The following is a 57,671-nucleotide window of genomic DNA, read 5'->3' as shown; positions in this document are numbered from 1 at the left end:
CCCAACCGGCGCAGCGCCCGGGCGACCGTGCCGTTGACGATCTGCATCGAGCCGCCGCCGACCAGCTTCTTGAACTTCACCAGCGCCAGGTCGGGTTCGACACCGGTGGTGTCGCAGTCCATCATCAGGCCGATCGTGCCGGTGGGGGCCAGCACCGAGGCCTGCGCGTTGCGGAAGCCGTTCTTGTCGCCGAGCTTGGCGACGTCCTTCCACGCCTTGGTCGCCAGGTCCCACACGGGGGCGTCCAGGTCGTCCATGCGCTTGCCGGCGTCGTTGGCCTCGGCGTGCTGGCGCATGACGCGCTTGTGCGGCTCGGCGTTGCGGGCGTAGCCGTCGTACGGGCCGACGATGGCGGCCAGTTCCGCGGAGCGCTTGTACGCGGTGCCGGTCATCAGCGAGGTGATCGCGCCGGCCAGCGCGCGGCCGCCGTCGCTGTCGTAGGCGTGGCCTGTGGCCATCAGCAGCGCGCCCAGGTTGGCGTAGCCGATGCCCAGCTGGCGGAACGCGCGGGTGGTCTCGCCGATCTTCTCGGTCGGGAAGTCGGCGAAGCAGATCGAGATGTCCATCGCGGTGATGACCAGCTCGACGACCTTGGCGAACTTGACCGCGTCGAACGTGCCCGCCCCGTCGTCATCGGTCGCACGCAGGAACTTCATCAGGTTCAGCGACGCGAGGTTGCACGACGAGTTGTCCAGGTGCATGTACTCCGAGCACGGGTTGGACGCGGTGATCCGGCCCGACTCGGGGCACGTGTGCCACTTGTTGATCTCGTCGTCGTACTGGATGCCGGGGTCGGCGCAGGCCCACGCGGCCTCGGCCATCCGGCGGAACAGCGCCTTGGCGTCGACCGTCTCCAGCACGTCGCCGGTGAGCCGGGCACGCAGGCCGAACTCCTTGCCCTGCTCGACCGCGTTCATGAACTCGTCCGAGACCCGGACCGAGTTGTTGGCGTTCTGGTACTGCACCGACGCGATGTCGGCGCCCCCGAGGTCCATGTCGAAGCCCGCGTCGCGCAGCGCGCGGATCTTCTCCTCCTCCTTGACCTTGGTGTCGATGAAGTCCTCGATGTCGGGGTGGTCGACGTCCAGGACCACCATCTTGGCCGCGCGGCGGGTGGCGCCGCCCGACTTGATGGTCCCGGCCGAGGCGTCCGCGCCGCGCATGAAGGAGACCGGCCCCGAGGCGTTGCCGCCCGAGGTGAGCAGTTCCTTGCTGGAGCGGATCCGGGACAGGTTCAGGCCGGCGCCGGAGCCGCCCTTGAAGATCAGGCCCTCTTCCTTGTACCAGTCCAGGATCGAGTCCATCGAGTCGTCGACCGACAGGATGAAGCACGCGCTGACCTGCTGCTTCTGCGCGGTGCCGACGTTGAACCAGACCGGCGAGTTGAAGCTGAAGATCTGGTGCACGAGGGCGTACGCCAGCTCGTGCTCGAAGATCTCCGCGTCGGCGGGGCCGGCGAAGTAGCCGTTCTCCTCACCGGACTTGCGGTAGGTCTTGACGACCCGGTCGACCAGCTGCTTCAGGCTCCACTCGCGCTGCGGCGTGCCCACCGCACCGCGGAAGTACTTGCTCGTGACGATGTTGACCGCGTTCACCGACCAGGAGTCGGGGAACTCGACGCCGCGCTGCTCGAAGTTGATCGAGCCGTCGCGCCAGTTGGTCATGACGACGTCACGACGCTCCCAGACCACCTCGTCGTACGGGTGGACGCCGGGGGTCGTGTACACGCGCTCGATCCGCAGGCCCTTGCCGGGTCGTGGCCGACCGGCACCGCGTGCTGAGCCGCTCGTCGTCTCTGTCATGCCGTCTCCTCTTTTGAACAACGCCGTGGGCAGGCCGGAGCATCCCGGGGGAATGTCCCGCCGACCGGTCGGGTGGTCCGTCGTTCGTGTGCTACCGAATTGATTTCTGGTGATCCGCGATCAGTCCGAGGCGGGACTGTCCGCCGCGTTCACGGGCACCGCGGGCTCCGCCGACTCCGCGCGGCCGGCGCGCAACAGGGCGACCTCGGCCTCGAAGTCCTCCAGGGACTCGAAGGCTCGGTACACGGACGCGAACCGCAGGTAGGCGACCTCGTCGAGTTCCCGCAGCGGGCCCAATATCGTCAGGCCCACGTCGTGGGTGGTCAACTCGGCACACCCGGTGGCCCGCACCGCCTCCTCGACCCGTTGACCGAGCAGGGCCAGCGCGTCGCCGGTGACCGGGCGACCCTGGCATGCCTTGCGCACGCCGGCGATGACCTTGTCCCGGCTGAAGGGTTCGGTGACGCCGCTGCGCTTGATCACCGTGAGCGAGGCGGTCTCGATCGTGGTGAAGCGCCGTCCGCAGTCCGGACACGACCGCCGGCGCCTGATCGCGGCGCCGTCGTCGGTGGTCCGGCTGTCCACGACGCGGCTGTCCGCTCGCCGACAGAAGGGGCAGTGCATGCGGTTCCCTCTCCCCCTCGTTGAGACGCAGGTCGTACGTGTTGCCCGTGCGTGCCGCGCGCGGTATGGCGAAGCGTGCCCGGTCGTTGCCGCGCCCCCGCCCCGAGGGCCGCCCCGAAGGGGCCCGTCCGGTGCGCTCCGGGAATATGGTATATACGGCAACCACAACTTGTGGGTTCCTTCAACGCCCTCGACCACAAGATGTAGTGGCTACGGTAGACCGCGACCCCGAGCGCTGCAAGCCGACTCGCAGACACTCGGAGAGCCCGCGGTGACCTCTCGTCATCCCCGCAGGTCACCGCCCGAGGGTGGCGGAAAATTAACCCCACCGGCCGCGTGTCGCGACGCACAAGCCCGCGGATGCGACATATCGGACGCTCGACGGCATCGCATTTCCACGCCGAATTCGAATGTATGTACGATTACTACAGCGGGAACCGAATGATCGCCACTGGATTGGCCTAAATTCACTCGAACGTGTGTTTGGCGCAACCTTTCGAACCCGACTACCGTTCTCCACGTGCGAGCAATCCGTCGAAAGGGCCAGCCGTGACCGGAGAAGCCACCGGAGCCATCCACCCCGGAATCCGCACCGAAACCCTCCCCGCGAAACACCCGCACAGCGCCGCTGTGCCACCTCCGACGCCCGCCCCGGGCACCGAGAACGGGCAGGTCCAGGGCGGTGTGACGCGGCGTCCGACGGGAGGGCTGACGCCACGCCAGACGCGTGTTCTCGAAGTGATCCGCACTTCCGTGGAGTCCCGCGGATATCCGCCGAGCATGCGGGAGATCGGCGAGGCCGTCGGCCTCTCCAGTACTTCTTCCGTCGCGCACCAACTGATGGCCCTCGAACGCAAGGGCTATTTGCGCCGTGATCCGCACCGGCCGCGCGCCTACGAGGTGCGCTCGCCCGACGGCGGCCGGCCGCTCGCGCCGGCCGGGCCGCACGCCGAACGCGGCGCGCAGGCCGCGTCCTACGTACCGGTGGTCGGCCGGATCGCGGCCGGTGGCCCGATCCTGGCCGAGCAGTCCATCGAGGACGTGTTCCCGCTGCCGCGTCAGCTCGTCGGCGACGGCGACGTGTTCCTGCTCAAGGTGAGCGGCGACTCGATGATCGAGGCCGCGATCATGGACGGCGACTATGTCGCGGTGCGCCGCCAACCGGTCGCCGAGAACGGCGACATCGTCGCGGCGATGATCGACGGCGAGGCCACCGTCAAGCGCCTGCGCCACCGTGACGGGCACCGCTGGCTGATGCCGCACAACCCCGCCTACGAACCCATTCCGGGAGACGAGGCGACCATCCTGGGCCGCGTGGTGGCCGTCATGCGACGGGTCTGAGATGAGCGGGGACGGCGACATACCGGCCGCGGGCGGTCGTGCGGCGAGAGTTCGCCGCACGGCCGCCCGTGTCACGTTCGCGGCACGCCGGCGCCCGCGGTAGCGGTTCAGGCCGGCTCGCCCCGGCCGTCCTTGTCGATCGCGGCCAGCGAGCGGCGCACCTGGTTGCGGTCCTCGGTGTACCACAGCGGCGGCATCGAGGCCCGGAAGAATCCGCCGTAGCGGGCGGTGGCCAGGCGCGGGTCGAGCACCGCCACCACCCCCCGGTCGTCCATCGCCCGGATCAGCCGCCCGGCGCCCTGCGCCATCAACAGCGCGGCGTGCGTGGCCGACACAGCCATGAAGCCGTTGCCGCCGTTCTCCTGCACCGACTGCGCCCGCGCGCTCATCAACGGGTCGTCGGGACGCGGGAAGGGGATCCGGTCCATGATCACCAACTGGCAGGACGGTCCCGGCACGTCCACGCCCTGCCACAGCGACAACGTGCCGAACAGGCATGTGCGCGGCTCGGCGGCGAAGCGACGCAACAGCTCCGCCAGCGAGTCGTCGCCCTGACACAGGATCGGCTGCTCCAGCCGCTCACGCAGTGCCTCGGTGGCCGCCTCCGCGCCGCGCCGCGAGGAGAACAGGCCCAGCGCCCGTCCCCCGGCCGCCTCGATCAACTCGGCGAGCTCGTCCAGGGTGTCCGCGCTCATCCCGTCCCGGCCGGGCGGCGGCAGGTGTCGGGCGACGTAGAGGATGCCCTGCCGCGGGTAGTCGAACGGCGAGCCCACGTCCAACGCCCGCCACTGCGCCAGGTCCGCGTCGGTGTCCGGATCCGCGTCGTCGTCGGCCTCCTCGCCCTCGCCCGGGTGTACCGCCACCTCGGTGGGCACCGGCGCGGGCTCGTCGGTGAGCAGCCCCTCGGCGGTCAGCCCCAGGCTGCCGGCCACACCGCGGAAGTCGCCGCCCAGCTTGAGCGTGGCCGAGGTGAGCACCACCGTGCGGTCGCCGAACAGCGCCTCGCGCAGCAGCCCCGCCACCGCGATCGGGGCCACCCGCAGCGACGCGCCGGTGCGCTCGTTGCGCTCCAGCCAGATCACGTCGTGCGGCGAGCCCTTGAGGATGCGCTCGCACGTGTCGTGGATGTTCTCGACGCCGGCCAGCGCCTGGCGGCGGGCCGCGTCCTCGTTGCTCAGCGACTTGTCCCGGACCTCGCCGAGCGAGGTGATCACGCCGCGGCACGCGTCGCGCAGCGCGGACACCGTCCAGCCCAGATCCGGATCCAGCTCGCGCAGCCGACCCGACTCGCGCCCCTCCATGGTCTTCTTGAACGCCTCCGACGCGGCGTCCAGGTTGTCCACGGCGCTCTCGTTGGCCAGTTTGCCCGCGCGGCGCGCGGCGCGGTCCACCGCGCTCAGGCTCAGCTCGGCGGTGGCCACCCCGGTGGCCCGGCTCGCGAACTCGTGCGCCTCGTCCACGATCAGCAGCTCGTGCTCGGGCAGCACCGGCGCGTCCTCCAACGCGTCGATGGCCAGCAGCGCGTGGTTGGTGATCACGATGTCGGCCTGCTTGGCCCGCTCCCGCGCGGCCTCGGCGAAACAGTCGTCGCCGTACGGGCAACGCGAGGCGCCCAGACACTCGCGCGAGGACACCGACACCTGGGCCCAGGCCCGGTCGTTGACGCCCGGGCTCAGGTCGTCGCGGTCACCGGTCTCGGTGTCGTCGGCCCAATCCCGCAGCCGGACCACGTCCTGTCCGAGTCTGCTCGTGGGCGCCGGGTCGAAGAGCACCTCGCCCTCGTCCGGCGGCCCGTCGTGCAACCGGTGCAGGCACAGGTAGTTGCCGCGGCCCTTGAGCGTGGCGAACGTCGGCGAGCGGCGCAGCAGCGGGCGCAGCGCCTCGACCGTGCGCGGCAGGTCGCGTTCGACCAGCTGCCGCTGCAGCGCCAGCGTCGCGGTGGCCACCACGACCTTGCGGCGCGCGGCCAGCGCGGGCACCAGGTAGGCCAAGGACTTGCCGGTGCCGGTGCCCGCCTGGACCAGGAGGTGTTCGGCGCGGGCCACCGCGCCGGAGACGGCCTCGGCCATGGACACTTGTCCGGGCCGCTCCGCTCCGCCGACGGCGGCAACGGCGGCGTGCAGAAGTTCGGTCAGCTCGGGACGGTCGGAGTCGCTCATCGGGCGACAAGCCTAGATGCTTCGCCCGACATCATTTACCGCACGGCCCGCTTCGCCCGGCTTCTCCCGCGCCGCGCGCCGCGCCCGGCCCGATCAGCCGAGCTTGGCGAGCACCGCCTTGGCCATGCCCTCCTGGCCGAGCGCGTTGGGGTGCACCGGGGCGGCGGGCGCCTCGGGCTTGATCCCCTCGACCCACTTGGTGCCCGCCGGCCGGCACACGTCGTGGCCGGCCGAGCCGGCGTAGGTGTCCACGTACTCGGCGCCCTGCTTGGCCGCCTCCTTGGCGAGCATGTCGTTCAGCGCGGGCACCACCTTGCGCAGGTAGGGCAGGTCGCCTTCGGCGACCGGCACCTGGGCGGGGCAGGTGGGGCCGCTCTCCGGCAGGATCGTGGGGTAGCCGACGACCAGGATCCGGGCCTTGGGCGAGCGCTCCTTGATGCCGGCGATGGTGGCGGCGATCTTCGGCCCGGTCTCCGCGATCCGCTTGGCCAACTCGTCGTTGCCGCCCGCGGTGTACTTGTCGGTGCACGGCTGGGTCGAGGTGGTGCTGCGGCTTTGGATCACGCACGTCGTGACGATCTCGGAGAAGCCGATGTCGTTGCCGCCGATGCCCAGGGTGACCAGCGCGGTGTCCGGACGCAGCGCGTCGAACTGCGGCGGCGGCGAGCCCTGGGTCTGCTGACCGGCCGTCATGTCCGGTGTGCGGGCACCGCCGCAGGTGGCGTCGACGAAGCCGGTGATGTTGTGCTGCCTGGCCACCAGATGCGCGTAGTTGCTTTCCGAGCGGCTGCACCCGGGCGGCGCGGCGGGCACGATCACGGGTATCTTCACGCCCGCCGCGTACGAGTCGCCGAGCGCGACGAAGGTGGCCCCGCTCGCCGCGGCCGGCAACGCCTTGGCGTTCGCCGAGGCGCCCTTGTCACCGCCGGGGACGCCGGGGGCGTTCGTGGCGCCGGCCTTGCGGTCGGCCGAGGAGCCCGAGTCGTCGGAGTCGTCCGAGCAGGCGGACAGCGCGACGAGCGCCGTCAGCGCGGCCAGGCCCGCGATCGCCCTGCGAGTTGTGCGCACGTGCGCTCCCCTCTCGTCGTTGCCTTCCACCGTTACCCGTCGGTAAGTCACGGTGATCCGGCGAGACTAGGCGCTCGCGCCCGCGGATTCCAGCATCGACGGGCCGGGAGCGGACCGGGTCGGGTGCGATCGGGTCGAGCCGGTCCGGGCGGGTCGGGTCTCAGTCGAGCTTGATCGTCTCGCGCCGCTCGCCCGGCCGCGCCCGCCGCGATCCCGGCAGGTCCTCCAGCATGGTCAGGCATTCGCGCGCGGCGTCGATCTCGATGTCCTGAAAGGTCGCGGCGACCACGTCCACCCGCTCCCCGTCGGCCTCGATCACCACCCGCCCGTCCGGGCCGTACACCCCGCTGCGTCCGCACGCCGGACCCGACCCGGTGTCGCCGATGTGGTTGGCGACCACCGTGTAGCAGGTGTTCTCCAGGGCGCGGGCGGCGAGATACAGGTCGCGGCGGTGCTCGCTGTCGCCGCGGGTGTACACGCCCGGGCACAGGTAGGCGTCGCAGCCGTCCTGCACGGCCGCGCGTACGTGTTCGGGAAAGCTGACGTCGTACGCGCTGCCCAGGCCCAGTCGCCACCCGGCGATCTCGATGGTGCAGCCGTGGTCGCCCGGGCGGAAGAACTCACGTTCCTCGTGCCACAGGTGTTGGCGGTCGTAGGCCACGTGCGCGTCGCCGTCTCGGCCCACCACCACGAGCGAGATGGTCCGCGCGCCGGCGCGGCGCACCGCGGCGCCGACCACCGCGACCGTGCGCGTCGCGTAACAGGCGGCCTGGAGCTCACCGAGCCGGGTGTCGCCGGGCACGATGTCGCACGGTTTCACGTCCGGCCGGAACAGGTCGAGGTCATACCCCGACAGGAACAGTTCCGGCAACACCACCACGTCGGCCCCGGCCGAGGATGCGAAGCGCACGAGTTGCGCGGCCGTGGCGACATTCGCGGGGATGTCGCCCGGTCGCGCCTGGGCCTGTGCGGCGGCGACCCTCAGTGGTTGCCTCGCGTTTTCGGCGACGTCGGTCACCCGCCGCATTCTGGCATCGTGATGGGGATCACACCATCGGCAAACCGGACAGGTTGTCGGTGACCATGTCGCCGCCCGTCGTCGTGCTCACATGCACAGCGCGTTCGGCACGCTCCCGTGCGCGCTCACGTGCGGGCGCGTGGGGCGGTCCCGATAGCCGTCCAAAAGCAGCCGATTGCGGTTCAGGCACAGCCGGTCGATCCGCGGCGTGAGCAGGTCGAACAGCTCGTGCCGGTCCTTGAGTTCGGGGAACGCCCCCTGGTGGTCCAGGATTTCCTCGCGCACCAGGGCCCAGAAACCCTGCTGCGGGATGCCCAGGTGCACGACCGCGAGGTCGGCCAGGTAGCGGTGGTGCCCCACCAGCAGCGCGGCGTGGATGAACTGGCACAGGTAGTCGGGGCGTTCCCGCAGCAGAACCGCCGCGACCTCGGCCGGCAGGTCGGCGAGCTCCGGCAGCGGCTGGTCGCTGATGTTGACATCGTCGACGAAGTCCTTGATCGCCAGGCGCACCGGCACGTCGTGCTCGTCGAAGATCACGATCGCGTTCTCGCCGTGCGGGGAGAACACCAGGCCGTACCGGTACAGGCAGTGCAGCAGCGGCGGGAGCAGTGCGTGAAAGAGCCGGCGCAGCCACACCCGGGGGGCCAGTCCCGAGCGTTCGACCAGTTCGACGACGAACGGCCGGCCGGCCGGATCCACGTGCAGCAGCGAGGCGAGCGTACGGGCGCGCTCGCCGGGGTCCAGCCGCGGTGCCAGCGGTTCGCGCCAGATCGCGCCGAGCAGTTCGCGGTACTGGTAGGGCACGCCCGGGAGTTCCTCCAGGACCGGGTGGCGCACCGTCACCGACGCGGTCTCGCCCAGCATGATCACCCGGCACTCGTCGCGCAGGAACGGGTCCGCGTCACGCAGGTCGAGCACCCACTCGGTGACCGCGGGCGCGGCCAGCGTGCGCTCGGTGGGCAGGCCGCGCCACACCAACGTGTTCAGTACCGACAGCGGGAGCTTGACGGTGCGCCGCGCGGGCCGGTCCAGGTTCAGGAAGGTACGCACCGACTGCTGCGCGAGGTGCCGGTCCTCGGCCTCTCCCAGCGCGAGAATGCGACCGGCGGCGATCTCCGGCGCGAACAGTGTCGCGATCGTCTCGTCCCACTGCCACGGATGCACCGGCAACCACAGGAAGTCGTCCGGCTCCAGCCCGCGCGCGGCCGGCACCCGACGAAAGCCCTCCAGGGTCGCCGGGTCCAGTTCCTCGTCGTACAGCCGCTGTTCGCTCAGCCCCGGCACCGCCCGGAAGGCCGCCAGGTCCCGATGCACCGCGATCCACGGCAGCCGCAGCGCCTGCCGTGCCTCCGGCGCGTAGCGGCGCGCGTCGCTCGCCGAGAAGCCGATCCGGCCCTTGTTCGGCACGATCCACGGGTGGCCGCTCTGGTGCCCCTCCAATTCGGCGTAGCCCAGGTCGGCCAGCGTCGCCGCACTCGCCGCGTCCACCGCGCCGGCCGCGTCGGCGGCCAGCGTCGCGGTCAGCTCGCGCACCAGGTGGCCCGCGGTGTCGCCGCTCAGCCCGATCACGGTGTGCGCGTCCAGCAGGAACTGCAGCATGTCCTCGGCCGGGTCGGCGCCGCCCTCCCACTCGCGCACCACCGACTCGGGGTCCACATGCCACGCGTCGTAGGCGCCGCGCCGGGCCCGGAAGCGGTAGTGCACATCGCCCGAGACGTCCACGGTGTACGTGTCGCCGTCCGCGAGTGGGGCCAGCAATTCCTCGTAGGCGAACTCGGCGAGCGACTTGGCGATCATGTCCCGGTTGACCCGTCGCCAGACCTCCAGGTCGGTGGAGGGCGCGCCGGACCCGGCGCCGGGGGCCCGGGAGGCGGGCTCAGGCGCTGCGTGTCGGGCTCCCTGGTGCGGCAGTTCGGCCTCGATGGGCTCCGCTGCCGGGTTCGACTGCGACATTGCGTACCTCTGCGGGGTCGGTCGCGCCCCCACGCTGCGGTCGGCGCGCGGGCTCGGTGTCGCCCGCGGCCAGGCCGAACGTGGTGAACGCGGTACGGATCGGCAGTCGGTAGACCGCGTCGCCGCACACGGAGTTGAGAATGGTCGCGGCCCGGTGCGCGCCCAGGCCCAGATCGGGGGTGCCCACGCCGTGCGAGTGCAACTCGGCGTTTTGCGTGTACAGCCCGCCGGTGACGTGTTCGGCGAGCACGACCCGGTGGTGCAAATCGATCAGCGGACGGCCGGCGTCGTCGCGCACGATCAGGTCCTTCACCGGGTCCAGGAGCGCGGGATGCCGCTGCGCGTACCCGGTCGCCAGCACGACCCGGTCGGTGCGCACGGTGAACGCACGATCCTGTTCGCCGTGTCGACAGCCCAGTTCCACGCCCTCGCGGGTGGCGCGCGCGCAGGTCACCGTGACATCGGGCATCAACGTCGCGCGCACCCGGCCGCCCGCGATGCCGCGCTCGTAGAGCTCGTCGTGGATGGCGGCGATGGTGTCCGCGCTGATCGCCTTGTACAGCTGCCACTGCTCGGGCACCAGACGATCGCGAACCGGCTCGGGCAGCGCGTGGAAGTAGCGGGTGTAGTCCGGCGTGAAGTGCTCCAGGCCGAGCTTGGAGTACTCCATCGGGGCGAACGCGGGCGAGCGGGTCAGCCAGGTCAGCCGCCGGCTCGGGCCGGTTCGCCGGCGCAGCAGGTCCAGGAAGACCTCCGCGCCGGACTGCCCCGAGCCCAGCACCGTGACGTCCTCGGCGTCGGTCAGATCCGCGCGATGGTCCAGGTATCGGGCCGCGTGCAGCACGGTGTCGCCGAGCAGGCCCGCGAACGGCTCCGGCACCACCGGCTCGGTACCGATGCCGAGCACCACGTGCCGGGCGTGCACGTGGTGCCGCTCGCCGGTCGCGGTGTCGCGGAACTCGACCCGGTACAGGTCGCCCTCCCAGGACACCGATCCGACGTCGCTGCCGAACCGGCAGGCCGGCAACGCCTCGGCGACCCACCGGCAGTAATGGTCGTACTCGCGCCGCGGCACATGCAGCCGCTCGGCGAAGTAGAACGGGTACAACCGGTCGTGCGCGCGCAGATAGGCCAGGAACGACCACGGACTGGTCGGATCGACCAGGGTGACCAGGTCGGCCAGGAACGGCACCTGGAGAGTGGTGCCGTCCAGGAGCAGCCCCGGATGCCAGCTGAACGCGGGGGCCCGGTCCAAGAACAGCGTCCGCAGCGGCTCGACCCGGTCGGCCAGCGCGGCGAGCGCGAGGTTGAACGGCCCGATGCCCACCCCCACCAGGTCGTACACCACCGTGCCGGGATCGGGCGCCCGGCGCGGCGCGGGCAAACGCTCGGTCACCGCCGCGCACCCGCTTCCCGCACGGCGCGCCCGCGCATCATCAACGCAGCCGTCTTGTCCGGCAGTTCGACGTGACCGAAGCGGTGGAAACCGGCCCGGGCGAAGGCCGCCAGCGACGCCTCGTTGCGCACGTCGGGCTCGGCCACCACCCGCATCGTGTCGGGGGCCGCGCGCAACACCAGCTCGGTGACCGCACGCAGCAGCAACGAGCCGACCCCGCGCCCGCGCCACGCCGCCGGACCGACCAGCAGGTGGATCCCCACGTCGTGCGGGCGCGCCGGGTAGTGGCGGGCCAAGTCGTCCAGGTCGGCGCGGTACAGCTCCCAGTAGCTGATCGGTTCGTCGTCCAGGCAGCCCAGGTAGGCGTTGTCGTGGGTGCGTACGGCCCGGGTCGCCAGGTGTCGGCGCACCACCTCCCGGTCCCCCGCCAGCCCCCACCAGCGGGCGATGTCGGGGTCGTTCATCCACACGTGCAGCAGCGGCAGGTCGCGCTTGGCGTGGATCTCGTGCAGCGAGAAGCGACCCGCCGGGAGCGGGACCGTTCCCCAGCGCGCCGCCTCGGCGAGCGGACAGGCCGGCCCCGCGCGCAGGATCCCGGTGTTCAGGCGCACGGTCGGGGCCTCGGCGAGGTCGTACCGGCGGGCGTCGGCGGGCGACGACAGGAATGACGGGCTCATACGGGGACGGAACCTCCTGGGACCGGGCTCACGCGGGGGCGTCGGCGAGCGGGTTGCGGATGTGTACGTAGATCGACTGGGTCGCCACGGGGCCGACGAGTTCGTCGAGGCCGTGTAGTCGGGTCATCAGGTTGGCCTTGCAGCGCGGCCTGGGGTCGGTGAGCAGCGAGCGTGCCGCACCACAGGTGGGCGCGTGGGCGGCGAGCAGCGTGCGCAACCGTGCCAGCAGCACCGACTCCTCGATCAGGCCCTGCGCGCCGAACGCGCCGATCAACCCGAGCAGGTTGTTCACCCCCAGGTAGTAGGCCAGCCGCTCGTCGGCGATCTCGTCCGCGACGATGGTGTCGCTGGCCACCCCCGCGGCGGGCAGCCGCCGGGCCAGGTCGGCGGCGCGCGAGGCCCGGAAGTAGTAGCCCTGGTTGTCCCGGTAGCGCCCGCCCGTGGGCAGGCCGTCCGCGTCCAGCAGGACCAGGGTGTTCTGCTGGTGCGCCTCCAGCGCGATGCCGGCGTGCCGATCCAGCCACAACACCGGCTCGGCCACCACCGCCAGGTAGCGCTCGAACCACTCCTCGGCGACCGAGGCCGTGGTGCGATCGGTGCGCTCGGCCAGCGCGTGCACGTAGCCGGCCAGCCGCGAGGGTCCGATCCCGGGCCGCTCGGCCACCAGCGCGGCCACGCACGACACCCGCTGATCGGGCCCGAACGGATTGGCCCGCAGCACCAGTTCCAGCCCGGCGGCGGGCCGGTCCTGGCGCGGGAACGGCTCCGGCGGCGCGACCGAGATCCAGGCCGGGTCGCGGACGATGTCGAAGGTGGGGTGCGCGCAACGCAGTTCGTACTCGAGGCCGGAGCGCAGCAGGCGGTGCACCTCGATCCCGCGCAGCAGTTCCTTGGGCAGGTTCTCCCGGCGCGAGTTGGTGATCCGCAGGCCCAACGAGAGCTTGAGCATCACCTCGGCGTCGGGCCGATAGACGGTGCGCACCGAGGAGGTGGGATGCCACGGGGCGCCGGCCGGACCCAGCGCGCGCAGCTGGCCCGCGTCGAAGAGCGCCCGCAGGTGCGGACGTCCGGGCAGGTCCCGGGCCTGCCATGGGTGGGCCGGTACCAGCACGGTGCCCTCGGGCGCGCGCAACCCACCCGCGAGATCGGCCAGCACGTCGGCGGCCTCGCGCCCCAGCGCGCTGTCCTGCCCGACCAGGTCGGCGTCCGCGGCGAACCAGTGCAGCGCGAAGGAGCCGCGCAACTCGGGCGACCACGCGGCGTCCTCGACCGGATCGAGCCGGTCGCGGCTCTTGGGCGTGGGATGCATCGGGTGACCCAGCACCAGCGACTGCTCGGCGGCCAGGAACGGCGCCGCCTCGGGCGGGTCCTCGGGGTGTGCCCGGCGATGGGCGATGTAGCGCTCGGTGTGGGTGACCGAGTCGGCGACCCGGACCGCGGTGTCCCCGCACGCCTCACCGGCCGGCGAGGTCCCGCTCCCGCTCGCGCTCGCCTCGTCGCCCAGCAGCAGCGCCAGAGTGACCGCGTTCAACGGCCCCTCGCCCACCAGGTGCGGGGTACCGAAGCGATGCCACCCCGACGGCGACCAGTAGCGCACCGGCACGTTGACGGTCCGCCCGATCGCGGGCAGGTCGATGCTCAACACGCTCGACTCGGGCCCGGCCAGCGCGCGTTCGCGCACCCAGCAGCGGAGCAGGCACTCGACCGTCGCCCCGTCGGCGGCGCGCCGGGCCTCCGGCGCGTCGAGGTGGTCCGTGTCGGGATCCGTCCGCACGGCGGACGAGTCGGGACCCGCGATGGTCATCGCTGCTCCGTGTGGTGTCGATCGACCCGGTGGTCGATGCCCGTGGATGAGGTTGCTCCGGGATATGAAGATTTCGACCCGTGTCGATTGTTTGGCGAGGTTGGTCACAAATATGCGAGGCGCGCGGAAACGATCGTTTGTTGACGGAGCGTCAGCAGGCCGGGGCACTTTCCGCGCGCCCCGCCTCGACCACGGCCTCCAGCAGGGCCGCCAGGTCCGCTGCGGTGGTGTTCGGGTTGAGCAGGGTGAGCTTGAGCCGCACCGCGCCCGGGCCCTCGCCCAGCTCGGTCCGGCCGACCACCGCGCGCCCCTCGTGCAGCAGGCGGCGGCGCAACGCGGCGTTGACCCGATCCGTCTCGGCCCCNCCCGCCGGCCCCGGCCCGTCGGGGCGGTCCGGGAGATAGCGGAACACCACCGAGGTGAGCACCGGCTCCGCGGCCAGCTCCAGGCGCGGATCGACCCGGATCAACTGCGCCGCGTGCCTGGCCAGGTCGTGGCAGCGCTCCACCAACTCGCCCAATCCGGCCCGGCCCAGGGCACGCAGGGTGACCGCGATCTTGAACACGTCCGCCCGCCGGGTGGTACGCGGCGAGTTGCCCAACAGGCTGAAGTAGCCCGCCCGTTCGTCGTCGTCCGGGTTCAGGTAGGCGGCACGCTGGGCGAGCGGGGACAGCAGTGCCGCGTCGCGCACCACGAAGACCCCGGCGGCGACCGGCTGCCAGCCCAGCTTGTGCAGGTCCAGGCCCACCGAGTGGGCCCGGTGCAGGCCGGCCAGCAGCGGCGCGAGCCGGTCCGAGAACAGCGCGCCGCCGCCGTAGGCCGCGTCCACGTGCAGCCAGGCGCCCAGCTCCCGGGCCACCGAGGCGACCGCCGGCAGCGGATCGATCGCACCCAGGTCGGTGGTGCCGGCGGTGGCCACGATCGCCGCGATGCGATCGTTGCCCGCCAGCACCCGGCGGCCGGCCGCGGCCAGCGCGACCGGGTCCATCCGGTGGTCGGCGCCCGCCGGCACGGTGACCACGGCGTCCTCGCCCAAGCCGAGCAGGCCGGCGCAGCGCCGGATGGAGAAGTGCGCGGCCTGCGAGCACAGGATCCGCCGCCGCCCCACCCCGGGGCCCGCCGCGTCCCGCGCCAACAGCAGGCCCATCAGGTTGGACTCGGTACCGCCGCTGGTGATCGTGCCGCCCGCCGCCTTCGGCGCGAAGCCGACCAGACCCGCGAGCGCGGCGATCACCTCCACCTCCAGCGCGGTCGCCGCCGGAGCCTGGTCCCACGAGTCGAGCGAGCCGTTGAGCGCGCCGGCGACCAGGTCCGCGGCCACCGCGACCGCCAGCGGCGGACAGTGCAGGTGCCCCGCACAGTACGGATCGGCCGGATCCGCGGCCCCCCAGGCCAGCAGCGCGGACAGCTCGCCCAGTGCGGCGAACTCGCCCACGCCGCACTCCGGCAGCGGGCCCGGGCCGATCGCGGCCGACCCGCGCGCGGCCGGCACCGCGCCCACCGGGCCCACCGCGCCCGGACCCAGTACCCGGGCCACCTCGGCCGCGACCGCGACCGGGCCGCCCGGCGGCAGTGCTCCACCCCGCGCGCCCGCACCACTCGCCAGCGCGGCCAGCGCGACCTCGATCAACGTGCGCAGCGCGTCGGCGCCCGCGACCCCGCCCGCGAGCGCGGCCCCGACCGGATGCCCGACGCGCCGCGCGGTGCTCACGCCGACTCCGTCGCGGCGGTCGAGGTCGCCTGCCCGGCCCGGGCCGCCTCGATCGCGTCCGCCAGCCGCTCCAACACCGCGTCCGCCTGCACGTCGGTCATCGTCAGCGGCGGCAGCAGCCGCACCACGCTGTCGTGCCGCCCGCCCAACTCGACGATCAGCCCCCGCCCCAGCGCCTCACGGCGCACCGCGAGCGCCAGCGCCGGCGCAGCGGGCCGGGCACCGCACGCGTCCGCGCCGACGTCCGGCTCGACGATCTCCACGCCGAGCATCAGCCCGCGCCCGCGCACGTCGCCGATCGCCGGCTGACCGGGCATCAGGTCGCGCAGCACGCCCGCGAGCCGGGCCCCCAGCCGGGCCGCCCGCTCGTGCAGGCGGTGCTCGCGCACGAAGGCGATCGTCGCGGTGCCCGCCGCCATCGCGAGCTGGTTGCCGCGGAAGGTACCGGCGTGCGCACCGGGCCACCAGTGGTCCAGCTCGGCGCGATAGACCACCACCGCGAGCGGCAGGCTGCCGCCGATCGCCTTGGAGATCACCATCACGTCCGGCACCACACCGGCGTGGTCCACGCCCCACATCGCGCCGGTCCGGCCCAGGCCGGTCTGTACCTCGTCGGCGATCAACGCGATGCCGCGCTCCGCGGTCAGCCGGCGCATCTCGCGCAGCCAGCCGTCCGGCGCCGGCAGCACCCCGCCCTCGCCCTGCACCGGCTCCACGATCATCCCGGCGGGCGCCGGCACCCCGCCGCTGGGATCCTCCAGGAGCGTGCGTGCGTAGTGCGCGGCCACCCGCTCGCCCTCGTCGCCGCCGGTGCCGAACGGACAGCGATATCGCTGCGGGAAGGGCAGCCGCACGGTGTCGCCGGTGCCCGCGCCGGTCGCGTCGCGGATCGCGGTGTCCCCGCTGACCGCCAGCGCGCCCTCGGTCATCCCGTGGTAGGCGCCGGTGAACGCGACCACCCCGCGCCGTCCGGTCGCGGTCCGCACCAGCTTCAGCGCCGCCTCCACCGCGTCGGTGCCGGCCGGCCCGCAGAACTGGATCCGCCCGCCTCGCGCCAACTCCGGCGGCAGCGTCGCGAACAGCTCCTCCACGAAGCGGTCCTTGACCGGGGTGGCCAGGTCGAGCACGTGCAGCGGCGCGCCGGTGTCCAACACGCCGCGGATCGCCGCGAGCACCGCGGGGTGGTTGTGGCCGAGCGCGAGCGTGCCGGCGCCGGAGAGGCAGTCGAGGTAGCGCCGGCCGTCGGCGCCCTCGACGGTCATCCCCCGGGCCCGCACCGGCACGATCGGCAACGAGCGCGCGTACGTGCGCGCCGAGGACTCGCGGGCGGCCTGCCGGCGCAGGATCCCCGGCCCGTCGGCCGGCGGTCGCGAGCGCTGGCGACCGATCGGCCCGGGGTCCGCAGGCGCGGTGTCCACGCAAGCGGCGTCGACGGGAGCGGTGTCGACGGGAGCGGCGTCCGCCGGCGCCGCGCCCGGCGCCGAATTCTCGGTGCCGGAGCGGTCGTCCGGCCTGGTCAGGGCGGCGGTCATGACTGCGGCACCTCCACAAGGCGATCGAAATTTAGGTAAGGCTTACCTCATGGTGATGACTCGGGGCAAAGTTGTCACCACAACGAGTGACAATCGCCGGATCGACGTCCCCTGCCCCGAACAACGACCGAACCGCCGCCCGATCACGGCCGCGACGCCCTCCGATACTGTCGGGCCGTCATATACGGGGGCGCGCACGGGGAGGTAGGCGCTTGACGCGCGGCGTTCGCACGCTGTTCGTCACGCTGACGGTGGCGGTGTCGCTGCTGGTGACGGGCACCGTCATGGCACTGACACTCACCGGAGTCGGCAAGGACGACGGCAACGGCAGAGGCCCGGAGGCGCTCGCGGATCCCGGCGATCCCGCGCACTGGACCCCGGAACGCATGAGCCGGGCCAAGCCCCGCGACCCCAGGGGCGAGGACGGCCCGCCCGCCCCGACCGCGGCACCCGACCGACCCGGCCCACAAGCCTCCCGAGGACCCCTGCCCGAGGTGCTCGCCGAGGCCAAGCCGCCACCCGTCCAGGCCCGCCCGGTGGTCCGCCCCTACACCGGCGAGGCCGGCACCATCGCCGCCGGCAAACTCTTCTTCGAAGCCCCCGACGGCCCCTCCGTCTGCTCCGGCACCGTGGTCGCCGACCCCAAACGCCCCGGCCGCAGCAACCTGGTCTGGACCGCCGGCCACTGCGTCCACGCCGGCCGCGGCGGCACCTGGTTCACCAGCCTGCAATTCGTGCCGGCCTTCAACAGCAGCGGCCAGGGCACCCTGGCCAACCTCGGCAACCCGGGTCCGGTCGCGCCGTTCGGCCAATGGTGGGCGACCTCGGTGTCCACCTCCGACCAGTGGCGCGCCGGCGGCACGAACTCCACGTCACCCGCCACCGCCTACGACTACGCGGTGGTCGAGGTCAAGAACCCCGACCGCAGCGCACGCAGCCTGGAGGAGGTCGTCGGCCGCGCCCTGCAGATGTGGTTCGACGCCCCGCGCGACCTGACCGCCGCCGGCGCGTACGGCTACCCGCAGGACGCCCCGTTCGACGGGCTGACCATGTTCGCCTGCACCCAGGACCCGCGCCGGATGACCGTCGACCCGAACAGCCCGCCCCTGCTGCGCATCGGCTGCACCATGACCGCCGGCGCCAGCGGCGGCGGCTGGTACGCCACCGCCCCCGACGGCACCCTGCGGCTGATCGGCAACAGCGCGCTCAGCGGCGCCGGACACACCTGGATCGCCGGCCCCTACCTGGACCAGGACGCCCGCCGCATGCTGGACAACCTCAAACGCAAACGCTGAGCACGCGGGCGCGGCCGTCCCACGGACACGACAAAGGCCCGGGCCGCACACGCAAATCGTGTGCGGCCCGGGCCACGTCACCGCGACGGCCGGTGGTCAGCGCTTGGCGACCACGAACCGCTCCAACTCGGCGGCGAGTTGCCGGCCCACCCGGGCGTGCAACCACGTGCCCGCCTCGCGGTGCTCGGTGGCCAACAGCTCACCGGTGGCATGCACCTTGGCCACCAGATCGCCGCGCTCGTACGGCACGACCACCTCGACCTCGACATCCGGGCGCGGCAGTTCCTCGTCGATCAACGCGAGCAGCTCGTCCATGCCCTGCCCGGTACGGGCCGACACCACGATCGCGTGCTTCTCCCGACGCAACAGCCGTGCCAGCACCTCCGGATCGGCCGCGTCCGCCTTGTTCACCACCACGATCTCACGCACCTTGTGCGCCTCGACCTCGGTGAACACCTCACGCACGGCCGCCAGTTGGGCCTCCGGCGTGGGGTCGGAGCCGTCCACCACGTGCAGGATCAGATCCGCGTCGGCGACCTCTTCCAGGGTGGAGCGGAAAGCCTCGACCAGCTGGTGCGGCAGATGCCGCACGAAACCGACCGTGTCGGCGAGCGTGTACCCGCGACCGCTGGGCGTCTCGGCCCGGCGCACCGTCGGATCCAGCGTCGCGAACAGCGCGTTCTCCACCAGCACGCCCGCACCGGTCAACCGGTTCAGGATCGAGGACTTGCCGGCGTTCGTGTAACCCGCGATGGCCACCGACGGGATGGCGTTGCGCCGCCGCTCCTGCCGCTTGGTGTCCCGGGCCTTCTTCATGTCCGCGATCTCGCGGCGCATCTTGGCCATCTTCTCCCGGATGCGCCGACGATCGGTCTCGATCTTCGTCTCACCGGGACCACGCGTGGCCATGCCGCCACCGCCGCCGCCACCCATCTGGCGCGACAGCGAGGCACCCCAGCCACGCAGGCGCGGCAGCATGTACTGCATCTGCGCCAGCGAGACCTGCGCCTTGCCCTCTCGGGACTTGGCGTGCTGCGCGAAGATGTCCAGGATCAACGCCGTGCGGTCCACGACCTTGACCTTGACCACGTCTTCGAGCTGAATGAGCTGACCCGGGGTCAGCTCACCGTCGCAGACCACGGTGTCCGCGCCCGTGGCGATCACCACGTCGCGCAGTTCCTTGGCCTTTCCGGACCCGATGTAGGTCGCCGGGTCCGGCTTGTCGCGGCGCTGGATCAGCCCGTCCAGCACCTCCGAGCCCGCGGTCTCCGCGAGCGCGGCGAGTTCCTTGAGCGAGTATTCGGCATCCGCGGCGGTCCCGTCGGTCCAGACCCCGACCAACACGACCCGTTCCAGGCGAAGCTGTCGGTATTCGACCTCGGTGACATCGGTCAACTCGGTGGAGAGACCGGCGATCCGGCGGAGCGCGCTGCGCTCCTCACGGTCGAACTGGTCGCCGTCGTAGTCGAGCGGACCGACCCCGACGTCATCGCCCGTTCCGAATCCGTCGAAGGCCGCTCCGTCGTCGAAGCCGTCGGCGTCGTCGAATGGGGGAGTCGAGTCCGTGTCGTCGTGTCCGGCGCGGTGTGAGCGAGAAGTCATATCGTCCTGTTCAACGTAGTCGGCGGGCCGCTCCATTCCCCGGGGCGGCCGTCATGATGGTCCCACGACGGCCCGCACACGGGCATCCGGGTTTTCGCCGGTTCGTCCGCCGACCGGCCCGGACGCGGTCGACGCCGGGACCGGCGACCCCGCCGAGCCCTCGACCTCACGAGGTCAGCAACCGCGCCTGGCCCGCGTCGGTGTGCACCTTGACCTTGTGCTGCGACTGGTCGTTGCGCGAGACCTTGACGTCGGTGTCGCCGATCGTGGTCGACACGTCCGCCGCGTACTGCTGCCCACCCGGCACCCGCACCGTCGCCCGACCCGCGTTGGTCTTGGCGTCCACATCGGTCGGCGCCTTGGTGAAGGTCAGGTCGATCGACCCGGCACTGGTCTGTGCGGTCACCTTCGCCGAGGTGACCCCCTCGCCGTCGATCTTGCCCGCGCTGGTGTGCAGGTTGAGCGTCCCGGTCACATCGCGCAGGGTCACGTTGCCCGCGTCGGTACGGATGTCGAGCGCGGCGCCCCCGCGCGGGATGGTCACCTCGTACGCCACGAAGCACGCCTTCTTGCTCGCGCAGTCGTAGTCGAGGACCAGCTGCCCGTTGCCGTCCACGTTGTGCGTGGTCGTCGGCGCCGTGTTGTCGTAGTGCTGTTTCTCGGTCACCTTGACCGTCTTGACGTCGGCTTCCGTCACCTTGACGTTGCCCGCGTTGCTGTCCACCTTGAGCGAACGCACGTTCTGCGACACGTCGTAGGACGTGGTCTTCTTCTCCGCCCCGTGCCCATCGCTGTCCACGTTGAACTCGCACGCGGTGAGCACCAGCGGAAGTGCGACCAGCGGGGCCAGCAGAGCCAATCGACGGTTGCGGGCAGACATGGTTTCTCCTTGGGGTCGGGGCGGGGTCCGCCGCCCGAACGCACGACCACTCCCCCGCTTTACTGATGCCTCAAGGCTAGGAAGACATGCCCCCGCCCCGCGTCGGTCCGGCGTCGGGTAAGGCGGGTCCTTCCCTGGCAGGAGAAACCCCCGAGGCGGTCCACCTCCAGGCAGGATCCGCCTAGGGGTTCTCCCGGACCCCGGTACCGGGACCGACCCCTCGCGTCAGTGCGCCAAGCGGGCGCCCAGAGCCGGTGCGAACGCGGCGAAGTCGGCCGCCTCGGCCTCGTCCAGGACCGCGTAACCGGCCGCCACGAGTTCGTCGGTGAGCTCCTCCGCGGCCCGGTACCGCTCCGCCACATCGGCCGTGACCTCGGGAAACGGCTTCCGGTGCCCGTAGAACTCCAGGTACGGGCTCCCCTCGGCCATTTGCGCCTGGAGTGGGGTGAGGCGATGGGCGGCCAGCGCCAGGATGTGCAGCCCGCCCCGGTGCTCGCGCAGCGTCTGCAGGTTCTGCGCGAGGCGGGCGGGCGCGTCATCCGGAAGAAGTACACCGCGCCAGGCCGAATACAGCGGAGCCAGGTCGCCCAGATCGTTGGCGCGCACGATCGAGGTGGTGATCTCGGCCAGCCGCTCCACTTCGGGCAGGTCCGCGAGGTGGGCGCGGCCCCACGCCCGGGCACAGTCCGCGTACAGCTCGCCCACCTGCGCGGGCGGCGCGATCTTGCGGCCCGCCTCCCACAGCTGGAGCAGGGTCTCGGCGGTGAAGTGGTGGAACGCGCGAACCACCGTGTCGTCGTCCACGTCACCCAGCACCCCGCCGCGACCGGCGATGTACAGGGTCACGCCGTCCAGGCCCAGTTCCGCACCGCGCTCGACCGTGTGCGGCGCGAAGAAGAAGGCTCCTGCCGCCTGCACGGTTTTCTTCACCGCGCGGGTGGTGTCACGTGCCGTGTCCATGCTGCTCATGCTGGTGTCTCCCCATGACGGCATTGCTTGACAAGGTCATACAAGACCTATCACGGAGGATCGGACATGCACAGGGCGCGGGAGGACGCCCGCACGGCGACGCCGGGCGGGTCGGCTCTCACAGTCGGTCGAGGTCGACCCGTCCCTCGGCGACGATCACGGCCGGACCGGCCATCTCGATATGGCCGTCCACGCGCTCGGTGATCACCAGCCGACCGCCCGGGAGGTCCACGGTGTAGGTGACCGGTTCGCCGGTCACGGTCGGCTCCGCGCCGTCGGCCCGCGCCGCGGCGACCATCACCGCGCACGCCCCGGTTCCGCACGACCGGGTCTCCCCGGAGCCGCGCTCGTGCACCCGCATCGCCACGTGCCCCGGCGCCCGGCGCACCACGAACTCGACATTGACGCCGTCGGGATACGCCCCCGCGGGGGATACCGCCGGCGCCGTGTACAGGTTGCCCGCCTGGGCCAGGTCCTCGACGAACACCACGGCGTGCGGGTTGCCCATGTCGACGTTGGTCGCGGGCCGCACCAGCCCCTCGACATCCACCCCGATGCCGGCGGAGTCGGGCAGCCGGGGCACACCCATGTCCACCGTGACCGGGCCCTCGATCGGCACGGTGACCGTCTTGACCCCGCCGCGGGTGGCCACCCGCAACTCGCCCGCATCGGCCAGGCCCTGCTCGACCAGGTGCCGGGCGAACACCCGCACACCGTTGCCGCACATCTCGGCGATCGACCCGTCGGAGTTGCGGTAGTCCATGAACCACTCGGCCTCGCCGGCCATGTGCTCGGCGGCCGGATCCTTGGCCGAACGCACCACCCGGAGCAGGCCGTCGCCGCCGATGCCCGCGCGCCGATCGCACAGCGCGGCGACCTGCTCGGCGGTCGGGGCGAACTCGCCGTCCGCGTCCGGCACGATCACGAAGTCGTTCTCGGTGCCGTGGCCCTTGAAGAAGTGCAGAGTGCTCACCCGACAATCCTAGGGCGTGTCCTGGCGCGGCCCCGGTGGGTTTCCACCGGGGCCGCGCTCGCGCACTGCGGGGCCCGCCCGTCGGGTGAGCCTGTTATCAGTCGGGGTGGATCACTCCCGCCGCGCCGCCGCCGCGGCGGGTGGGCTCCGCGACGGCCTGGATCCGACCACCCGGGAGGAACTCGAGCGCGGCGGCGGCGCCGATCTCCGGATTCGCCTTGAGCACATGCCCACGTTGCTCCAGGGCCGCGCGCAGCGGGGCGGGCACCCCGGGTTCGACCTCGGTGGCCGCCCCGTTGCGCTGGGACAACCGCGGCGCGGCGACCGCCTGCGGCAGCGACAGACCCCGGTCCAGGCGCCCGGTCAGCACCTGGAGCACCGTGGTGATGATGGTCGCGCCGCCGGGCGAGCCGACCGCGATGAACGGGCGGCCGTCGCGGAGCACGATGGTGGGCGACATGCTGCTGCGCGGGCGCTTGCCGGGCGCGGGCAGGTTCGGGTCGTACACACCGGGGGTCAGCGGCGCGAAATTGAAGTCGGTCAGCTCGTTGTTCAGCAGGAACCCGCGACCGGGCACGGTGATCGCGCTGCCCCCGGTCTGCTCGATGGTCAGCGTGTACGACACCACGTTGCCCCAGCGGTCGGCGGTGACCAGGTGGGTCGTGGACAACCCCTCGACCGGCTCACTCGCCTCCGGCGTGCCGGCGGGACGGCAGCCCCGGTCGTACGGCGGCGTCGGGTCACCCGGTGGGACCGGACTCACCGCCGCGTGGTCCGGGTCGATCAGGCACGCGCGTTCCCTCGCGTAGCCGTCCGCGAGCAGGCCGCGCAGTGGCACGTCCACGGCGGCGGGGTCGCCGACGTAACGGTTGCGGTCGGCGAACGCCAGGCGGGACGCCTCCAGGTAGTAGTGCGTCGCGGTGACCTCGTCCTGCCGACGCGGGTCGGTGGTCTCCAGGATGTTGAGCGCCTCGCCCACCGTGGATCCGCCCGACGAGGACGGCGCCATGCCGTAGACGTCCAGCCCGCGGAAGTCGATGTGCGTGGGCCGCTGGTCCAGGACCCGGTAGCGGGCCAGGTCGCCGGCGTCGATCAGGCCAGGCCGAAAGACCCGGTCCGCGCCCGGCGCCACCGGCGGTTGTTGCGCGGTGTGCACCACCTCGCGGCCGAGCCCGCCCCGGTAGAACCAGTCCACGCCGTTGCGGCCCAGTTGCTCGTAGGTGCGGGCCAGGTCCGGGTTGCGGAACACGCTGCCCACGACCGGCGGCTGCCCGTCGGGCAGGAACAGCCGGGCGGTCGGGGTGATGTCGTCGAACCGGGTCGCGTTCGCCGCGGTCTGGTCGTGGAAGGTCTGGTCGACCACGAACCCGCGCTCGGCCAGCGCCCGCGCGGGCTCCAGCGCCGCGCGCAGGTTGGTGGTGCCCCACTTGCGCAGCGCGGTGTTCCAGGTCTGCGGGGTGCCTGGAATGCCCACCGAGAGCCCCGAGTTGACCCCCTGGTCGAACGGGATCGGCAGCCCGGTGGCCGGGTCGAGGAACGCGTCCTTGTCCATCTTCGCGGGCGCCGTCTCGCGGCCGTCCAGGGTGCGCACCGTGCGGCTGCGCGCGTCGTAGTAGACGAAGTAGCCACCGCCGCCGATCCCGGACGAGTAGGGCTCGGTGACACCCAGGGCGGCGGCGGTGGCCACCGCGGCGTCCACCGCGTTGCCGCCGCGGCGCAGCACGTCCAGACCGATCCGGGTGGCGTCGGGGTCGACGCTGGAGACCGCGCCGCCCCAGCCCGTGGCCACCGGCTGCTTGGACGGCGGGCCGGTCGACTCGCCGGGGTGCGCGGACGCCACTCCCGGAATGGTCAATGCGAGCCCGAGCGCCGTACCCAACGCCATGGCGCGACGAACAGAGCGGATCACGAGCGCCTCCCCCGAGAAGGTTCGGGTGTGTCACGGACCTCCCACCGTGCCACGCACACCCCACCCGCAACACCCCTACGCGGGTCGGATCACCCGTTCGAGCGCGGCGTCCAGGAGATCGGCCCGGGAGTGCTCCAGCCACTCGATCCGCGGGTCCCGCCGGAACCAGGTGTCTTGCCTGCGGGCGAACCGGCGGGTGGTGCGCACCGTGTCCTCGCGAGCCTGTTCGTCGGTGCACTCGCCCGCGAGCAGCCGCAACACCTGCGCGTAGCCCAGCGCGCGCGAGGCGGTCCGGCCCTCGCGCAGCCCGACCTTCTCCAGCTCGCGCACCTCCTCGACCAGACCCGTCGCCCACATCCGATCCACTCGCGCGGTGATCCGCTCGTCCAGCACCGGACGCGGCACGTCCACGCCGATCTGCACGCTGTCGTAGAGCGAGCGGTGGGTGGGCAGGGTGGCGGTGAACGGGCGCCCGGTGAGTTCGATGACCTCCAGCGCGCGCACGATCCGCCGGGCGTTGCTCGGCAGGATCGCCGCCGCGGCGGGCGGATCGGCCGCGGCCAGGCGCTCGTGCAGCGGCCCGGGCCCGAACCGCTCGGCCTCGGCCTCCAGGCGGGCCCGGATCCGGGGATCGGTGCCGGGGAACTCCAGGTCGTCCAGCACCGCGCGCACGTACAGCCCGGAACCGCCGACCAGTACGGGGGTGCGACCGCGCGCCAGCAGGTCGTCCACCAGCGCCCGCGCGTCGCGCTGGTACTCGGCCACGCTGGCGGAGCTGGTCACGTCCCACACGTCGAGCAGGTGGTGCGGGACGCCGGCGCGCTCGGCGACGGTCAGTTTGGCGGTGCCGATGTCCATGCCGCGGTAGAGCTGCATGGAATCGCTGTTGATCACCTCCCCGTCCAGCGCACGGGCCAAGGCGACCCCCAGATCGGACTTTCCGGCCGCAGTGGGACCGACGACGGCAATGACACGGGGACTCACCCCCCAAGTCTGCCGGATCACCGCACCGGGTCGTGCCGTCGCTCGTTGCGGTACGGCCGCCCGCGAGGTCGTGACCGGCCCCGCGCGCTCTCGTTGATCTCCGACGACCCATATCCCCGGGCGGCTGTACTCCGGGCGGCGCGGCGGTACTCCGGACGGCGCAGTGGACCGGCCCGTCCCGTCGCCGAAATGCAAGACGACGACCACAGACATACGGTCAAGGAGAAATTGTGAGTGTTTTCGACTGGTTCAAGCGGCGTCCGAGCACGTCGGAGGAGAGCGGCTCGTGCTGCTCGCAGAACGCGGCGGGCACGGACACCGCCACGCTGGTCGAGGACCGGCCCGCAACGCGGGCTTCGGCCGAGGCCGAACCCGTCGAGGCGGCGGCCACGACGCCCGCTCCCCGGACTCCCGGGGACGCGGCCGCCGAGCAGGTCGCGACGGGCGCATCCGAGGAGGAGCAGGACATGGGTGTCTTCAACACCATCAAGGCCAAGGCCGAGGGGCTGCTCGGTCAGCACGGCGACAAGGCCGACAAGGGCATCGACAAGGCCGCCGAGATCGCCGATCGAAAGACCGGCGGCAAACACACCGACACGATCCACGGTGCCTCGGACAAGGCCAAGGAATCGCTGGGCAAGGCCGGCGGCGAAGAGCCCGAGGCGACGCCGCCCGGGCCTCCGGCCGATCCCACCGTGTGAGTGCGCGCGGGCGGTGGTCACCGGATTCCGGTGGCCCCGCCCGCTTTTTCATGTCCGGGGCGCGCCCGGGCATCCCTGCTCGGGGCCTTCGTGCCCGGGGCTTTCGCGTTCGCGGGCCGGCCGACGGTCGTGGGGCCGTCGCGGGTCAGGACCAGAGCGCCACGAAGTAGCCGACGCCGTAGGGCGCCTCGGCGTAGAGCAGCCGGCCGCGTCGACCGGGGCCCGCCGCGCCGGCCAGCACCTGGAGGGCGGGCCGGCCGGCCACCCACAGTTCCTCCGCGAGCGCGGGCTCCAGCGCCGCGAGCGCGTCCGAGTCGGCGTCCGCGAGCGCCGCGCCCAGTGCGCGGTCGTAGGGCTCGGCGCGCGCGTCGAGGTAGCCGGGGGCCTTCTCGGTCCGGCACGCGGATCCGTCCCCGACCACCACGAGCGCGACCCGATCGGGGCCGGCGACCAGTTCGGCGCCCCGGGCGGCACAACGCGCGGGGTCGGCGTCCGAGGCGATCACCGCTGCGGTCACCGGGCTCGGCGCGGTCCCCGCGGCGATCCGCTCGGCGGCCCACGGCGAGCGGCCGAGCAGCCAGGCGCCGACGGTCAACGCGGGCGAGAGCGGCTGCGCGGCGCCGGCCCCGAGGACGACCTCCAGGTCGAGTCCGTACGGCGCGAACGAGCCGGTCCCCCCGGCCTCCAGCGTCGCGTCCGCATCGCCCGCGCCCAGCACGACCAACCGGTCCGGGGCCGTCTCGGCCAGCCCGGCCAGCGCCCGATCACACGCCGCGCGCAGCGCGTCCAACTCCGCTACGGCCCCGCGGGCCAGCTCGGGCACGATCATCGGGGGGCACGGGACTACCGCGGCGGCTACGAGCATTCAGGGAGAGTACTAAGTGGCCGCCGCGACGCCTCCCGGGTCGCGTGATGGGATGGATCACATGCGAGAACTGATGTTGGTGCGACACGGCGAGACCGAATGGAGCAGGTCCGGGCGGCACACGGGGCTGACCGACATCCCGCTGACCCCCGAGGGGAAGGCCCAGGCCAAGGCGGTGGCCGACCTGCTGGCCGGGCACGAGTTCGGGCTCGCCCTGATCAGCCCGCTGACCAGGGCCCGACACACCGCGGAGCTGGCCGGGATCACCGGCGGACGGCTCGAACCGGATCTGGTCGAGTGGGACTACGGCGGCTACGAGGGCATCACCACGAGCGAGATCCGCGAGAGCGTCCCGGGCTGGTTCCTGTGGCGGGACGGGGTGATCCCGGGCGACGCCGCGCATCCCGGCGAGTCGATCGCCGATGTGGGCCGCCGGGTGGACCGGGTGCTCGATCGGGTACGGCCGGTGCTGGAGCGCGGCGAGGACGCGGTGCTCGTCGCCCACGGCCACCTGCTCCGGGTGTTGACCGCCCGCTGGCTGGGCCTGCCGCCCGAGGACGGCCGGCTGTTCCGGCTGGAGACCGCCCGGCTGTCCACCCTCGGCTACGAGCGCGAACAGCCGGTCATGCTCGGCTGGAACGTGACCTGAGCGGTGCTCAGTCGCAGCACTCGACCCCGGTCGACGCGGCCGGGGTCGCCGGCGCGCCGATCCGCGGCATGCCGAGCAGCACGCCCGGCTTGGCCGCGGGGGCCGCGTTGCGGCGCTCCCACGCGTCGCCCGCGCGGGTGCGCCGGATCGCCAGGGTCGGCTTCTCCGCGAGCAGGTGGTGCGGTGCGGCGTAGGTGATCTCGACCGAGACCACGTCGCCGGGCCGCACGCCCTCGGCGGGGCGTTCGAAGTGCACGAGGCGGTTGTCCGGGGCTCGCCCGGACAACCGCGCGGTGTCGTGGTCCTTGCGCCCCTCGCCCTCGGCGACCAGCACCTCCAGGGTGCGGCCGACCCGGGTGCGGTTCTCCGCCCAGGAGATCTCCTCCTGGAGCGCGAGCAGCCGCTGGTAGCGCTCGGTCACGACCTCCTTGGGCACCTGGCCGTCCATCGTGGCCGCCGGGGTGCCCGGGCGCTTGGAGTACTGGAACGTGAACGCGGCGGCGAACCGGGCCTCGCGCACCGTGTGCAGGGTCTGTTCGAAGTCCTCGTCGGTCTCCCCGGGGAAGCCCACGATGATGTCGGTGGAGATCGCCGCGTCCGGCATCGCCGCCCGCACCCGCTCGATGATCCCGAGGTATCTGTCCTGCCGGTAGGAGCGGCGCATCGCGCGCAACATCGTGTCCGAGCCGGACTGCAGCGGCATGTGCAACTGGTGCATCACGTTCGGCGTCTCGGCCATCGCCGCGATCACGTCGTCGGTGAAGTCGCGCGGGTGCGGCGAGGTGAAGCGCACCCGCTCCAGGCCCTCGACGCGTCCGCACGAGCGGAGCAGCTTGGAGAAGGCTTCGCGATCGCCCATGTCCGAGCCGTACGCGTTCACGTTCTGGCCGAGCAGGGTGACCTCGATCACGCCCTCGCCGACCAGGGTCTCGATCTCGGCGAGCACGTCGCCGGGTCGGCGGTCCTTCTCCTTGCCGCGCAGCGCGGGCACGATGCAGAACGTGCAGGTGTTGTTGCAGCCCACCGAGATGGCCACCCACGCCGCGTACGCCGACTCGCGCCGGGTGGGCAGCGTGGAGGGGAAGACGTCGAGCGACTCCAGGATCTCGACCTGGGCCTCCTGCTCGATCCGGGCCCGCTCCAGGAGCACCGGCAGCGAGCCCACGTTGTGGGTGCCGAAGACCACGTCCACCCACGGCGCCTTGCGCACGATGGTGTCCCGGTCCTTTTGCGCGAGGCAGCCGCCGACCGCGATCTGCATGCCGGGGCGTTCGGCCTTCGCGGGCGCCAGGTGGCCCAGGTTCCCGTACAGCTTGTTGTCCGCGTTCTCGCGGACGGCGCACGTGTTGAAGACGACCACGTCGGCCGACTCCCCCTTGGGCGCGCGGACGTATCCCGCGTCCTCCAGCAGACCGGACAGTCGCTCGGAGTCGTGGACGTTCATCTGGCACCCGTAGGTGCGGACCTCATAGCTTCGCGCAGTCATAACACCCGACAGGGTACGGGGTTTGCTTGCCGGGGCGCGTGGCCGACCTCCATGGCAATATCGCCGCCGTGCCCTCCTTGTCGTTCCTCCCCGTTTCCCTGCGCGACGCCTGTGCGCGTCGACCCCGCCTGGTCAGGGCCGGACTGGTCACGCTCGTGCTGTTGTGCCTGGTCGGCGGGTACGTGGTGTTCTCCCGGGACGACCGGCCGACCCCGGGTGGGCCGGTCTCGTTGGCCACCGGGGTGCCGACCGGGGTGTACCACCGCTACGGCGAACTGTTGCGGCCGCGGCTGTCCGCGGACCTGGACGTCAAGGTCACGGTGAACTCCAGCGGTGGGTCGGTGGAGAACCTGCGCCGGGTGATCGAGGGCGTCGACACCTTCGGCATCGCCACCGCCGACGCGGTGGCCGATCTGGGGCCGGGCGATCGCGAGCGACTGCGGGCGGTCGCCCGGTTGTACGACGACTACGTGCAACTGGTCGTGCCGGTCGGTTCCCCGGTGCAGAAGATCGCCGACCTGCGCGGGCGCCGGGTGGTGGTGGGGCTGCCCGGATCGGGCGTGGAGTTGATCACCCGCCGGCTGCTGAGCGAGGTGGGCATGGGCGACATGGATCGGGCCATCACCCCCGTGCGGATCGGCATCGGGGAGGCCACCCAGCGACTGCGCGACGGCACCGTGGACGCGTTCTTCTGGTCCGGCGGGTTGCCCACCGGGGCGGTCTCCGACCTGGCCGAGCACTGGTCGGTGCGTCTGGTCCAACTCGGCGACCTCGCGGGCAAACTGCGCGATCGCTACGGGCCGGTGTACCGCGAGGCGGTGGTGCCCGCGGACGCCTATCCCGGCGGTACCGAGACGCCCACCATCGCGGTGCCGAATCTGCTGGTCACCCGGGCCTCGCAGGATCCGGTGTTGATCAGGCGGGTGACCGAGACGGTGATGGAGAACCGGGAGGCGATCGGACGCGAGGTGCACGCGGCCCAGTTGGTCGATCCCAGGACGGCGATCTTCACCGATCCGCTGCCACTGCACACCGGCGCTCAGCGGTGGTACCGATCGGTGAAACCCTGATCGGACAGATCGTGATGCCCAGGGCGTCGCGCGAAGCGGCTCCGATGGCACATGCTGGGTTCGTGTCATGGTGTTCGGGACCGACATCTACGCTCTGAGCTTGTGGGCCAGACCGTGCGCGGTCCCCGAACCGACGCTGTGAGCCGACCGGGGGGAAGGCCGCACACTTGGTCAGGGAGGCCCGCTTGCTCGGGAGGAGGGTGCGACCGCGGTGTCCGAGGGGGAGATCGGCCGAATACTGAACAATCGTTACCGCCTCAGCCGCAGTCTCGGCCGAGGCGGTATGGGCGAGGTCTGGCTGGCCGTGGACACCGCCCTCGGCCGCGAGGTCGCGGTCAAGGAGTTGCTGCTCCCCAAGTCCCTGGACGCGGGCTCGCAGCGGTCCTGGCTGGAGCGCAGCAAGCGCGAGGCGATCGCCGCGGCCCGCATCCGCCACGAGAACGTGGTGACGGTGCACGACGTCTTCGAAGAGGACGGTTTGCCGTGGATCGTCATGGAATTGGTGATCTCGCGCTCGCTGGCCGACGTGATCCGCGCGGAGGGTCGACTCGACCACGCCGAGGCGGCCCGGATCGGCCTGGACGTGCTGCGGGCGCTGCGCGCCGCGCATGCCAAGGGCGTGCTGCACCGTGACGTGAAGCCGGCGAACGTGCTCCTGGGCACGGACGGCCGGGTGGTGCTCACCGACTTCGGCATCGCCACCTTCGCCGATGCGCCCCAGGTGACCCAGTTCGGCGAACTGCTCGGCACCCCGGGCTATCTCGCTCCCGAGCGCGCGGAACAGTTCTCCCGCGGTCGGGCCGGCGTGCTCACCGACAACGGATCGAGCGAGCACACGCTCGCCGACGTGCCGGGCGCGTTGGATCCGGCCTCGGACCTGTGGTCGCTGGGCGCGACGCTGTACGAGATGGTCGAGGGTCTCGCGCCGTTTCGTCGCTCCTCCCCCGTGGAGGTCGTGGACGCGGTGGTGAACGCGCCGCCCGCGCCGCCGCGGCACGCGGGTCCGCTGGAGCCGGTGATCATGGGCCTGTTGCGCAAGGATCCGCTCCGGCGGCTGGACGCCAAGGAGACCGACGCGCTGCTCACCCGAGTGGTGCAGGACTCGGTGCCGGTGACCTGGGGCGGCGACCCGCTGCCCCGGCGCGAGCGCGACGAGCCGGACGAGGACGTCGAGGCCACCTACGCGGGCGAAGGCCCGCCGCAGGAGCCGATATCGCGGCCCGCGGCCCGCGCCCGGTGGTGGCGGCGCACCCGGATCGCGCTGCCCGCCGCGTTGGCGTTCCTGTTGGTCGCGGTGGGCGCGTCCTGGCTCGCGGTGGAGAACAACCGGGCCGAGGGCGGCACGCACGCCCCCGACCCGCTCGCCAACCTGCGCAAGAACTCGCCGACCTACCGGGAGATGGTGGCCCGGGGCCGGATCATCATCGGGGTCAAACCGGACCAACCCGGGTGGAGCGTGCGCACCGGCGATCAGGCGTATCAGGGCTTCGACGACGATGTCGCGCGGATGATCGCGGACGATCTCGGGTTCAAGGACCGGATCACCTTCATGGACGTGGAGACGCAGAACCGCGAGTACCGGATCACCAGCGGTCAGGTCGACCTGGTCGTGGCCAGCTACACGATCAACGCCGCCCGGTCGCAGAAGGTCTCCTTCGCCGGGCCGTACTTCATCGCCGGCCAGGACTTCCTGGTCCGCTCGGACGAGCCGGACGTCAACGGTCCCGAGGACCTCGCCGACAGCGCGGTGTGCGTGGTGCGCGAGTCGACGTCGGCGACCCGCATCCGCACCGAGTTCCCGACCATGAAGGTCCAGGAACGCGGCAAGTACTCCGAGTGCGTGGACGAGTTGTTGGCCAAGAAGGTGCGCGGGGTCAGCACCGACGACGCGATCCTGTCCGGCTTCGTCGCCCAGTATCCGGGCACGCTGCGGATCCTGGGCCGGCCGTTCTCGGACGAGCCGTACGGCGTGGGCCTGAGCAAGGGCGATGTCGCCCTCGCGGACGCGGTGTGCGGGGCACTGAACCGGCACATCGCCAACGGTGATTGGCAGCGCGCCTACGACGTGCGGCTGCGCCCGCTGGGCCTGCCCCAGCCGCGCGCGCCGCAGTGCCGGGTGGCCGAATAGCGACGACCGCCGTTTCGATCCGGCCGGTTCAGTCGGCCCTGGGCACGGTCAGTGTGACGGTCAGCCCGCCGCCCTCGCGCGCGGCGAAGTCGATCGTGCCGCCGCTCGCGGCGAGCAGGGTGCGGGCGATCGACAGGCCCAGGCCCGAGCCGTCCACGTTCTGATGCCGCGGGCTGCGCCAGAACCGGTCGCCCACGCGTCGCATCTCCTCGAAGGTCAGCCCCGGGCCGCGGTCGCTGACCCGGATCTCCACCTCGCTGCCCACCGCCGAGCACGCCACGGTGATCGTGGTGTCCTCGGGGGCGAACTTGAGCGCGTTGTCCAGGATCGCGTCGAGCGCGCTGCCCAGGGTGACCGGATCCACGTTGCCGGTCAGCGCGAGCGGGCCCTCCTGCTCGAACCGGCGACCGCGGCTGCGGGCCAACGTCTGCCACGCGTCCACTCGTTCGTGCACCAGGGCCGCCACGTCCACGGCCCGCGCGGACGGGCGGGCATTCTCGGCCAGCGCCAACTCGAGGAGTTCGTCCAGGACATGGGTGAGCCGCCGGCCCTCCTCGCGCACCCCCTCCAGCGTCTCGCCGTGGCCCGGCGGCAGCGACAGGCCCAGCTCCTCGATCCGCAGCAGCAGCGCGGACAGCGGGTTGCGCAGTTGGTGCGAGGCGTCTGCGGCGAACGCCCGCTGCTGGTCCACGACGGTCTCCACGTGATCCGCCATCTCGTTGAACGACCTTGCCAGTCGCCGCAGTTCCGGCGGCCCCTGGGCGCCGGCCACCCGTGCGCCGAGCCGGCCGGTGGCGATCTCGTGGGTCACCGAGTCGAGCACCCGGACCGGACGCAGCACCCAGCCGGTGAGCCGGGTCGCGAGCAGCAGCGCGGCGAGCACCGCGACCACTTCGCCGGCGACCAGAATCAGCCACACCTGTTGGATCTTCGAACGCATCCGGCCGGTCGGCGAGTCGGTCAGCACGACCGCGACCACGTCGCCGCGGTGGATCACCGGGACCGCCACCACGATGCGGTCGCGCTGCCAGGGCCACACCTGCCCGGGGTCGTCGCTGCGCCGCCCGGCGAGCGCCTCGGTGAACGCCGGCGAGCGCGGATCGACCCGAAATCCCGGGTGGGACACGGCGATCGCCTGGCCGCGCCGATCGAAGGCGCCGACCCGGATGCCGTAGACGGCCTCGTAGCGCTCCAGTTCCGAGCGCAACATGTCCAGGTCGGCGGCGTCGGGGCCGGGTGGCTGCCCGCCGTCGGTCTGCGCGCGCAGGGTGTCCGAGACCACGGTCAACTGGGTGTCCGAAACGAAGCGGGTGAGATCGTCCACGCGGTCCCGGATCAGCTCCTGCTGGTGGGCGGACGCGCGGGAGATCGCCAACGGGATGCCGAGCGCGATCAGCACCGCGGTCATCAGGGCGAGAAGCAAGGCGAGCAGGCGGGTACGCACAGGAACCGGTGACGATCCGTCGGGAAGCCGGTGGGATCAGGCCTCGGGAACGACACGGTAGCCCACGCCGCGTACCGTCTCGACGATCGCCGGATTGCCGAGCTTGGAGCGCAGCGACGCGACATGCACCTCCAGGGTGCGGTTGTTGCCCGCCCAGCTGGTGTGCCAGACCTCGCTGATGATCTGTTCGCGCCGAAACACCACGCCCGGGCGCTGCGCCAGCAGGGCGAGCAGATCGAATTCCTTGCGGGTGAGCACCACGTCGACACCGCCGACGCTCACCCGCCGGGTCGCCGGGTCCAGCACGATGCCACCGGGCCCCTTGGCGGCCGGCGCACTCTCCGCGAGCGGCGCGTCACTGCGCGTGCGTCTGCTCACCGCGTGTATGCGGGCCAGCAGTTCGCCGATGTCGTAGGGCTTGGTGACGTAGTCGTCGGCACCCAGGTTCAGCCCGTGTATGCGCGATCGGATGTCCGCGCGCGCGGTGACCATGATCACCGGGACGTCGCACAACCGCCGAATCCGACTGCACACCTCGAAGCCGTCGTGGTCGGGCAGCGACAGGTCGAGCAGCACCACGTCGGGCACGTCGTCGAGCGCGGCGAGGGCCTCCTCGCCGGTGGTGGCGTGCCGCACGGTGAAGCCGTGCCGGCCCAGCACCGCGCGTAGCGGTGCGGCGACTCGCAGATCATCCTCGACGAGCAGGAGGCGCACGTGGTTCCTCACATCTGACGGTCCGTTACCGACTCTTGACCTCAAGACAAGCTCAAGTGCACTGACTGGGGGGGTGCTGCCTGCCCTAGTGTCACGCACCACCCGGCCACGCCGGGAGACTCTCGAACCCACCTGCCACCCGGTCGCGCAAAAAGATACGGGACGACTCTGGACGGAGCCCGCCATCGTGACGACGGATGCCTCTGACACCGCACCGAAGCCGCCGGTGCTCACCAAGCGCGACATCGGCAAGGACGCGCACTCCGGCGAGCCCCTCGTCGTGTTGGAGAACGTCAACAAGCACTTCGGCGCCCTGCACGTGTTGCAGGACATCGACCTGACGATCCACAGGGGCGAGGTCGTCGTCGTCATCGGTCCCTCCGGATCGGGAAAGTCGACGCTGTGCCGCACGATCAACCGGTTGGAGGCGATCGACGGCGGCCGCATCACCATCGATGGGAACCTCCTCCCGCAGGAGGGTCGTGAACTCGCCCGCCTGCGCTCGGACGTCGGCATGGTGTTCCAGTCGTTCAACCTGTTCGCGCACAAGACCGTGCTCCAGAACGTGACGCTGGGCCCGCTCAAGGTCCGTCGCGAGAAGGCCGACGTGGTCACCCGCCGGGCGCACGAACTGCTGGACCGGGTCGGCGTGGGCAGCCAGGCGGACAAGTACCCGGCCCAACTCTCCGGTGGCCAGCAGCAACGCGTCGCGATCGCCCGGGCACTGGCCATGGAGCCCAAGGTGATGCTCTTCGACGAGCCCACCTCCGCGCTCGACCCGGAGATGATCAACGAGGTCCTGGAGGTCATGCGCGACCTGGCCCGCGAGGGCATGACGATGGTCGTGGTGACCCACGAGATGGGCTTCGCGCGCTCCGCCGCGAACCGGGTGATCTTCATGGCCGACGGCCGCATCGTCGAGGAGAACACGCCCGACGAATTCTTCAGCAACCCGCGCAGCGACCGTGCTCGGGACTTCCTCTCCAAGATCCTGCACCACTGAGCCGCATCGGGCGCCCCCAGTGCGCCCGATGGCGCAACTCACGCTTCGCACCCTGCAGTTCGTCTGTCGTCAGGCCGCTCTCCCTTTCACTCAAGGACGTTGATCATGAAGATGCGCTCATCCGTGGCCGTCGCCGGCATCGCCGTGCTCGCCCTGTTCGGTACCGCGTGCGGCAAGGACGGTTCGCCGGAGGCCAAGACGCCGGGCGGTACCACCGGTGGTTCGCAGGGCGCGCCCGGCGCGCCCGGTGCCGGCAAGCCCGAGCTGCCGAGCTACACGCCCAAGGCGGACGCCGCGCTCACCGGCTCGAAGACCTTCGACAACGCCAAGCGGCGCGGCAAGCTGATCGTCGGCGCCAAGGAGGACCAGCCCTTCCTCGGCTCCAAGGACCCGGCCACCGGCAAGTACTCCGGCTTCGACATCGAGGTCGCCAAGATGATCGCGGCCGACCTCGGCTTCGGCCCGGACAAGATCGAGTTCAAGGCCATCGCGTCGACCAACCGGGAGAACGCGCTGGTCAACGGTGACATCGACTACTACGTCGGCACCTACAGCATCACCGACAAGCGCAAGGAGCAGGTGTCCTTCGCGGGTCCGTACTACATCGCCGGCCAGTCCCTGCTGGTGCGCAAGAACGAGAGCGCGATCACCGGCAAGGACACCATCAAGGGCAAGACGGTGTGCTCCGCCAAGGGCTCCACCCCGCTGCAGAACCTGCAGTCCAAGTTCCCCGACACCACCACCCGGGTGTTCGACACCTACTCGCTGTGTGTCGAGAACCTGCTCTCCAACCAGGTCGACGCGGTCTCCACCGACGACGCGATCCTCAAGGGTTACGCGGCCAAGGACCCGGGCGCGCTCAAGGTGGTCGGCGAGCCGTTCACCGTGGAGAACTACGGCGTCGGCCTGAACAAGGACGACGCGGTGTTCCGCAACGCGGTCAGCGACGCCCTCGAGGCGCACGAGAAGAACGGCGACTGGAAGAAGGCGTACGACGCCACGCTCGGCCTGTCCGGCTCGGCCGCCCCGGCCATCCCGGCGCTCGTCCGCTACTGACGCGCCACGTCGCACCCGTCGCACGTCGCGCGTCGGCCGGTCCCGGCTCCCCCGGGACCGGCCGGCGCGCGGCCCCTCCCGTCCCCGCCGCACGTGAGCAGGGGAACGGTTCGTCAACCCACCCCTGAACCCACGATCACGGAGAGGAGGGCTCGATCACGATGCTCGAAGTGATCCAGGACAACTGGGATCTCTTGCAGGACGGCTTCGTCGGGACGCTCAAGCTGACCGTCGTCTGTGGGATCGCGTCGCTTCTGCTCGGCACGCTGATAGCCGCGTGTCGGGTCTCGCCGGTGCCGCCCCTGCGCTGGTTCGGCGCCGCGTACGTCAATCTCTTCCGCAACACCCCCCTGACGCTGATCTTCTTCGCCGTCGCGCTCGGTTTCCCCAAGCTGCGGTTCAACTTCTCCTTCTTCCAGTTCGCGGTCATCGCGCTGAGCACGTACACCGCCGCCTTCATCTGCGAGGCGATCCGCTCGGGCATCAACACCGTCCCGATCGGCCAGGCCGAGGCCGCCCGCAGCCTGGGCATGTCCTTCACCCAGACACTGAGCCAGATCGTGCTGCCACAGGCCGGTCGGGCGGCGGTCCCGCCGATCGGCAGCCTGCTGATCGCGATGGTCCGCAACTCGGCCATCGCCAGCGCCTTCAACACCACCGAACTCATGGGCACCAGCTCGACGATGATCGAGAACGGCTACAAATCCCTGTGGGTCCTGGTGTGGATCGCGATCGGCTACCTGATCATCACCCTGACCATGAGCGCGCTTCTCGCCGCGCTGGAGAAGAAGCTGGCGGTGGTCCGATGAGCCGCGAAGCGAGCGTGCTGTTCGACGTGCCGGGCCCGAAGGCACGTCGGCGCAACCTGATCATCGGCGTGGTCGGCACCCTGGCCCTGGCCGCCTTCCTGGTCTTCGTGATCATGCGGTTCGAGGACACCGGCCAGTTCGAGTCGGCCAAGTGGGACCCGTTCCAGTACACGGGGGTCCAGCAGTTCATCTTCGACGGCCTCAAGGCCACCTTGAAGGCGTTCGCGCTCGCCGCGGTGTTCTCGATCGTGCTCGGCGCCTTCCTGGCCGCCGGCCGGCTCTCCGATCACAAGATCGTGCGCTGGGCCTCGACCACGTTCGTGACCTTCTTCCGCGCGATGCCGCTGCTGGTGCTGATCTTCATGCTCTACCTCGTCCCGGGCAGCCAGGGCTGGTGGAAGTGGGATCCGATGTGGCCGCTGGTGGTCGGCCTGACCATCTACAACGGCACCGTGCAGGCGGAGAACATCCGCGCGGGCATCCTCGCCGTGCCGAAGGGGCAGAGCGAGGCGGCCTACGCGCTGGGCATGCGCAAGACCCAGGTGATGACGATGATCCTGGTCCCGCAGGGCATCCGCACCATGCTCCCGACGATCATCAGCCAGGTTGTGGTGACCCTCAAGGACACCTCGCTCGGCTTCCTGATCACCTACCCGGAGTTGCTCGCGGCGGCCAAGCTGATCGGTGGCTACCAGGACTACCACATGCCGTTCATCCCGGTCACGATCATCGTCGGCACGATCTACGTCGCGATGTGCATGATCCTGTCGGCGTTCGCCACCTGGCTGGAGCGCAGGCTGCGCACCTCGCGCAAGGGCAAGCCGATCGCCGTCCAGCCGCCGCGGCCGGCGGCGCTGTCCCTGGACGGCGCCGGCGTCTGACCCCGCCGGCCCGGCGCCCCACCCGCACCACCGACGACCGACGCCCCGCGGTGAACACCACCCGCGGGGCGTCGCTTTGTCGTGGCGGGGTCCCGGTGCCGGATGATGGGCGACGAGTACGACACGTCTTGCAACACTTGGGGGGCCACGATGGCGGGCAATGCTCCGCGCGCGGACTCGGTGATCATCGCGGGCGCCGGGCCCGCCGGCCTGGCCGCCGCCCTGGCCCTGGCCGGGCGCGGGGTGCGCTCGGTCGTGGTGGACTCGGGCAACGGCACGCCGCGGGCCGGCTCGCGCGCGTGTGCGCTGGACGGCGCGACGCTGGCCTTCGTCTACGACCTGACCGGCACCCGCCTGGACGGCGCCGCCGAGCCGTGGGGCGTGCAGCGGATCCGCCGGCGCACCCGCGACGTACCGCAGCCGGTCGACGAGCCCGAGGCCCCGGTCCGCTATGGGCTCTCCCAACAGCGCCTGGAACGCGCCCTGTTGGACGCCGCACACGCCAGCCCGCTGGTGACCACCGCGTGGCGGCACCGGATCGAGGGGGTCGAACAGGACGAGACCTCGGTCACGTTGCTCGCCCGCGGCCCCGGGGGCCCGGTCAAATGGCGCGCGCAGTGGCTGCTCGGCTGCGACGGAGCCCGCTCGGTGGTCCGGCGCGCGGTGGGCGTGCGCTTTCCCGGCCGGCCGCGGGTGGACCGGCTGTTGTGCGCGGACGTGAAGGTACGGCTGCCGCGCCGGCTCACCGCGACGTCGCTGGTGCCGCCGGATCCCTCGCTCGCCGACGAGCCCCCGACCCCCGACACCGGCGGGCCGGCCACCCCGTGGCTGTTCGTGGACCCGCCGTTCCACAAGGGCGGCACCGTGCTCGCCCAGCCGCTGCCGGACGACGTGTGGCGACTGACCTGGCAGCTCCCGATGGCGCACGGAGTGGCCAAGGCCGCCGAGGAGACCCGGGTGATCCCGGTGACCGGCGACCTGGCCGACCCCAAGCGGGTCTCCGCCCGGGTGCGTTCGGTGCTGCGCACCCTGGACGCGCTCTCCCCCGACTCGGACGCCGCCGGGGATCCCGCGCACGATTTGTTGTGGAGCGGCGAGTACGAGGTGCATCAGCGACTCGCCCGCCGCTTCCGGGTCGGCCGGGTGCTGCTCGCCGGGGATGCCGCGCACCTGGTCCACCCGTCCGCCGCGGACTCGGTCGAGCTCGGTCTCCAGGACGTTCGCAACCTGGCCTGGAAACTGGCCTTCACCCTGCGCGGCTACGCCCCGATCCGGCTCCTGGAGACCTACCACGGCGAGCGCCGGGGGGCCGCCCGGCGCCGATTGGCGCTGGGCGAGGACGCGTTGCACTTCCTGGCGCCGGTGAGCCCGGCGCAGAAGGTGGGCCGCCGGCTGACCCTGATGGGCGCGCGCGGCAAGGGCACCACACTGCGCCGGCTCGACCCGCGCGGACCGGCCGCGAGCACCTCGGGCCCCGACTACAACGGCTCGCCGCTGCTAACCCCCGGCCCCGGGGTCGGCGAGTGGATCCGGGACGTCCCGGTGGTCCGTGCGGACGGCGCCGACGGGTGGCTGACCGAGTGCCTGGACCGGGGGTTGGTGGTGCTGCTGATCGCCCCCGGCATAGAGGTGTGGCACGGCGACCGCTGGCGGGAGGCGGGCCTGATGCCACGGCTGCGCGCACGCTTGGACAAGCTCGCCGCGCCCGCCGAGTTGGTGGTCACCCCCGAGTACCCGGGCACCGGCGCGCACACGATCCTGCTGATCCGCCCGGACGGCTACATAGCGGCGCACCTGCCCCCCGAGCACCTGGACATCCTCGAGGAGGCCATCGACCGCGCCCGCGGAGCGGGCCACTGACCCGGCGGCCGACGCCGCCTCGTCCTCGAACGCCGGTCCGAATTTCGGCCGACCGGCGTTCGAGGACGGCGAACGTCAGATCCCGTAGTGCCAGGTGGTCAACATGTACGCGCCGTACCACATGCCGAACAGGCACATCCCGCTCAGCACGAGCACCGCCGTACGCGTGCGCACCCGCGCCAGGACCGTCGCCAGGGGGACGAAGAACAGCAGCGTGGGGATCATCAGCCGCAGCTTCGAGTGGTAATAGTTGCTCTGGCACAGCGTCATCACCAGGATCGACAGGCCGTACACCGCCAGCGGCGGCCAGATCCGTCGGTTCAGCGCGACCAGCGAGCCGATCACCGCCGCGATGATCAACACCGCCGTGCTGACCGCTATCCACTGGTCGCCGTTGCGCAGCGTGTCGGTCAGGAAGTGCCGGACCGCCTCGCCGTTGTCCCACTTGGTACCCCAGCCGGCGTCCTGGATGGTGAACCAGGCGTCGATCTCGCCGAGCCGGGCGCCCACCCACAGCAGATACAGCGGCATACCCAGGCACGCGATCACACACGCCGCGATCGGGCGGTACACGAGCCGCCGGTGCTGCCACATCTCCAGCAGCGCGGCCACTCCCAGCGCGGCGATCGCGGCGATGCCGGCCGGCCGGGTGACGCTGGTCAAACACGCGAGCAGGCCCGCGGTCAACCAGGCCCGCCGGTGCGCGGCGAGCAACGTGCCCACCGCCAGCGCCAGGAACAGCGTCTCGCTGTAGGCCATCGAGAAGACCACGCCCATCGGCTGCGCGCCGCCCACGAGCACGGTCATCACCAGCGCCGCGCGGCGGTCGTACAGACGCTTCATGAACACGTACAGCACACACAGCGCGACGGCGGTGGCCAGGTGTCCGGCGATCAGGCCGGCCGTCTCGTAGTCGGCGCCGGTGAGGTAGTGCACGATCCGGACCAGGCCCGGATACAGCGGGAAGAACGCCAGCGTATTGCCGGTGAGGTCACCCTCGGGGGTGTAGGTGAAGCTGTCCGGATAGCCGTGCGCGGCGACGTCCACGTACCAGTGCGCGTCCCACTGCAGCAGCCGGTCCCGCAGACTCGGCCCACCCGGCGGGATCATCCACGAGAGCACCAGCAACTGGACCAGGGCGGTACCCGCGTACACCGCCAACGGCGGCCACAGCAGCCGAAAGCCGCGCTCCGCGAACGACAGGGCCCCCGACGAGTCCTCGTCGGGGGCACCTGGGCCCGGGGCGGACGTCGGCGCGCCCGGTATCCGGGGCTCGTCGATGACGGTCAACGCGTACTCCTTGGTGGGTTCCGTTTATTCAACGCCGGGGACAACTGACACGGTTGACGCCCTTCGCGCGGTTTCTGTGTGGCCTATGTCACGCGTCCGAAGTCTGACGCTCTGTCAACTCCGGGCGCGAAGTTCTACTGTGCTGCTTCGTAATCCGTTCGGAGGAGTCGCATGCCCGTCGCACCGCAGATCCAGCCGATCCTCGACGCTGTCGCCGCCGCGCCGCCCCTTTTGGCCGACCTGCCCTTGGCGGAGCGCCGTGCCGCGTCCAATAAAGCTCTCGAGTCGTCCATCCTCGCGTTCGCCGAGCCCGCACCGGAAGGTGTGACGACGCGGGATGTGAACATCACGGTGAAGGAGCCGGAGCCGGGCCGGATCACCGCTCGTGTGTACACGCCGGCCGGACCCGCCCCCAGGGGCGGTCGCCCAGGCTACGTGTACCTGCACGACGGTGCGTGGTGGCTCGGCGCGGTGGACCGTTTCGACGGTCACTGCGCGCACATCGCCGCCGAGAGCGGCGCCGTGGTGATCTCGGTCGAGTATCGCCTGGCGCCCGAGTTCAAGTTCCCGTGGCCCCTGGAGGACGCGTACGCCGCGTGGATCTGGGTGCAGGAGCGCGCCTTCCAACTCGGCGTGAACGCGGACAAGGTGGCCATCGGCGGCGCGGGCGCGGGCGGCAACCTGGCCGCGGCCTGCTCGATCATGCTGCGCGACCGCCGCCAGCCGACCCCGCTCGCCCAGGTGCTGGACGGCCCGATCCTGGACCTGACCCTCTCCCAGGCGTCCGTGGCGGAGAACGGCGAGGGCTACCTGCTCACCCGCGAGGCGCTGGAGGAAGCCGTCCGGCTGTACCTGACCAGCCCGCGCAGCGAGCGCACCGATCCGCTCGCGTCGCCGCTGCACGCCGAGGACCTCGCCGGGCTGCCCGCGGCGCTGGTGCTCACCGGCGAGTACGACCCACTGCGCGACGAGGGCGAGGCGTACGCGAAGCAGTTGGAGGCGGCCGGCGTCCCGGTCGAGGCCAAGCGCTGGGATGGCTTCGTACACGGCGCGGGCGAACTCACCGCGCTGCTGCCGCAGGCCCGCGAGTATCGCTCGACCATGGCGCAGTTCCTCAAGCGCACGCTGGGCTGAGCGGGGCGCGGGGCCGCCTCACTCCGTCCCGCGTCGCCTCGGACATGCGGCGGCCGTCCCGTCGGGCTTGCGCTCGGCGGGACGGCCACAGGTCCACGGCCTTCGGGCGACAGCAGAAACATCCGGCGCGCGGACACTCCAAGTGTGGCGTGCGTGATCGGATCCGGCCACCCCTGCGTCGGATTTTGATCATGAACTTTGGTGTTTTTGATCAGCGGGGTGCACCTACTCGTGCCCGGCCGGACTTTCCTGCGCGTCCAGCGCCTCTTGCACGGTGTCGTGCACGGCCACCATCAGGGTGAAGCCGGTCAGCCGCAGCACCCGCGCCACCGCCCGGGTCGGCGCGATCAGCTGCAGGGAGCCGCCGGCCTCGCGGGCCCGCCGCTCGGCCCGGACCAGAATCCGCAGGCCGAAGGAGTCGATGAAGGCGACCGAGGACAGGTCGAGCAGCAGCCGGTTCAGGCCGGCCGAGACCTGCCGGCTCAGCGCGTCGTCCAGGATCGGACCGCTGTCCATGTCGATCTCGCCGTGCACGGTCACCAACGTATGACCGGCTCCGGCTGCCGATACCTGCACCAAGAGGGGACCGCTCTCGTCGTTCACGGGCGCATGCCTACCCTTCGTTTCCGCGAGCACACCTCACGTGTCCCGCCCGGATCATCAACGCGACTCGGGCGCTTGCGTCACCGGTGTCGCGGCGGGCGGACCACCCGCCGCACCTCGCGGCCGGCGGCACCCGGGGCGGGGGCGGAGCCGGCTCGCGCTCCGGTTCGCGAGTCGGCTCAAGTCTCCGGGTCGGTTCCCGCTCCGTTTCGGCTCTCGTCCCGGCTCTCGGCTCAGCACTCGATGATGTTGACCGCGAGGCCGCCCCGGGCGGTCTCCTTGTACTTGGTCTTCATGTCGGCGCCGGTCTCCTTCATGGTCTTGATGACCTTGTCCAGCGAGACGTGGTGCCGGCCGTCGCCGCGCAGAGCCATCCGGGCGGCGGTGACCGCCTTGACGCCGGCCATGCCGTTGCGCTCGATGCACGGGATCTGCACGAGGCCGCCGACCGGGTCGCAGGTGAGTCCGAGGTTGTGCTCCATCCCGATCTCGGCGGCGTTCTCCACCTGCTCCGGGGTGCCGCCCAGGACCTCCGCCAGGCCGCCGGCGGCCATCGCGCAGGCCGAACCCACCTCACCCTGGCAACCGACCTCTGCGCCCGAGATCGACGCGTTCTCCTTGAACAGCATGCCGATCGCGCCCGCGGCGAGCAGGAAGCGCACGATGCCGTCCTCGTCCGCGCCCGGGACGGTGGCCACGTAGTGGTGCAGGACGGCCGGGATGATCCCGGCGGCGCCGTTGGTGGGCGCGGTGACCACCCGACCGCCGGCGGCGTTCTCCTCGTTGACCGCCATCGCCCACAGGGTGACCCACTCCATCGCGTGCGTGGGCCGATCACCCTCGGCGCGCAGCGTGCGGGCGGTCCGCGACGCGCGGCGGCGCACCTTGAGCCCACCGGGCAGGATGCCCTCGGTGGCCAGGCCGCGCTCCACGCACGCGCGCATCACGTGCCAGATCTCCAGCAACTCGGCGCGGATCTCCGGCTCGGTGCGCCACGCCTTCTCGTTCTCCAGCATCAGTGCGGACACCGAGAGTCCGGTCTCCCGGGTCAACCGCAACAACTCGTCGCCGGTGCGGAACGGGTGTCGCAGCACGGTGTCGTCGGGCTTGACCCGATCCGCCCCCATCGCGTCCTCGTCCACCACGAAGCCGCCGCCGACCGAGTAGTACGTCTTGGTGAGCAGTTCGGTGCCGTCCGCGTCGCGCGCCCACGCGGTCATCCCGTTGGCGTGGTACGGCAGCGCCTTGCGTCGATGCAGCACCAGGTCACGGTCGCCGTCGAAGGCGATGTCGTGCACGCCGAGCAGTCGCAACATCCCCGACTCGCGGATGCGCGCCAGCTCCGGCTCGACCTCCTCGGGGTCGACGGTGCGCGGTGAGTAGCCCTCCAGGCCGAGCAGCACCGCGCGCGGGGTGCCGTGGCCGTGACCGGTCGCGCCGAGGGAGCCGTACAGCTCGACCCGGACGGAGGCGACCCGGTCCAGGACACCCTCGCTCTTGAGTCGCTGCGCGAACATCCGCGCGGCGCGCATGGGACCCACCGTGTGGGAGCTCGACGGGCCGATCCCGATCGAGAACATGTCGAACACACTGATCGCCAAGGCGGATGGCCCTTCAAGCGGACGGCAGGGACGTATGCGCGCCGAGGGACGCGCTTGTGGCGGTCCGACGGCTCGGACAACGGTCCCAGGCTAGGTCACCGACCGCAGTCTCGGGAGCGCGGCTCAGACCGGTCCGTCCCAGGCCCGCCACGGGTTCTCGTCCGCCTCGTCCGCCTCGTCGGCCTCGGCCTCGTGCGCGAGCGCGTCCCGGACCACGCGAAGGGCCAGGCCCTCGCCGTATCCCTTGCGCGCGAGCATCCCCGCCAACCTGCGGATGCGCTTGTCCCGGTCCAGGCCACGCGTGCCCGGCAACCGGCGGGCCACCAGGGCCCGAGCCGTCTCCAGCTCCTGTTCGGGATCGAGTCGGGCGACCGCCTCGTCCACCACGACGGCGTCCACGCCGCGTTGGCGCAGTTCCCGGGCCAGGGCGCGACGGGCCAGCCCCTTGCCGGTGTGTCTGGTGTCGACCCACGCGCCCGCGAAGGCGGTGTCGTCGATCAGCCCCACGTCGGTGAATCGGCCCAGCACGTATTCCGCCACCTCGTCGGGCACCTCCCGACGGCGCAGAGCGTCCGCCAGCTGGGACCGGGTTCGGGCGCGCCCGGTCAACAGGCGCAGGCAGATCGCCCGCGCGGTGGCCTCCGGATCGGCGAGCGGTTGCGGCTCCGCGTCGGCGCCCTCGACAGGCTCGACGCCCTCGTCGTCCGTGTTCCGGCGGGGCCGGCCCCGAGTCCCGGCCCGCTCGCGCGTGTCCCGCTTGGCCCGACCGCGTTCGGACCGCCGACCGGCGGCCCGCTCACCCACACCGCGGACGTCGGCCCCCGAGCCGTCGTCCCTCGCATCCCGGTCGCCCGCTTCGCGCTCCCCCGAGTCGCGTCGCGTCGAGCCGGCTCGGCGGGCGGTGCGGCGCTCGGCACCGCCGCGCTCGGCGCGATCACCTGTCGCGGCACGCGCCGTGACGGCCGCCAGCGCGGCCCGCAGTTCGGCGGCGTCGACCGGCGGGGAGACGGGTCCGGCCCCGGATCCGTCCCCCCACGTGTTCGACCACTCGCCGGCAGGGCGACCCACGGGCTCAGCCCTCCTCGGGTTCCGCTTCCGCCGGCGCGTCGACCCGCGGGCCGACTCCCAGCTTCTCCTTGATCTTCTTCTCGATCTCGTCGGAGAGGTCGGGGTTGTCCCTGAGGAACTTCCGCGCGTTCTCCTTGCCCTGACCGAGCTGGTCGCCCTCGTACGTGTACCAGGCACCGGACTTGCGCACGAAGCCGTGCTCGACGCCCATGTCGATCAGGCCACCCTCACGGCTGATCCCGATGCCGTAGAGGATGTCGAACTCGGCCTGCTTGAACGGCGAGGCCAGCTTGTTCTTGACCACCTTGACCCGGGTGCGGTTGCCCACCGCCTCGGTGCCGTCCTTGAGCGTCTCGATCCGCCGGATGTCCAGTCGCACGGACGCGTAGAACTTCAGCGCGCGCCCACCGGTCGTGGTCTCCGGCGAGCCGAACATCACGCCGATCTTCTCGCGCAGCTGGTTGATGAACAGCGCGGTGGTGTTCGTCTGGTTGAGCGCACCGGTGATCTTGCGGAGCGCCTGGCTCATCAGTCGGGCCTGGAGGCCGACGTGCGAGTCGCCCATCTCGCCCTCGATCTCCGCGCGCGGCACGAGCGCCGCCACCGAGTCGATGACGATGATGTCGACCGCGCCGGAGCGCGTCAGCATGTCGACGATCTCCAGCGCCTGCTCGCCGGTGTCCGGCTGCGACACCAGGAGGGCGTCGGTGTCGACGCCGAGCTTCTTCGCGTAGTCGGGGTCGAGCGCGTGCTCGGCGTCGACGATCGCCGCGATGCCGCCGGCCCGCTGGACGCTGGCGATGGCGTGCAGCGCAAGGCTCGTCTTGCCGGAGCCTTCCGGGCCGTAGACCTCGACGACGCGGCCGCGCGGGAGGCCACCGATGCCCAGTGCCACGTCGAGCGCGATCGAGCCGGTGGGAATGACCTCGATCGGTGCGCGCGCCTCGTCGCCGAGACGCATCACCGAACCCTTCCCGAACTGTCGTTCAATTTGGGCGAGGGCGTTTTCCAACGCCTTCTCGCGATCCTGTCCAGCCATGGATGCCGCCTTGCCGGTCTGTGGTGTTCGCTTCACACCTTGAACGCTAACCCGTCGCACCGACACGGAGGCACGACCGGCGTACGCCTGTGGACAACGTCGGTCGAAGCGTAGCCCGAACTTTTGTTCGAATTCGATGCCGACACGCCATCGGCCGGCGGCATCCACCCATACGGGTGACGCCGGCGGGCGGCGAGACGGACTCAGACCCGGGCGGCGAGCTCACGCGAACGGCGCACCCGGTGCCGGCGCAGGTAGTAGAAGGCGAGATTCCCGTCGAGCGCGGCGAGCAGCACGAACGGGACGCCGAGCCAGCTTCCGCCGACGAAGGCCACCACGGCGGCGGCGAGCGCCAGGACGCACACGATCACGGCGAGGACGACGATGCGGGGCATGGCGGGGGGCTCCAGACGGGTGCGAACGAGGAACGGCCGCGGGTGACACGGGCGCGGCGCGGCTCCATTGTCGCCCCCGCCGACCGGGTCGCCGGCACCGGTCGCCGACACCGCCGCCGACGGTTCGCGACGCCGACCCCCCTGGGAGGAAGCCCAAAAGTTGAACCCACAACAAACTCGGGGTACGTTGTTAAACGTTCAACAATCTGCCTTGTCCCGCCTCGCCACGGAGGACCCCATGTCCCGCATCCTCGCCATCTCCGGCTCGCTGCGCGCCCAGTCGTTCAACACCGCGCTCGTGAACGCCCTCCAGCCGTTCGCGCCCGAGGGCATGCAGATCGAGGTGTACAAGGGTCTGGACGAGCTCCCGCACTTCAACCAGGACCTGGAGGCCAACCCGCCGGCGTCCGTGGTGCGCCTGCGCGAGGCGATCGCCGAGGCGGACGGCCTGATCATCGCCACCCCCGAGTACAACCGCAGCCTCCCGGGCGTGCTCAAGAACGCGCTGGACTGGGCCTCGCGCCCGTACGCCCAGGGCGTGCTGGCCGGCAAGTCGATCGTCGCGATCTCCGCCTCGCCCGGCGTCCAGGGCGGCATCCGCGCGCTGATCCAGCTCAAGGCCCTGCTGCGGGACCTGAGCAACTTCGTCGTCTCCGGCCCGGAGATCTCGGTCCCCGAGGTGCACACCCGGCTCGGTGTCGAGGCCGACGTGCAGCACGTGCTCACCGACCCGGCCACCGCCGGCATGGTCACCCACGTGCTGGCCGGCCTGCAGGACGCGATCGACAACAACGCCGGCGAACTGGTCGCCCGCCCGCTGGGCACTTGGAGCGCATCACTGGCCTGACGCCGGGGCGAACCCCGCACCCGGCGAGACGGCACGAGGCCCGGCACATCCGATGATGTGCCGGGCCTCGTGCCGCCTTCTCCGGTATGCGCCGTGGGCCGCACCCGAGCGGGCTCACACGTCGGTGACGCGCAGTCCGGCGTGTGCCTTGTACCGGCGGTTGGTCGAGATGAGGTTGGCGGTGAGCCCCTCGACCTGCCGCGCGTTGCGCAGTCGCCCGGCGTACACCCCGCGCATCCCGGGGATCCGCGACGCGAGCGCCTGTACCGCATCGGTGGCGTCGCGCTTGTCGCCGAGCACCATGATGTCGGTGTCCAGGGATTCGACGTTCGGGTCGAGCAGCAGCACCGCGGAGACGTGGTGGAAGGCGGCGGTGACGGACGAGTCGGTGAGCACGGCGGCGGCCTGCTGCGCGGCGCTGCCCTCCTCGACGTCGAGCACGAACGCGCCCTGCTTGTCGAAGCCCATCGGGTTCACGCAGTCGACGACGATCTTGCCCGCCAACTCGCTCTTGAGGGCCACGAGCAGATCGCGGTGCCCCTCCCAGGGCACGGCGACGATCACGATGTCGCTCTCCGCCGCACAGGTGGCGTTGTCCGCGCCGCGGACACCGGCACCGAGCTCCGCCGCGGCGGAGCCGGCCCGTTCGGCGCTGCGCGAGCCGATGATCACTTTCTGGCCGGCGACGGCCAGGCGGTACGCGAGGCCGCGGCCCTGCTCGCCGGTGCCGCCGAGGACACCCACGACCAGGTGGTCGATGTTCGGCAGGTCACGCGGGTCGCGCTTGGGGGACGAGGGGGTTGTCATGGCGTGATCCTGCCGGCCGAAACCGCAGAGGACACGGGGTCGGCGCCCGGATGCAGTCGAGGTCACAGTGGTTTTCGGCTGTGCGGGCCGATTCACTCCGAAATAGCACTTATATATGACAACCGGGACAAACCGTGTTTCCGTGGAGGAGAAAACTTTCTCTTCGCTCTCCAAGGAGACGCAGTGCCGGCCAAATTTATTGTCACCAAGGGACGCTCCGGCAAGTACGGCTTCGTCCTGGCAGCCGCCAACGGTGCGACGATCATCAAGTCGTCGCCCTATGAAACCAAGCGCGAGGCGCTCACCGCGGTGCGCTATATCCAGCGCAACGGCGACACCGAGACGGTCGACGACCGCACCGTCGACGCACTCGCCGCGCAGCGGGCCCAGGCCCCGAAGTCCGCGGCCACGCACCGGCGGACACCGGCCGCGCGAACCGTCGCGCGCCGCGGCGGCGCGGTGCGCAAGAGCACCACGACGCGCAAGAGCGCGTCGGCGAAGTCGGCCACCGCAAAGGCGCCGCCTCGAAAGGCGCAATCGCGAAAGATCGCGACCAAGCCCTCGGCCACCCGAAAGGCGGTATCCAGGCCGGCCGCCTCGCGCACCCGAAAGGCCGTATCCAGGACGGCCGGGTCACGAAGGCGAATGTCGGTCGGCTCTCGCGCCTGACCCCCGTCCGCCCCTCCCTCGATCGCCGGTTTCCGGACCCACGTACGTGATCCCTGCCGCATTCGGGGTCGTGGCGGGCAAGGACGGAAAACGATCGAGCAGCCCCGGGACCCCGGTCGGTCCCGGGCGGAGGAGGTGGGCGCCCCCGCGCATCGGTCCCGCCGCCCGCTCAGCGGCGCCCGCGGTCGTTCCAGTTGGGGTCGTTCTCCCAGACCTGATTGCGGGTCTTCGCGGTCTCCAACGCGTTCGCCGCCTCCCGGCGGGTCGAGTACGGCCCGAGCCGGTCGCGCGCCGGGCAGTCCGGACCCTCCTCGACCGTGCCGTGCCTGATGCAGTAGTACCACTCGCCGGCGCGCCCCTCGGACCTGCGCCACAGTCTGAACTTCACGGCCCGTCCTCCACCCACTCGCTGCCTGCTCGCCACCGCGCGTGGCATCCGTCGTATCGATCGCCGCCTCGGTCGCGGCGCCGGCTACACTCGCTGGTTATGGCGATTCTCGTACCCGGTAAGGCGACCCCCATCCGCTCCGTTCCCGCCGACATCCCGCGGCCGGAGTATGTCGGGAAGTCGGCGCCGACCCCGTACACCGGGCCGGAGGTGCAGGACGCCGAGACGATCGAGCGCATGCGTGTCGCCGGTCGGATCGCGGCCGGCGCGATGGAGGCCGCCGCCGCGCACATCGCGCCCGGGGTGACCACGGACGAGTTGGACAGGATCGCCCACGAGTACGTGCTCGATCACCACGCATATCCGTCCTGCCTGGGCTACCGGGGATTCCCGAAGACCATCTGCACCTCGATCAACGAGGTGATCTGCCATGGCATTCCGGACACCACACGCCTGAACGACGGCGACATCGTCAATATCGACGTGACCGTGTTCATCGGCGGCGTGCACGGCGACACCGACGCGACCTACCTGGTGGGCGACGTCGACGAGGAGTCGAGGCTGCTCGTCGAGCGCACCCGAGAGGCGCTGAACCGGGGCATCAAGGCGGTCAAGCCGGGTCGGCAGATCAACGTGATCGGCCGGGTCATCGAGTCCTACGCGAAGCGCTTCGGCTACGGCGTGGTCCGTGACTTCACCGGCCACGGCATCAACAGCTCGTTCCACTCCGGTCTGATCATTCCGCACTACGACGACGAGCGGGCGACCACCGTGATGGAGCCCGGGATGACCTTCACCATCGAGCCGATGCTCACCCTGGGCACCTACGACTACGACATGTGGGACGACGGCTGGACCGTGGTCACCAAGGACCGCAAGCGCACCGCGCAGTTCGAACACACCCTGGTCGTCACCGACAGCGGCGCCGAGGTCCTGACCGTCGTGTAGTTCCCACCGGGCGGGCGCGGTGCCGCGCGGGGCGCGGGCAGTAAGGTTTCGCGAGATCTCCTCCTGCCCGCTCCCCCGGAAGAGTTGCCGAACCGATGCGCATATCCCGCGCGGTGGCCGCGACCGCCGCCCTGCTCGTGACGGCGCTCGCCGCGACCGGCTGTGTCGCCGTCCACGGCTCCTCGACGCCCGTCGAGGCCCTGGACCGGCGCGAGGCCGGCAAGGTGCTGCACGACTACGAGGTACAGAACAACCAGGCGTACGCCAACCGCGATCTGCCGCTCAACGCCCGGGTCGAGACCGGCTCGCTCGGCGCGCTGGACCAGGCCGGTCTGAAGATCCTGAGCTTCACCGACCCGCGCGGAAACCTGGGCAAGGCCCCGATCACGCACGAGCGGCCCGAGTTCCTGATCCCCAAGGTGATCGGCTGGCCCAAGTGGTTCGCCGTACACAGCACGCCGAACTTCAACAACGCCAAGCCGCAGTTGCTGGTGTTCGTCAAGGCGAACCCGGACGCGGTCTGGCAGGCCGCGTGGGGTCCGACCCTGCAGAACCCGCTGCCCGAGTTGCGCAAGGACGCGGACGGCTACCTCGAACCGGTTGCCCCGACCGCCGCCGGGCTGGCCGCCGCCCCCGGCGAACTGGCGCCCGTACTCACCGAGTTCCTCAAGGACGGGAAGACGCGCGCGGAGCTGTTCGGACCCGACCCCTACACCGCGCAGTTGCGCAGGCAGCGGGACGAGCCGATCGGCGAGGGCTTCGTGCGGCAGACGGTGGACAGCGCGGCGAACCAGTTCCCGCCGCTCGCGGTGCGGACCAAGGACGGCGGCGCGCTCGTGCTCTTCGCGCTCCAGCACAGCGTCAAGCTGACCGTGCAACCGCCGCGCCGACTCGGCGACGTGGACCCCTCGACGCTGACCTTCCTGGCCGGCAAGCCGTCCAGGTCGGTCACCGAGCACCGGCTCTCCGAGTACGTCGCGGTGGTGCCGAAGGCCGGTGGCAAGGTGCAGCTCGTCGGATGGATGTACGGCCTGGTCGGCGCCGACGGCGAGTGACCGCTCGTGGGCGCCGGGCCGGCCGGCCCGGCTACATCCAGCGCACGTCGCCGGCCGTGGCCCCCACCGTGTCGCAGGCGTCGGTGAGCACGTCCAGCACCCGCAACGGGTCGGGCAGCGGCAGTTCGGGCCCCCGGATCCAACGCACCGGCTGCCCCGAGGGGTGCTGCGAGGACGGGACCAGCACATAGCTGCCCCGGCAGTGCCAGCGCAGGCCCGGATGCGCGTCCAGCGTCTCGGGGTGGCAGTCCAGCTCGCAGGGCCACCACTCGTCCTCGTCGGCGGGCGTGCCGCGGGTCGCGGTGAAGAACAGCGTGCGCTCGGGGCCACACGAGGCCACCGGGCCGATCTCGATGCCCTGCTCGGCGAAGACCGCCAAGGCGATCTCGCCCGCCCGCGCGGGCACATCCAGCACGTCGTGTCCCGCTCCGGTGGCGGTGACGAAGTTGGCCTCCGGATACAACTCCAGCCAGCGGGCCACCTGTACCGGATCGGTGGACGCCTGGGTCTGCCACGCGAACGAGACCGGGTGCATGCCCGGCGCCGGACAACCGACCCGGTCACACGAACAGCCGAAGCCCACCGGGTGCGCCGCCGGACAGACGGGCCAGCCGCGCTCGACCAGGTCCATGAGCAGTCCGGCCCGCCGGTCGCGAACGGCGTCCGGATCCTCACGCGGTCGACGGCGCAGCCATCCGGCCATTCTGCCCATTCGCTCCATGGAACCCCTTCTTCCGCGTGCGTGCCTTACGCGCCCCACACGGCGCCTCTGCGTGTACAACGCGGAAGACCGGCCCGGGCAATCCCCATCATCGCGGGTCGCACGCGTCGATGTGCCGACAGGGTTCACAGGTGATCGCAATGACACCTGTCCGGCTTCGTGAACCCGCGAGAAATGTACATCGCCGATCGCTTCGGTTCGGTGTGCCGCCCGCAACGAGAACCGCCCCGTTTCCCGGAGTCGGGAACGGGGCGGTCCCGTCGGCCGGCGACCGAGGAGGCGGGCCGGGGCGCGTGATCAGCCCGCGTTGACGCAGGTGTTGCCGAACGTCGGGTTCAGCACGGCGATCAGGTGTCGATGTTCGTCACAGCGTTCGTTTCCTCCACGTCACCGCCGACCGGGTTCGGCAGGCTGGTCAACGACGTGGCCGGGGAGCGGAAACGCTCGGCGGGCGGGATTCACTCGTTCCACCCCGGGCGGCGGGCGCCCTACTTGATCTTGCCGGTCTGGTCCGGGCAGAACGCGGGCATCGCGGCGCCCACGAGCATGCCCTTCTCCTGAATGGCACTCACCGCGGTCACCTTCGTCGCGGTCTCCAGCAGGGTCTTCCCCGACTTGAGATCCGAGCAGGCCTGCTTGCCCTGGGCCACCAGTTCGGCGTCCGACTTCGACTTCGTCGCCGGGAGGAGCATGTGCATCGTGGAGAGGAAGTTGTCCTCGCCCAGCCCGGCGCCGCCACCGCCCAGCCCGGGAATCGAGGTCGACTCGTCGTCCGGTTCGGGCGCGGAGGTGCGCGTGGACGGCTTGGTCGACGGCGTGGGCGACCCGGACTTCGCACCGGTCGAAGCGCTCGCCGACGAGGTCGAGGAGGCCGAACTCTTCTTGTCGTCGCCGCCGGACAGGCCGATCGCGGCGATCACGCCGACGATGGCGAGTACCGCGACCACCGAGACGCCGATCCACAGATTCCTGCGGCTGCGGCCGGGCGGCGGCGGGTAGCCGGGGCCCTGCGGGTAGCCGCCCGGGTACTGCGGCTGCCCGTACGGGCCGGACTGTCCCTGCTGGTACTGCGGCTGCTGGTACTGCTGACCCGGGTACGGCTGCTGTCCGTACTGCGGCTGGCCGTACGGCTGGTTCGGGTCCTGGCCGGGCGGCGGCGGGTAAGTCACTCATCCCCCATGGATGTCGGATCGTCGACTCCGCCGGGCACGACGCACTGATCATCCAAAAGTAGGACGGAATGCTTTGTTTTTTGCCTGCGGAGGAAGCGTCAGGATCATGAAGCTCCCCTGTTTTGTCAAGGCGAGACCTCGTCTGATCGCAATTGGCCGAACATAGGCCCTACTCAGACCGCGGCGACCACGATGTCCAGCGCCCAGGGCGTACCGCCCTGCTTGGGTTCGGCCGTCTCCACCGTCCAGCCCAGTTCGCGCAGCACGTCGGCCAGTTCGCCCGGATTGCGCGGCTCGGCGCCGGAGATGAGCAGGTCGCGGGTCACTCGGCCCTTGGTCGCCTTGTTGAAGTGGCTCACCACCGAGCGCTTGGCCACCCCGTCCACGATGCGCTCGTGCAACACCCGCACCGTGGCGGTCCGCTCGGCGACCGCACCGGTCGGCTTCCAGGCCGCGCCGTACGCCGCCGACCGCAGATCCAGGACCAGTTCCTCGCTCGCGAGCCTGGGCAACACCGGCGCCATCGCCACCCGCCACTGGCTCGCGAGCGCGCCGATGCCGGGCAGTCGCACACCCATCGAGCAGCGGTACGGCGGCACCCGGTCGGTCGGCCGCAACGCTCCCCAGAGCCCGGAGAAGACCAGGATCGAACCGGCCGCGCGCGCGGCCGCCGCACCGGTGAGCGAGGGCAGGTCCAGGGCGTCGTAGAGCACGCCGGTATACAGGGCGGCCACCGTCAACGCGGGCGCCTCGCGCAGGTCGAGATTGCGCAGCACCTCACCGTGCAGCTTCGGGCCGAGACCGAGCACTTCGAGGGCCTTGAGTGCGTCACCCTCGCACAGGGTGATCAGCGAATCGAGCACCTGCCGCCGCACGGAGTTCAGTTCCGGCATCGAAAGGCCCGCGAGGTCGAGCGCGGGGCCCGCCCCCGCAGCGGCCTTGCCCTCGGAGGGCGGCAACAACACGAGCACGGGCGGGACTCCAAGCGACGCGGACGGAAGGGGAACGATCAAGTTTATGGATCGAGTTTATGGGGACGAGCCGGGCCGATCACGACACGGCGGCTCCGGGTGGGCGGGCGAAAAGCGGTAAAAAGTCCTTCGCACCGCGGCGGATCTTTCCTAAGCTCGATCCGTGCCTCGTCGCCATCTCCACATCAGGTCCGCCGACGGTGATCGCCTGCGCGCCGGCTTCACCCGGCTGCGTGCGGACCTCGGACTGCCGGGGCCGTTCTCCCGGGAGGTGCTGGCGGAGGCGGACGCGGCCGCCCGGCGCGGGCCGACACTGACCCGCCGGGACCTGACCGACCTGCCGTTCCTGACCATCGATCCGGCCGAGTCGCTGGACCTGGACCAGGCGATGCACCTGGCCCGCACGGACACCGGCTACCGGGTGCACTACGCGATCGCCGACGTGGCGGCCTGGGTGACCCCCGGCGGCGCGCTGGACGCGGAGACCATGCGCCGGGTGGAGACCCTGTATCTGCCGGACGAGCGCATCCCGCTGCATCCGCCGACCCTGTCCGAGGGGGCGGCCAGTCTGCTCCCGGGGCAGGACCGGCCCGCGCTGGTGTGGGTGCTCGACCTGGACGCGGGCGGCGACCTGATCGGCACCGACGTCTTTCGCGCGCTGGTGCGCAGCCGGGTCCGGTTCGACTATCCGCAGGTGCAGCGCGCGATCGACACGGGCACCGCCGAGGAGCCGTTGGCGCTGCTCGCCGAGATCGGTCTGCTGCGCGAGACGCTGGAGAGCGATCGCGGCGGGGTGAGCCTGCCGATCCCGGAGCAGGAGATCGTCGAGCACGGCGATACGTGGCGGCTGGAATACCGGGCGCCGATCCCGGCCGAGGGCTGGAACGCGCAGATCTCGCTGCTCACCGGCATCGCCGCCGCCGACCTGATGACGTACGCGGGCATCGGCATCCTGCGCACCCTGCCGCCGCCGGCGCCGGACGCGCTGGCCCAGGTCCGCCGGGTCGGCCGGGCGCTGGACGTGGCCTGGCCCGAGGGCGGCACCTACGGCGCGGTGATCCGCTCGCTCGATCCGGACAACCCCCGGCATGCGGCGTTCCTCGAGGAGGCCACCGGGCTGCTGCGCGGGGCGGGTTACACCGCCTTCGACGCGGGCGTACCGGAGCAGGCCGGGCATGCGGCGGTCGCCGACGAGTACGCGCACGTGACCGCGCCGCTGCGGCGCCTGGTCGACCGGTACGCGGGCGAGATCTGCGTGTCCCTGGTCGCGGGCACCGACGTGCCCGAGTGGGTGGGCGAGCGGTTGCACGAGTTGCCGAAGGCGATGGAGACCGGTGATCGCCGGGCGCACGAGGTCGAGCGCGAGGCGGTGTCCCTGGTCGAGGCGGTCGTGCTGGCCGACCACGTCGGCGACGAGTTCGACGCGGTGGTGGTGGACCTGAACGATCGCGGCGACGGCGGGACCGTACAACTCGCCGAGCCGGCCGTACGGGCCCGCTTCGACGGCGTGGGCCTGGGTCTGGGCGAGCGGGTCCGGGTCCGGCTGACCGAGGCCGACGACACCCGGCGAAGGGTGCGGTTCGCCCCCGCTAGGATGGCCGGTACGGCGGACGAGTCGGCCGGGCGGCCGCGTCGGGATTCCTCTTCGGAGGGTTCCGCCGAGGAACGTCCGGGCTCCACAGGGCAGGGTGGTCGGTAACACCGACCCGGGGTGACCCGCGGGACAGTGCCACAGAAAACAGACCGCCGGCGTCCTCGGACGACCGGTAAGGGTGAAACGGTGGTGTAAGAGACCACCAGCGCCCGAGGTGACTCGGGCGGCTAGGTAAACCCCACCCGGAGCAAGGTCAAGAGGAGCACCGTCACACGTGCTCTGCGCGAACGTTCGAGGGCGGCCCGCCCGAGTTCGCGGGTAGACCGCTGGAGGCTGTCGGCAACGGCAGTCGTAGATGGATGGCCGCCTCCCCGGGCGCCGCAAGGCTCCCGGGAGACAGAACCCGGCGTAGAGGCCGACTCGTCCGTCGCTTCACCGATCACGGCCCTTCGACCTGCGAACACGCGGGTCGGGGGCCTTTTTGGCGTGGCTCGCGCCGCCGATCGGGCCGCGGGGCGCGCACGGGCCGCTTCGCCCGGCGCACCCGGGGCGCCGACCCGCTGCCCCCGGCCGCGCCGGCCGGCGGTGCGTGCCCGGGCAAGACGAAAGCCCCGGCCGCGGCTTGGGTTCTAGTGGTCGTCGCAACACCCCAGCTCAGGGGATGCGATGGACTTCGAGATCCGTGGGACTCGGGAACCTCAGGGTCCCGTGAAACTGGCCCGGGAGCGGGAGGAATACTTCCGGCTCGTGGATCAAGGACTGGGGTTCGCGGAGGCATGCCGGGTCGTCGGCATCAACGTCCGCACGGGGAAGCGATGGCGCAACGGGTACAGCCCGACCGCAGGCAGGAAGGGGGCGCCGCCGATCACCGCGGCGCCCTCGTCCGGCCCGTCGAGACACCTGCGCGAAGCCGACCGCATCCACATTGCCGACCGGCTGCGGGACAAGGCCGGCGTCCGCACGATCGCCGCCGAGCTGGGCCGCAGCCCCTCCACGATCAGCCGGG

General features: G+C 71.5%; 49 protein-coding genes, 1 other RNA gene and 1 pseudogene (1 of these 51 running past the window's edge). 19 read left to right on the top strand and 32 right to left on the bottom strand.

From position 1 onward, the window contains the following. Both A3IC_RS0135090 and nrdR read right to left on the bottom strand, forming a co-directional pair. Positions 1 to 1,802, bottom strand: the 5' portion of a protein-coding gene (locus A3IC_RS0135090; RefSeq protein ID WP_026219105.1) for a vitamin B12-dependent ribonucleotide reductase. Its footprint begins 1,066 nt before the window's first position; only the first 1,802 of its 2,868 coding nucleotides appear in the window; its start codon is at positions 1,800 to 1,802; its stop codon lies beyond the left edge, outside the window. Positions 1,803 to 1,922: 120 nt separating this feature from the next. Beyond that, positions 1,923 to 2,426, bottom strand: coding sequence for a transcriptional regulator NrdR (gene nrdR / locus A3IC_RS0135085; protein WP_026219104.1), 504 nt, complete (start codon positions 2,424 to 2,426; stop codon positions 1,923 to 1,925). A 630-nt stretch (positions 2,427 to 3,056) separates the two neighbouring features. Here nrdR and lexA point away from each other — a divergent pair. Next, positions 3,057 to 3,767 (top strand): transcriptional repressor LexA, encoded by a 711-nt coding sequence (lexA, locus tag A3IC_RS0135080; RefSeq protein ID WP_425387377.1) that lies wholly within the window; start codon positions 3,057 to 3,059, stop codon positions 3,765 to 3,767. Positions 3,768 to 3,874: 107 nt separating this feature from the next. Here the strand turns inward: lexA and A3IC_RS0135075 are convergent, their stop codons facing one another. From A3IC_RS0135075 to A3IC_RS0135035, 9 genes are all read right to left on the bottom strand, one after another. After that, entirely contained in the window at positions 3,875 to 5,926 is a 2,052-nt protein-coding gene (locus A3IC_RS0135075) for an ATP-dependent DNA helicase (protein ID WP_020554757.1), read from the bottom strand. Positions 5,927 to 6,019: 93 nt separating this feature from the next. Further along, on the bottom strand, positions 6,020 to 6,994 hold the full coding sequence (locus A3IC_RS58315) for an SGNH/GDSL hydrolase family protein (protein WP_020554756.1): 975 nt from the start codon (positions 6,992 to 6,994) through the stop codon (positions 6,020 to 6,022). 160 nt (positions 6,995 to 7,154) lie between these two features. Then, positions 7,155 to 8,012, bottom strand: a complete 858-nt coding sequence (locus tag A3IC_RS58310; protein ID WP_158696215.1) for a carbon-nitrogen hydrolase family protein — start codon at positions 8,010 to 8,012, stop codon at positions 7,155 to 7,157. An 87-nt stretch (positions 8,013 to 8,099) separates the two neighbouring features. Then, complete coding sequence (locus tag A3IC_RS0135060; RefSeq protein ID WP_020554754.1) at positions 8,100 to 9,965, bottom strand: IucA/IucC family protein; 1,866 nt, start codon at positions 9,963 to 9,965, stop codon at positions 8,100 to 8,102. After that, complete coding sequence (locus A3IC_RS0135055; RefSeq protein WP_020554753.1) at positions 9,889 to 11,361, bottom strand: lysine N(6)-hydroxylase/L-ornithine N(5)-oxygenase family protein; 1,473 nt, start codon at positions 11,359 to 11,361, stop codon at positions 9,889 to 9,891. The genes A3IC_RS0135060 and A3IC_RS0135055 overlap by 77 nt, the downstream gene beginning before the upstream one ends. Next, positions 11,358 to 12,038, bottom strand: a complete 681-nt coding sequence (locus A3IC_RS0135050) for a GNAT family N-acetyltransferase (protein WP_020554752.1) — start codon at positions 12,036 to 12,038, stop codon at positions 11,358 to 11,360. The genes A3IC_RS0135055 and A3IC_RS0135050 overlap by 4 nt, the downstream gene beginning before the upstream one ends. Before the next feature lie 28 nt (positions 12,039 to 12,066). Continuing rightward, on the bottom strand, positions 12,067 to 13,842 hold the full coding sequence (locus A3IC_RS0135045) for an IucA/IucC family protein (protein WP_020554751.1): 1,776 nt from the start codon (positions 13,840 to 13,842) through the stop codon (positions 12,067 to 12,069). A gap of 151 nt (positions 13,843 to 13,993) precedes the next feature. Then, on the bottom strand, positions 13,994 to 15,277 hold the full coding sequence (locus A3IC_RS0135040) for a pyridoxal phosphate-dependent decarboxylase family protein (protein ID WP_425387376.1): 1,284 nt from the start codon (positions 15,275 to 15,277) through the stop codon (positions 13,994 to 13,996). Positions 15,278 to 15,549: 272 nt separating this feature from the next. Beyond that, complete coding sequence (locus tag A3IC_RS0135035) at positions 15,550 to 17,085, bottom strand: diaminobutyrate--2-oxoglutarate transaminase family protein (RefSeq protein WP_020554749.1); 1,536 nt, start codon at positions 17,083 to 17,085, stop codon at positions 15,550 to 15,552. Positions 17,086 to 17,297: 212 nt separating this feature from the next. On the opposite strand from A3IC_RS0135035, the gene A3IC_RS58305 reads away from it, so the two are divergent. Next, entirely contained in the window at positions 17,298 to 18,380 is a 1,083-nt protein-coding gene (locus A3IC_RS58305; RefSeq protein ID WP_020554748.1) for a trypsin-like serine peptidase, read from the top strand. A gap of 96 nt (positions 18,381 to 18,476) precedes the next feature. Here A3IC_RS58305 and hflX read toward each other — a convergent pair whose 3' ends face one another. The 6 genes from hflX to miaA form a co-directional block, all read right to left on the bottom strand. Next, positions 18,477 to 19,982, bottom strand: a complete 1,506-nt coding sequence (gene hflX / locus A3IC_RS0135025) for a GTPase HflX (protein ID WP_079026872.1) — start codon at positions 19,980 to 19,982, stop codon at positions 18,477 to 18,479. 166 nt (positions 19,983 to 20,148) lie between these two features. Beyond that, complete coding sequence (locus A3IC_RS63070) at positions 20,149 to 20,862, bottom strand: DUF4097 family beta strand repeat-containing protein (RefSeq protein ID WP_079026871.1); 714 nt, start codon at positions 20,860 to 20,862, stop codon at positions 20,149 to 20,151. Between the two features lie 225 nt (positions 20,863 to 21,087). After that, positions 21,088 to 21,831 (bottom strand): SCO6745 family protein, encoded by a 744-nt coding sequence (locus A3IC_RS58295; RefSeq protein ID WP_158696214.1) that lies wholly within the window; start codon positions 21,829 to 21,831, stop codon positions 21,088 to 21,090. Between the two features lie 118 nt (positions 21,832 to 21,949). After that, positions 21,950 to 22,804 carry a diaminopimelate epimerase gene (gene dapF / locus A3IC_RS0135010; protein ID WP_020554744.1) on the bottom strand — a complete coding sequence of 285 codons (855 nt, stop codon included), beginning with the start codon at positions 22,802 to 22,804 and terminating at the stop codon, positions 21,950 to 21,952. A gap of 97 nt (positions 22,805 to 22,901) precedes the next feature. Continuing rightward, positions 22,902 to 24,689 (bottom strand): gamma-glutamyltransferase, encoded by a 1,788-nt coding sequence (gene ggt / locus A3IC_RS0135005; RefSeq protein ID WP_020554743.1) that lies wholly within the window; start codon positions 24,687 to 24,689, stop codon positions 22,902 to 22,904. Between the two features lie 99 nt (positions 24,690 to 24,788). Next, on the bottom strand, positions 24,789 to 25,697 hold the full coding sequence (miaA, locus tag A3IC_RS0135000; protein WP_245599757.1) for a tRNA (adenosine(37)-N6)-dimethylallyltransferase MiaA: 909 nt from the start codon (positions 25,695 to 25,697) through the stop codon (positions 24,789 to 24,791). Positions 25,698 to 25,927: 230 nt separating this feature from the next. Here miaA and A3IC_RS71595 point away from each other — a divergent pair, with 230 nt between their 5' ends. Further along, complete coding sequence (locus A3IC_RS71595) at positions 25,928 to 26,398, top strand: antitoxin (protein ID WP_020554741.1); 471 nt, start codon at positions 25,928 to 25,930, stop codon at positions 26,396 to 26,398. Between the two features lie 145 nt (positions 26,399 to 26,543). Here A3IC_RS71595 and A3IC_RS0134990 read toward each other — a convergent pair whose 3' ends face one another. Then, the gene (locus tag A3IC_RS0134990) at positions 26,544 to 27,263 is read right to left on the bottom strand and encodes a class III extradiol ring-cleavage dioxygenase family protein (protein ID WP_026219099.1); all 720 of its coding nucleotides are present in this window, start codon (positions 27,261 to 27,263) and stop codon (positions 26,544 to 26,546) included. 61 nt (positions 27,264 to 27,324) lie between these two features. Here A3IC_RS0134990 and A3IC_RS0134985 point away from each other — a divergent pair, with 61 nt between their 5' ends. Then, the gene (locus tag A3IC_RS0134985; RefSeq protein WP_026219098.1) at positions 27,325 to 27,912 is read left to right on the top strand and encodes a histidine phosphatase family protein; all 588 of its coding nucleotides are present in this window, start codon (positions 27,325 to 27,327) and stop codon (positions 27,910 to 27,912) included. Between the two features lie 7 nt (positions 27,913 to 27,919). Here A3IC_RS0134985 and miaB read toward each other — a convergent pair whose 3' ends face one another. Continuing rightward, positions 27,920 to 29,398, bottom strand: coding sequence for a tRNA (N6-isopentenyl adenosine(37)-C2)-methylthiotransferase MiaB (gene miaB / locus A3IC_RS0134980; RefSeq protein ID WP_026219097.1), 1,479 nt, complete (start codon positions 29,396 to 29,398; stop codon positions 27,920 to 27,922). A 68-nt stretch (positions 29,399 to 29,466) separates the two neighbouring features. On the opposite strand from miaB, the gene A3IC_RS0134975 reads away from it, so the two are divergent. Continuing rightward, complete coding sequence (locus A3IC_RS0134975) at positions 29,467 to 30,468, top strand: TAXI family TRAP transporter solute-binding subunit (RefSeq protein WP_079026878.1); 1,002 nt, start codon at positions 29,467 to 29,469, stop codon at positions 30,466 to 30,468. Positions 30,469 to 30,679: 211 nt separating this feature from the next. After that, positions 30,680 to 32,596 (top strand): bifunctional serine/threonine-protein kinase/glutamate ABC transporter substrate-binding protein, encoded by a 1,917-nt coding sequence (locus tag A3IC_RS58290; RefSeq protein WP_158696213.1) that lies wholly within the window; start codon positions 30,680 to 30,682, stop codon positions 32,594 to 32,596. Between the two features lie 28 nt (positions 32,597 to 32,624). On the opposite strand, the gene A3IC_RS0134965 is transcribed toward A3IC_RS58290, so the two are convergent. Next, positions 32,625 to 34,040: a sensor histidine kinase gene (locus A3IC_RS0134965; RefSeq protein WP_020554735.1), complete on the bottom strand. Its 1,416-nt coding sequence runs from the start codon at positions 34,038 to 34,040 to the stop codon at positions 32,625 to 32,627. Positions 34,041 to 34,076: 36 nt separating this feature from the next. Next, the gene (locus A3IC_RS0134960; RefSeq protein ID WP_020554734.1) at positions 34,077 to 34,754 is read right to left on the bottom strand and encodes a response regulator transcription factor; all 678 of its coding nucleotides are present in this window, start codon (positions 34,752 to 34,754) and stop codon (positions 34,077 to 34,079) included. A gap of 244 nt (positions 34,755 to 34,998) precedes the next feature. On the opposite strand from A3IC_RS0134960, the gene A3IC_RS0134955 reads away from it, so the two are divergent. From A3IC_RS0134955 to A3IC_RS0134935, 5 genes are all read left to right on the top strand, one after another. After that, positions 34,999 to 35,757 (top strand): amino acid ABC transporter ATP-binding protein, encoded by a 759-nt coding sequence (locus A3IC_RS0134955; RefSeq protein WP_026219095.1) that lies wholly within the window; start codon positions 34,999 to 35,001, stop codon positions 35,755 to 35,757. A 105-nt stretch (positions 35,758 to 35,862) separates the two neighbouring features. After that, positions 35,863 to 36,813, top strand: a complete 951-nt coding sequence (locus A3IC_RS0134950; protein ID WP_020554732.1) for a glutamate ABC transporter substrate-binding protein — start codon at positions 35,863 to 35,865, stop codon at positions 36,811 to 36,813. A gap of 161 nt (positions 36,814 to 36,974) precedes the next feature. Continuing rightward, positions 36,975 to 37,622, top strand: coding sequence for an amino acid ABC transporter permease (locus A3IC_RS0134945; RefSeq protein WP_020554731.1), 648 nt, complete (start codon positions 36,975 to 36,977; stop codon positions 37,620 to 37,622). Continuing rightward, positions 37,619 to 38,503, top strand: coding sequence for an amino acid ABC transporter permease (locus A3IC_RS0134940; RefSeq protein WP_040877662.1), 885 nt, complete (start codon positions 37,619 to 37,621; stop codon positions 38,501 to 38,503). Before A3IC_RS0134945 ends, A3IC_RS0134940 begins: the two co-directional genes overlap by 4 nt. Positions 38,504 to 38,653: 150 nt before the next feature. Next, positions 38,654 to 40,363 carry an FAD-dependent monooxygenase gene (locus A3IC_RS0134935; protein WP_020554729.1) on the top strand — a complete coding sequence of 570 codons (1,710 nt, stop codon included), beginning with the start codon at positions 38,654 to 38,656 and terminating at the stop codon, positions 40,361 to 40,363. Positions 40,364 to 40,438: 75 nt separating this feature from the next. On the opposite strand, the gene A3IC_RS0134930 is transcribed toward A3IC_RS0134935, so the two are convergent. Further along, the gene (locus A3IC_RS0134930) at positions 40,439 to 41,653 is read right to left on the bottom strand and encodes a glycosyltransferase family protein (protein ID WP_020554728.1); all 1,215 of its coding nucleotides are present in this window, start codon (positions 41,651 to 41,653) and stop codon (positions 40,439 to 40,441) included. 171 nt (positions 41,654 to 41,824) lie between these two features. Between A3IC_RS0134930 and A3IC_RS0134925 the strand changes: the two genes are divergently transcribed. Next, positions 41,825 to 42,787, top strand: coding sequence for an alpha/beta hydrolase (locus A3IC_RS0134925; RefSeq protein ID WP_020554727.1), 963 nt, complete (start codon positions 41,825 to 41,827; stop codon positions 42,785 to 42,787). Positions 42,788 to 43,012: 225 nt separating this feature from the next. Here A3IC_RS0134925 and A3IC_RS0134920 read toward each other — a convergent pair whose 3' ends face one another. From A3IC_RS0134920 to A3IC_RS0134900, 5 genes are all read right to left on the bottom strand, one after another. Next, on the bottom strand, positions 43,013 to 43,390 hold the full coding sequence (locus tag A3IC_RS0134920; RefSeq protein ID WP_020554726.1) for an STAS domain-containing protein: 378 nt from the start codon (positions 43,388 to 43,390) through the stop codon (positions 43,013 to 43,015). Positions 43,391 to 43,623: 233 nt separating this feature from the next. Beyond that, positions 43,624 to 44,991 carry an L-serine ammonia-lyase gene (locus tag A3IC_RS0134915; RefSeq protein ID WP_020554725.1) on the bottom strand — a complete coding sequence of 456 codons (1,368 nt, stop codon included), beginning with the start codon at positions 44,989 to 44,991 and terminating at the stop codon, positions 43,624 to 43,626. Positions 44,992 to 45,114: 123 nt separating this feature from the next. Then, on the bottom strand, positions 45,115 to 46,059 hold the full coding sequence (locus A3IC_RS58285) for a regulatory protein RecX (RefSeq protein ID WP_020554724.1): 945 nt from the start codon (positions 46,057 to 46,059) through the stop codon (positions 45,115 to 45,117). 4 nt (positions 46,060 to 46,063) lie between these two features. Then, positions 46,064 to 47,098 (bottom strand): recombinase RecA, encoded by a 1,035-nt coding sequence (recA, locus tag A3IC_RS0134905; protein WP_020554723.1) that lies wholly within the window; start codon positions 47,096 to 47,098, stop codon positions 46,064 to 46,066. 203 nt (positions 47,099 to 47,301) lie between these two features. Further along, a complete protein-coding gene (locus tag A3IC_RS0134900) occupies positions 47,302 to 47,493 on the bottom strand; it encodes a hypothetical protein (protein ID WP_026219094.1) in 192 nt (63 codons plus the stop codon). A gap of 238 nt (positions 47,494 to 47,731) precedes the next feature. On the opposite strand from A3IC_RS0134900, the gene A3IC_RS58280 reads away from it, so the two are divergent. Next, positions 47,732 to 48,340, top strand: coding sequence for an NADPH-dependent FMN reductase (locus A3IC_RS58280; protein ID WP_052173954.1), 609 nt, complete (start codon positions 47,732 to 47,734; stop codon positions 48,338 to 48,340). A gap of 114 nt (positions 48,341 to 48,454) precedes the next feature. Here the strand turns inward: A3IC_RS58280 and npdG are convergent, their stop codons facing one another. Next, on the bottom strand, positions 48,455 to 49,147 hold the full coding sequence (gene npdG / locus A3IC_RS0134890; RefSeq protein ID WP_020554720.1) for an NADPH-dependent F420 reductase: 693 nt from the start codon (positions 49,145 to 49,147) through the stop codon (positions 48,455 to 48,457). 3 nt (positions 49,148 to 49,150) lie between these two features. On the opposite strand from npdG, the gene A3IC_RS65620 reads away from it, so the two are divergent. Beyond that, a complete protein-coding gene (locus A3IC_RS65620) occupies positions 49,151 to 49,816 on the top strand; it encodes a YegP family protein (protein WP_158696212.1) in 666 nt (221 codons plus the stop codon). A 169-nt stretch (positions 49,817 to 49,985) separates the two neighbouring features. Here A3IC_RS65620 and A3IC_RS0134880 read toward each other — a convergent pair whose 3' ends face one another. Further along, complete coding sequence (locus tag A3IC_RS0134880; RefSeq protein ID WP_020554718.1) at positions 49,986 to 50,222, bottom strand: hypothetical protein; 237 nt, start codon at positions 50,220 to 50,222, stop codon at positions 49,986 to 49,988. Between the two features lie 81 nt (positions 50,223 to 50,303). Between A3IC_RS0134880 and map the strand changes: the two genes are divergently transcribed. Together map and A3IC_RS0134870 are read left to right on the top strand one after the other, a co-directional pair. Beyond that, the gene (gene map / locus A3IC_RS0134875; protein WP_020554717.1) at positions 50,304 to 51,152 is read left to right on the top strand and encodes a type I methionyl aminopeptidase; all 849 of its coding nucleotides are present in this window, start codon (positions 50,304 to 50,306) and stop codon (positions 51,150 to 51,152) included. A gap of 95 nt (positions 51,153 to 51,247) precedes the next feature. Next, complete coding sequence (locus A3IC_RS0134870; protein WP_026219093.1) at positions 51,248 to 52,207, top strand: SCO2278 family lipoprotein; 960 nt, start codon at positions 51,248 to 51,250, stop codon at positions 52,205 to 52,207. Positions 52,208 to 52,238: 31 nt separating this feature from the next. On the opposite strand, the gene A3IC_RS0134865 is transcribed toward A3IC_RS0134870, so the two are convergent. From A3IC_RS0134865 to yaaA, 3 genes are all read right to left on the bottom strand, one after another. After that, positions 52,239 to 52,928 (bottom strand): bifunctional DNA primase/polymerase, encoded by a 690-nt coding sequence (locus A3IC_RS0134865; protein WP_040877661.1) that lies wholly within the window; start codon positions 52,926 to 52,928, stop codon positions 52,239 to 52,241. A 488-nt stretch (positions 52,929 to 53,416) separates the two neighbouring features. Then, complete coding sequence (locus A3IC_RS63060; RefSeq protein ID WP_020554714.1) at positions 53,417 to 54,097, bottom strand: DUF732 domain-containing protein; 681 nt, start codon at positions 54,095 to 54,097, stop codon at positions 53,417 to 53,419. Between the two features lie 176 nt (positions 54,098 to 54,273). Next, a complete protein-coding gene (gene yaaA / locus A3IC_RS0134855; protein WP_020554713.1) occupies positions 54,274 to 55,071 on the bottom strand; it encodes a peroxide stress protein YaaA in 798 nt (265 codons plus the stop codon). A 163-nt stretch (positions 55,072 to 55,234) separates the two neighbouring features. Here yaaA and A3IC_RS65615 point away from each other — a divergent pair. The 3 genes and pseudogenes from A3IC_RS65615 to A3IC_RS58270 form a co-directional block, all read left to right on the top strand. Beyond that, positions 55,235 to 56,602 (top strand): annotated as a pseudogene (locus tag A3IC_RS65615) (RNB domain-containing ribonuclease); the annotation flags it as partial. A gap of 80 nt (positions 56,603 to 56,682) precedes the next feature. Beyond that, positions 56,683 to 57,092: RNase P RNA component class A (gene rnpB, locus A3IC_RS63085), an RNA gene on the top strand. Between the two features lie 239 nt (positions 57,093 to 57,331). Further along, positions 57,332 to 57,671: helix-turn-helix domain-containing protein (locus A3IC_RS58270; protein ID WP_158696211.1), on the top strand; the 340-nt coding region annotated here is incomplete at its 3' end.

Source organism: Embleya scabrispora DSM 41855 (assembly GCF_000372745.1).
Lineage (GTDB): Bacteria > Actinomycetota > Actinomycetes > Streptomycetales > Streptomycetaceae > Embleya > Embleya scabrispora.
Note: the sequence above shows the minus strand (reverse complement) of the source record. Positions and strands in the feature narration are given on the sequence as shown.

Excerpts from the sequence above, each read along its gene's own strand:
- A3IC_RS0135050 (WP_020554752.1), bottom strand. The coding sequence starts at position 12,038 with ATGAGCCCGTCATTCCTGTCGTCGCCCGCCGACGCCCGCCGGTACGAC.
- recA (WP_020554723.1), bottom strand. The coding sequence starts at position 47,098 with ATGGCTGGACAGGATCGCGAGAAGGCGTTGGAAAACGCCCTCGCCCAA.
- ggt (WP_020554743.1), bottom strand. The coding sequence starts at position 24,689 with ATGGCGTTGGGTACGGCGCTCGGGCTCGCATTGACCATTCCGGGAGTG.
- A3IC_RS0134925 (WP_020554727.1), top strand. The coding sequence starts at position 41,825 with ATGCCCGTCGCACCGCAGATCCAGCCGATCCTCGACGCTGTCGCCGCC.
- A3IC_RS58295 (WP_158696214.1), bottom strand. The coding sequence starts at position 21,831 with ATGAGCAGCATGGACACGGCACGTGACACCACCCGCGCGGTGAAGAAA.
- A3IC_RS0134935 (WP_020554729.1), top strand. The coding sequence starts at position 38,654 with ATGGCGGGCAATGCTCCGCGCGCGGACTCGGTGATCATCGCGGGCGCC.
- A3IC_RS0134870 (WP_026219093.1), top strand. The coding sequence starts at position 51,248 with ATGCGCATATCCCGCGCGGTGGCCGCGACCGCCGCCCTGCTCGTGACG.
- A3IC_RS0134950 (WP_020554732.1), top strand. The coding sequence starts at position 35,863 with ATGAAGATGCGCTCATCCGTGGCCGTCGCCGGCATCGCCGTGCTCGCC.
- A3IC_RS0134985 (WP_026219098.1), top strand. The coding sequence starts at position 27,325 with ATGCGAGAACTGATGTTGGTGCGACACGGCGAGACCGAATGGAGCAGG.
- A3IC_RS0134900 (WP_026219094.1), bottom strand. The coding sequence starts at position 47,493 with ATGCCCCGCATCGTCGTCCTCGCCGTGATCGTGTGCGTCCTGGCGCTC.
- map (WP_020554717.1), top strand. The coding sequence starts at position 50,304 with ATGGCGATTCTCGTACCCGGTAAGGCGACCCCCATCCGCTCCGTTCCC.
- A3IC_RS0135060 (WP_020554754.1), bottom strand. The coding sequence starts at position 9,965 with ATGTCGCAGTCGAACCCGGCAGCGGAGCCCATCGAGGCCGAACTGCCG.
- hflX (WP_079026872.1), bottom strand. The coding sequence starts at position 19,982 with ATGACTTCTCGCTCACACCGCGCCGGACACGACGACACGGACTCGACT.
- A3IC_RS0134865 (WP_040877661.1), bottom strand. The coding sequence starts at position 52,928 with ATGGAGCGAATGGGCAGAATGGCCGGATGGCTGCGCCGTCGACCGCGT.
- A3IC_RS0134945 (WP_020554731.1), top strand. The coding sequence starts at position 36,975 with ATGCTCGAAGTGATCCAGGACAACTGGGATCTCTTGCAGGACGGCTTC.
- A3IC_RS0134990 (WP_026219099.1), bottom strand. The coding sequence starts at position 27,263 with ATGCTCGTAGCCGCCGCGGTAGTCCCGTGCCCCCCGATGATCGTGCCC.
- npdG (WP_020554720.1), bottom strand. The coding sequence starts at position 49,147 with ATGACAACCCCCTCGTCCCCCAAGCGCGACCCGCGTGACCTGCCGAAC.
- A3IC_RS0135045 (WP_020554751.1), bottom strand. The coding sequence starts at position 13,842 with ATGACCATCGCGGGTCCCGACTCGTCCGCCGTGCGGACGGATCCCGAC.
- A3IC_RS0134940 (WP_040877662.1), top strand. The coding sequence starts at position 37,619 with ATGAGCCGCGAAGCGAGCGTGCTGTTCGACGTGCCGGGCCCGAAGGCA.
- miaB (WP_026219097.1), bottom strand. The coding sequence starts at position 29,398 with ATGACTGCGCGAAGCTATGAGGTCCGCACCTACGGGTGCCAGATGAAC.
- A3IC_RS0135035 (WP_020554749.1), bottom strand. The coding sequence starts at position 17,085 with ATGACCGCCGCCCTGACCAGGCCGGACGACCGCTCCGGCACCGAGAAT.
- A3IC_RS58280 (WP_052173954.1), top strand. The coding sequence starts at position 47,732 with ATGTCCCGCATCCTCGCCATCTCCGGCTCGCTGCGCGCCCAGTCGTTC.
- A3IC_RS0135075 (WP_020554757.1), bottom strand. The coding sequence starts at position 5,926 with ATGAGCGACTCCGACCGTCCCGAGCTGACCGAACTTCTGCACGCCGCC.
- A3IC_RS63070 (WP_079026871.1), bottom strand. The coding sequence starts at position 20,862 with ATGTCTGCCCGCAACCGTCGATTGGCTCTGCTGGCCCCGCTGGTCGCA.
- nrdR (WP_026219104.1), bottom strand. The coding sequence starts at position 2,426 with ATGCACTGCCCCTTCTGTCGGCGAGCGGACAGCCGCGTCGTGGACAGC.